Below are 57,671 nucleotides of genomic sequence, written 5' to 3'. Positions count from 1 at the left end.
TGCTACCAATAGAGGAGATGAATTTTTGTTAAATACCGCTTGTATGGGTTGGTAAAGGGTTGCGCATACAGCGAGCAAATGGATAAAAACATATTACATATCCACGCCCGCTGTATCGGCCTAGTTACTGGATTCCAATTTTGAGTCCAAGAGCATTGACCACCAGGCTCTGGAAGTGGTGTACCGGCGCTTCGGTCACTTGGACACGATCACCTCCAACGACGAAGCGTCCTTGATTGTATCCAATGGATTTCAGCCCTCTCTGCACGTTCTCACAAATAGGGATATCTTCCGCGTACTGCAGCGTATCGCGCTGGAATTTGATAGTGCCTTCCAACTCCTCGCTAACGGTTCCGTCCTTCGTGAACCAGTCGTGGCGCTCATAGGATGTCGTTGGAGTGAGCGGGTCGACACGCATAACCGAGAGTTGTTCTTCGCCCGGATAAACCCAGATCGTGAGATTGGGCCACAGGAACCACCCACCGTAACCGTCGATGTCGTTTCCGCTCACCTGATAGGCCGCGCTGTCACGAGTTGTCCGAGTGGAACAGTGACTGGTGAATATTCCATTGGAATAGGGGTTGTAGGCTTCATCGCCGAAATCGACCAGTACCGAAAAGTCTTTGTGCGCAACAGCGCAGTGGTAGCATTCTTGGAAATTCTCGACCAAAATCTTCCAGTTCGCCTGCGGCTGGAATTCTTGGCAGTCGGCATACACAAGGTCATCGGCATTCGGCACGTAGCTGCGAATTTCCTTTTCCAACTCTGGAGCCTGCTCACGCAGAGGCACTGCTTGGCCATCCAAGTTGACAAAGACCATGCCACAGAATTCTTCCAGCGCAACCTCTTTGAGCGAGAACTCGCTTTTGTCGAAGTCTTCGATGGATCCCGTTTCGCGTGCTGCGCGCAAAGTACCATCGAGATCATACGTCCAGGCGTGGTAGGGGCAGACAATCATTTGCGCCTTGCCACACCCTTTGAGCAGTTCATGTCCGCGGTGTTGACACACATTGTGAAATGCCCGAATTTTCTCATCTCTGCCCTTTACTATGATCACATTCTGATCATGAACTAACTCTGTGACATAGTCGCCCGGCTTAGCTACGCGGCTTTTGTGACAAACATAGACCCAGTTCTTATAGAAAATTGCTGCTTTTTCCTGTTCAAATATGTCTTGGTCGTAGAAGTAGCGTGCCGGCAGTGTGTGCGACTTGCTCGGATCTTCAATAAACGGTTTGTCTTGGTCTTTTTTATAGAACTTATTTGCAGACATGACCTGTCCTCTCAATTAGTTTAGGCTGTTACGGCTTCGATACGTCTTCGGTCGTTGATGCACAGGTGTAACGCTATAGACGTTGAGGAAAAAGCCTCTGAAGGCCTGTGGCACCGCACAAACCAATAGTGCCCATGCGCCGCGCCGCCGACAAACAATGTTATTCAGGGCAGATGGATAAGCGTTCGTTATGTCAAAGCATTAAGTTCTCGATTCTATGTACATAGACGCGCAATGTGCTACCGCGTGGGACTAAGTCCCGCTGGGCGCAGCACCACCTATCGAGATGAAAATTTGCGGAAATATTCATCAGTCAGATGAACTTGATCGCTGTTCCGGACACTGCAGAAGGCCGTTAAGGAAAGCGAGCGGGTTAGTACCGATCCAATAAGCTTCCCACGGATTGATCTCGAACATTGAGTTTGACTGTGATGACCTATTGCCGGAGCAGGCAGGGCTGGCCGCGGCGAAAATATATCCGGATTTGAAATTAGCCTGTCCGGTGTGTTCGCCGGGGTCAAGAACTCTTTCCCAGCTTTGTCCCTCAAATTGTCGTTAGCCAGGGATGTCCATCGACAGTTACCATTCAGGCCCGTTCTGCGGTTGCATCGTACAGCCGTAGCGTATGCTGATGGGTATCAAGGAAACTGCCGTGCGTTATGACCTGACCAGCCTGGATATTTTCATTACCGTCGCCGAGGAGAGGAACCTAACGCGCGTGGGCCGCATGAAGCACTTGGCTGTTTCCGCTATCAGCAAGCGGGTTTCGGAGCTCGAAAGTCAAGTCGGAGCGCCGCTGTTGGTGCGTAACGCTCGAGGGGTCGATCTCACCCCAGCGGGACAATCGTTGCTGTTCTATGCGCGGCAAGTGAGGCAGACGCTTGCGCAGCTTGATCAGGAGCTTGGCGACTATACAGCTGGCGTCAAAGGCCATCTGCGTATTCATGCAATAACCTCCGCCCTTTCCCAGTTTCTTCCTCAAGACATCGCCCACTTCGTTTCGCTTTATCCGCAAATCAAATTCGACATTGAGGAACGGGTCGGTTCTGCGGTCATTCGGGCGGTCGCGGACGGCCGAGCAGATCTTGGCATTATCGCCAGTCAGACCCATGCTCAAGGATTGGAAGCAATACCCTATCGCAACGATGAACTGACATTGGTTGTACCGGCTGAGCACGCGCTCTCAGGTCGCAAAAGTATCCGTTTCAAGGAAGTGCTGGAACATGAATTCGTCGGGCCTCATCTTGAAAGCTCTATGCACACGCTGCTGACCTCCGAAGCCGAGAAATTGGGGATGGCGCTTAAGCTCAGGATAAGAATCAGCAGCTTCGACTGCATGTGTCGAATGGTCTCTGCGGGATTGGGGCTGGCGGTTTTGCCGCGCAGTGTGATCAATCAATACCTACGCAGCCATAAGCTGAAGGCTGTGACCCTCGAAGAACTTTGGGCCCGAAGATCGTTGCAGTTGGTTGTCAAACGATACGACACCGCCTCACCCACGCTCAAAACCCTGATCGACAATTTAAGATTGCCAGAGCAGTGATCGAGCGTTCTCCTTTGGAGAACGCAGCTTTGGCGAATCATCAATTTTCAGCTATGTGTAGTAGTCCTAGTATCGGCTCATCAGCGGTATAGATCGGCTAGCCCCCGAATCCCGCGACCATTATAAAAAGCCTGAGCGATACGAGAATGACCGAGACTGCCTACGACCTCATCAATCATCTGGTGATCGACGAAGAGCGATTTGCCTACGTCGATCTGACCAAGATGCTTTCCTCAGTACAGCTATCGAAACTTCCCTACTCGATCCGAATCCTGCTGGAAAACGTGGCGCGTTGCTCTCCTGAGGCATTTCCGTCTGTTCTGGCTCGTGCCACTGGCCAAGGCCCTGACTGTGAAGTCCCGTTTCAGCCCAACCGTCTGATGTTCCATGACACGACCTGTCTGCCGGCGTTGGGTGACTTCGCAGGAATGCGCGACGTTGTGGCGGAGCTGGGCGGCGATCCCAAAACCATGAACCCGCTGATTCCAGCCGTGCTGACCATCGACCATTCCGTAATCGTGGAGCATTACGCCGAAGCAGATGCGGTCGAGCAGAATCTGGACATCGATTTTCGCCGCAACAGCGAGCGTTATCGCTTTATCAAGTGGGCGCAGAAGAGCCTGACCAATTTTGGTGTCATTCCTCCAGGTACAGGCATCATCCACCAGATGAACATGGAAGCGCTGGCGCAGGTGGTGTGGGAAAGCACCACTGACGACGGCCAACGCCTGCTGCACCCAGACGACATGGTGGCGACCGACAGCCACACCCCTATGATCAATGCAATTGGTGTCTTAGGTTGGGGCGTTGGCGGCCTGGAAGGTCAGGCAGCCATGCTTGGTGAACCGGTTCCGATTAGCTTTCCAAAGGTCGTGGGTATCCGCGTTACCAATGCGCTGCGTCCAGGTGTAACCGCTACCGACCTGTCGCTGCACGTGGCGGAAATTCTGCGCAAACGTTCGGTCGTCGGTAAATTCGTTGAGTTCACTGGCCCTGGTCTTTCGGGTTTGAGCTGGGCTGCACGAGGCACCGTTTCCAACATGGCCCCCGAATATGGCGCGACCGTGGTGTTCTTCCCGTTCGACAACGAAACGCTTTCTTACTTGGAGCTCAGTGGCCGTTCGCAAGAGCTGTGCCGCAAGGTCGTCAGCTACATGAGCGCGCAGCCTCTCTGGCGTCGTGATGAGCTCGATGAACCGCAATTTGATGAGTTGATCGATCTGGATCTGGCTGATATCGAGCCGAGTGTGGCAGGCCCACACCAGCCGCATCAACGTCAGAAATTATCGAACGCTGCCGCTTCATTCCACCAGGAAGTGATGGGTGAAGGGAAGTTGATCACAGCGTCTGCGCAACAGAGCTTTTTCGAACCATCGTTTGGCCAGCCGATCACCCATGGCGCCGTGGTGATGTCGGCGATCACCAGTTGCACGAACACCGCGAACCCCGCGCAGATGATCCAGGCTGGTTTGCTTGCCCGCAAGGCACGTGAGCTTGGCGTTCAGCGCAAGCCCTGGGTTAAAACTTCCTTGTCCCCAGGCTCTCGCGTTGTCGCGGACTACCTGAAAGAGGCAAACCTGCTCGAAGAATTTTCGGCGCTTGGATTCGATCTGGCAGGTTTCGGCTGCATGACCTGTATCGGTAACTCGGGTTCGCTCGAAGAGCATGTAGACAAGTTCGCAGATCAAGGTCTGAAGGGCGTGGTGGTGTTGTCGGGTAACCGCAATTTCGAAGGGCGAGTGAACCCGAAGATCCCAGCGGGCTACCTGGCTTCGCCGGCGCTGTGTGTGGCTTACGCCATTGCCGGCACCATCGACATCGATCTGCAGTCCGATCCGCTGGCCAGTGATCGTGATGGCAAGCCTGTGTACTTGCGCGATTTGATGCCTTCGGACGCTGAAATTGCCGTGCAAGCTGCCAAGGCCGTGAAGCCCGAATTCTTTCAGCAGCGCCTGGCTAAGGTTTGGGAAGGCACCCACCACTGGCAAGCTTTGACGGCGGAAGGAAGCGTGCAATTTCCTTGGAACCCTGATTCAACTTACCTGCGTCGTCCTCAATACCTAGCTGACATCGCTCGCGAACCTAAGACAAGTCTTGCGATCATCGGCGCTCGTACGCTGATGGTGCTCGGGGACAACGTTACCACCGACCATATTTCGCCTGCCTATTCAATTCCAGCAGATAGCTTGGCTGGACAGTGGTTGCTTGAACGCGGTGAAGCCCCGGCAGACTTGAACCAGTACTCCACCCGCCGCAGTAATCACGAAGTCATGCTGCGAGGTGCCTTCACCAACAAGTCGGTCAAGAACTTGCAGTTGGGTGATGACCAACCAGGGTTGGGAGTGTGGGCCTGGAACGCAGATCACAGCGCCTGTTTGCCGCTCTATGAAGCTGCCAAAAGCTATGCGGCGCTGCAGACGCCAATGGTTGTTTTTGCAGGGAACAACTATGGCGCAGGCTCAAGTCGTGACTGGGCGGCCAAAGCTCAGGCTTTACTCGGAGTCAAGGCGGTTGTGGCGCAGAGCGTAGAGCGCATCCACCGCAGCAACCTAATCGGCATGGGCGTCATTCCACTGCAACTCAAAAACGGGCAGTCGGCAAGCGACCTTGACCTCAAGGGTGATGAGCGCTTTGACTTCATTGGGTTGGATGACCTCGCTGTTGGTGACAACCTAGTGGATCTGGTTATCCATCGCGGTAACGGCGATCTGCAACAGGTCGAACTTGGAGTCCGTTTGGACTCGCTGCAAGAGATTCGTTACCTGATGCATGGCGGTGTTCTCCCGTTCGTCATTCGCAAAGTGGTGGCGCGAACGCAGCACTGATTCGACTCCGGCCTCGCGCAGAGGCCGGGCAAAATGCGATTAACAATAAAAAGGGCGCATCTATGCACGGCGATGATCAAGACGCAGGCTCCCGCTTGCCTGTGTCAAAAGGCGCAACCCGCCGCACTGTACTCAAACAAATGGGCGCTGTAGCCGGAATTTCGGTTCTTGGCGCTCTGTTGCCCGCTGGTCTCGCGCAGGCCGCGAGCCTACTGAATAACAATACTGAGTCTCGGAGAAATACCCCTATGTACGCCTATGTCGGGTCGCGCACTACACGGGAGCGTAATGCACGCGGTGAAGGGATCACGGTTTACAAGGTAGATCAGGAGGAGGGCACGCTGTCCCTCGTGCAGGTCGTAAAGGATCTGATCAACCCTTCATTCCTTGCTCTTAACAAGGCAGGCGATCGGTTGTACACGGTGCATGGAGATATGACCGAAGTCAGTGCTTTCAGCGTTGACGAGGCCACCGGAAAACTCGCATTTATCAACCGTCAGAGTTGTGAAGGGAAGAACCCGGTTCACTTGGCACTCGATCCGACGCAGCGGTTCCTTGTGGTTTCCAACCACATCGGTGGATCATTGGCGGTGATGAATATCGCTGAAGACGGATCGCTGGGTAGCGTCAACCAGTTGCTCAAACTGCAAGGGCCGCTGGGCCCACACCGCCTTGAGCAACCTTTCTCCAAGCCCCACTTCAATCCGTTCGATCCGTCCGGCCAGTTCGTGCTGGTGCCCGACAAAGGACTGGATCGAGTGTTCAGTTTCAAATTCGACAACGGCAAACTGTATCCGGCAGATCAACCGTTCGTTACTAGCCGGGAAGGCTCTGGGCCTCGCCACTTGGCATTTCATCCCAAAGCCTCATTCGCGTATGTGGTCAACGAGCTTGACTCAAGCGTGACCGCGTATCGGTTCAATGGCCAGAGCGGCGCGCTCTCACCCATTCAGATACTGCCGTCTTTACCTGCGACCTTCACCGGCAATAGCCGTGCATCTGAGATCGAGATCGATCGCAGCGGCCGCTTCCTCTATGCCTCGAACCGGGGCTACGACAGCGTGGCGGTGTTCGCCATCGATCAGGGCAGCGGAATGCTTAGCCCCATAGAGTTCATGCCCACTGACGGCAAGACGCCGCGCTTTTTCGCCCTTACACCCAATGAGCGTTTCCTGTTCGCGCTCAATGAAGACAGCGACACCATTATTTCAATGGCAACGGACGCCAAGACCGGTGCGTTGAGAAAGACGGGCTTTACAGTTTCAACCGGTAGCCCAGTCTGCATGATTTTCTCGGCCTGACCGGTCGAGCCTTACAATAATGAAGGGAGCAGGCCTGGGCCTGTTCCGAAGAGGTCGCCATGAATAATAACAAGCCTGAAGAAGCTGCCATCGTACGTAAGGTTACGCTGCGCATCATCCCGTTCGTTTTCCTGCTCTACATCGTGTCCTATCTAGACCGCGCCAATATCGGCTATGCGGCCTTGCAAATGAATAAAGAACTGGCGCTCTCTAGTGAGGCCTTCGGCTTTATTTCCGGTATTTTTTTTATTGGCTATTTCCTGTTCGAAGTTCCCAGCAATGTGATGCTAAACAAATTCGGCGCCCGGGTCTGGATTGCCCGAATTCTTGTCACTTGGGGGGCCATTGCTGCACTGACTGCCTTTGCACAAACCGCCAATCAGCTATACATCCTTCGCTTCTTTCTTGGCGTGGCTGAGGCAGGTTTCTTTCCAGGCATCATTGTCTATCTGACCTTTTGGTTCCGCTCCAAAGAGCTGGCTACCACGGTTGCGCTGTTCACTGCGGCTATCCCGGTGAGCTACATAATAGGCGCTCCGATGAGCACCTGGATCATGGACAACATCAGTTGGTTCAACTGGAGCGGCTGGCGCTGGATGCTGTTTCTCGAAGGTATTCCTGCCGTCTTCCTAGGTGTTGCCTGCTATTTTTTCCTCACGGACAAACCTGAACAGGCTAAATGGCTCAAACCTGAAGAGAAAACCTGGTTGCTCGAAGAACTTGAGCGTGATCGTCAAAGCCGCAGAAACGTCAAGCGTCTGAGTGTGTTGAAGACGATGACCCACCCCAAGGTGCTGTACCTGAGCTTCATATATTTCGTGTATCAATGCGGGAGCTTGGGCATTGGCTACTGGATGCCACAGATCATCAAGAGCTTCTCGGAGTCTTTGACCCACACGCAGATTGGGCTGATCGCTATGCTGCCTTACATTGTTGCGACGGTGGCAATGATCGTATGGTCGCGAAGCTCCGATAAGCGCAACGAACGTAAGCTGCACTCCGCCATCCCGTTGCTTATCGCGGCCATAGGCATGATCGGTGCTGGCGTGCTGCAAAATCCTTTCCTCGCGATAGCAATGATCTGCGTCGCGCTGTCTGGCCTTTACAGCTTCAAATCGCCGTTCTGGGCATTGCCGACACTTTTCCTCGACCGTACCACCGCCGCAGTTTCCATTGCGGTGATCAACTCCATTGGCAACCTGGGTGGTTTTGCCGGGCCTTCGTTGATCGGCATGGTAAAAGGAAATAGTCATAGTGCAGCCACCGGCCTGTTGTTCCTGAGCGGGCTACTGGTGGTCGGTTTTCTAATGACCATCCTGATGCGCGTTAATAATAAAGACGACACGCCAACCGGCAGTCCCGTGACCCGCGAGGCTCACTAAGTTACATATGTGCAGCAGCACCCTCAAAAGTGCTGCTTCGCGTCGCGTGTGAATGGCGTTACAGCCAATTTAAGAAATTTGCTCATCCTGTGAACTTATAAATTCTGAACTTCGGGCCCATCGCCCCTAGATGGGCTCTGCTGCGCTTTATTTGGAGCCAACATGAATAAAAATAAAAACGTAATTCGTACTCTGGTCACAGTTTCACCTTGGTTCGCAGTTGGCATGGTTAATGCTGAAGGCTTCCTTGATGATAGTAAGGCGTCGTTGCAAACTACGAACTACTACTTCAATCGTGATTTTCGAGACGGCGCAGGCCAGAACAAGCGCGAGGAATGGGCTCAAGGATTTCTCCTGGATTATCGGTCTGGCTACACTCATGGCAGGGTAGGGTTCGGGTTGGATGCGATGGGAATGCTCGGTCTTAAACTGGACTCAAGCCCTGATCGAACTGGTTCTGGTCTTCTCCCGACGCATGATGATGGCCATGCCGCGGACGAATTCAGCCGCCTCGGCATGACCGTCAAGGCCAAGATCTCCAAAACCGAGTTCAAGTACGGTACGTTCATCCCCAAGTTGGCGACTCTACAAGCCAACACTGGTCGGATTTTGCCTCAGACGTTTCAAGGGGGCATGGTTACGATGAAGGAGTTCGATGGGCTAACCCTGACCGGGGTTCGGTTCAACCGGGTGACCGACCGCGACTCGACCGATGCGCAAAACATCACGCTGAACAATCGCAATCGACGGTTCACCACTACGGCAGAAGGCGATGAATACTGGATCGGTGGTGCTGATTATCAGATCAATAAATCCCTCGCTGTCAGTTATCAGCACGCAGAACTTCAAGATGTCTACCGCCAGAGTTTTTTCGGGCTGGTGAACAACCTTGCAATTGGCCCCGGCAAATTGAAGAGCGACCTGCGCTACATGCTCAGTGATGACGCTGGTGCAGCTCGTGGTGGAAAGATTGATAGCGGTGCTCTAAACGGCATGTTCACTTACTCCCTTGGAGGGCACGCCCTGGGAATCGGCTTGCAGAAGATGAACGGCTCTACATCCATTCCGTACATCAACGGTACCGACGTGTACCTGACCAACTACATTCAGATTAATGACTTCGCTGAGCCAGGTGAGCGTTCCTGGCAACTGCGTTACGACTTCGACTTCGCGGCGATGGGGCTACCGGGTCTGACTTTTATGACGCGTTACGTCAGCGGCGACCATGCGGACGCCAAGACATCTGCCTCGGAAGGACGCGAATGGGAGCGCAATACCGACATTGGTTATGTGGTGCAGACCGGTGCTCTCAAGAACGTCGGCTTCAAATGGCGTAACGCCAGTTATCGCTCTAGCTTTGCTCGCGATATTGATGAAAATCGACTGATCGTTTCCTACACCTTGCCAATTTGGTGAGGTCTACTGAACTCAAATTAGGAGCAATAAATGACCTTTCTCGACCATGCTGTGCTTCAAGATCTGGCTCCGGAAGGTGTCCTGCGTGCCGCGATAAATTTCGGTAATCCTGTCTTAGCCCAACAAGGGACGGACGGCTCACCTCAAGGAGTATCGGTGGCCTTGGCTAAAGCACTAGCCAAGGAGTTGAACGTCAGGTTGGAAATGATCACTTTTGACGCCGCGGGCAAGGTGTTTGCGGCGCTTGAAGAGGGCGTATGGAATGTGGCGTTTCTGGCCATCGAGCCGGTGCGCGAAGAGCAGATCGCGTTCAGCGAACCTTACGTCATCATCGAAGGTACTTATTTGGTAGCCGCTGATTCGTCCTATCAGCATGTCCAAGATCTTGATCAGTCAGGACTGAAAATCGCGGTGGGCAAAGGTGCTGCTTATGACCTGTTTCTTTCCCGCACGCTGAAGCATGCGCAGCTTGAACGTGCGGCAACATCCGCCGGTGCCGTGGATCTGTACATCGAGCAGTCTCTGGATGCAGCAGCAGGCGTGAGACAGCCACTGGAAAAAGTCGCAGCCGATGACTCTTCTTATCGTGTCCTTGATGGCGCGTTTACATCAATTCGACAAGCAATGGCCGTTCCGCGAGCTCGTGAAGCGGGAGCGGCCTATGTCAGTGCTTTTGTCGAACGTAAGAAGGCCGAAGGTTTCGTGCGCGCTGTTTTAAACGATAACGGCCAAACCGATGTAACGGTCGCACCTTTGGCGTGAACAGCTTTATCTAGCCATTTTGAATTGTAAATGCGCATAGCGCTCAATCGTAACTGAGGTAGAAAAATGGCCAAGGCCGCAGATGTCGTCGTGCAATGTCTGGAAAACGAAGGCGTGAAATACGTATTCGGCATTCCCGGTGAGGAAAATCTCGATCTGCTCGAATCTCTGCGTAAGTCACAGATCAAGCTGGTGCTGACGCGCCACGAGCAGTCCGCTGGCTTCATGGCTGCGACCTATGGCCGCCTGACTGGCAAGACCGGCGTAAGTCTGTCCACCCTAGGGCCCGGCGCGACCAACTTGGTAACCGCCGGCGCATACGCCTATCTGGGCGGTATGCCGATGCTCATGATCACCGGCCAAAAACCGATAAAAAAGTCCAAGCAGGGACGGTTCCAGATCATTGATGTCTGCGACATGATGACCCCCATCACCAAGTACACTCATCAGTTCGCATCGGCGGACAACATCCCGGCGCGCATGCGTGAGGCCTTTCGTCTTGCAGAAGAAGAAAAGCCTGGTGCTGTTCATCTTGAGCTGCCGGAAGACATTGCCGCTGAGCAAACCGACAGCACGCCGATCCCGTCGAGCATGCACCGCCGTCCGCTTGCCGAGCACAAGTCAGTCGTGGCCGCCGTCGAGAAACTGCAGAAGGCCCGCAGGCCCATCTTGGTGATCGGTGCAGGAGCAAACCGCAAGATGACGGCCAAGGTTCTGCAGCAGCTAATCGATAAGACAGGCATTCCGTTCGTCACGACTCAGTTGGGCAAAGGTGTGGTCGACGAGCGCCATCCGCGGTTCCTGGGTAACGCCGCTCTGTCGTCCGGTGACTTCGTGCATCGCTCGATTGAATCTGCTGACTTGATCATCAACATTGGCCACGACGTGATCGAGAAGCCACCGTTCCTCATGGTGCGTGGCGGTACAGAGGTTGTTCATATCAACTTCCGTTCAGCGGAAGTTGATGCGGTGTACTTCCCCCAGATCGAAGTGATCGGTGACATTGCCAATGCTGTGTGGCAAATCGGCGAGGCGCTGAGCGACACCGCGCATTGGGATTTCAGCCGGCTGCTGGAAATCCGTGATGCTAACGAAGAACAGATCGCTGAGGGAGGCGATGACAACCGTTTTCCGATCTACCCGCAGCGCTTGGTGGCTGACGTTCGCCGTGTACTGCCGTCCGACGGCATCGTTGCGCTGGACAACGGAATTTACAAAATCTGGTTCGCCCGCAACTACAAGGCGCACAAGCCGAACACCGTGCTCCTGGACAACGCGCTAGCGACCATGGGGGCTGGTTTACCGTCGGGTATGGCAGCACACCTTGTTCACCCTGATCGCCCGGTAATCTCGGTGTGTGGTGATGGCGGCTTCATGATGAACAGCCAGGAACTGGAGACAGCAGTACGCCTGGGTATGCATATCACCGTAGTGATCCTGCGTGACGATGGCTACGGCATGATTCGTTGGAAGCAGGCGAATATGGGCTTCACCGATTTCGGCCTGGATTACGGCAATCCGGACTTCGTCAAATACGCCGAAGCTTACGGTGCCAATGGCCATCGCGTGGAAAGTGCCGAAGGCCTGCTCCCGCTGCTGGAGCACTGCATCAAGACGCCGGGCGTGCATGTGATTGATTGCCCGGTCGACTACTCCGAGAACGACCGCATCCTGAACATAGAACTGCGTGAGCGGAGCGCAGCCATTTGAATCATTGCGAGCAGGCGGCATTCCGCCTAGAGACATAGATGGCATGTAAGGTCATACCTCGCTTGGGTCGGCAGCATGGATCACTGCCGACTTATCGTCGACTTTTCAATACAACAGGGCCTTTGAGCCCTTTTGTACTCGAAGCAAATTCAATATTCGGTCAGTCAAGGCTCGTCGGTAGTGCTGTTCATCACATTGCTACTCAGAACCTCACGCGATATCGATCAATGACTTCCTCATCCAGCTCCACACCTAAACCAGGCTTATCCGGGACGCGAACATAACCATTTTGCAGAGGTATCAGATTCTTCACTAAGTCGCGGAATAGCGGGCTATCGCTCTGAGAATACTCAATAAGTTCACCTGCTTCGCTGGCCGCCATGAAATGCACCGTGGCAGCCAACAAAATGCCAGTGCTGAAGCCATGAGGCACCAATTGTGCGCCGTATTGGCGTGCGAGCTCGTCGATATGACGCATCTCGCTGATGCCACCGCAGCGTGTGATATCAGGCTGCACGATCGCCGGGCGCGTCTCGGCCAGAAATGCTTTGAACTCATGACGAGTCGCTAGCCCCTCACCGCCAGAGACACGTATACCGCATTGTTGAGAAAGACGCAGCAGACCTTCAGAGTCATCAGATGGCAGGGGCTCTTCGATCCAATTCAGATTAAAGTCACGTAAGGCGTCGCATTGCGTCAATGCGTTTGCATAATTTCTCCAGCGTCCAACTAGATCGATCTGCAGTTTGACATCCTCTCCAATCTCCTCCCGGATTACCTTGAGCAAGGCTTTGTCCGCGCTCAGATCTTCACCAAAACCTCCGCCTCCGAGCTTGATGCTTTTTAGCCCCTGAGCCATTAGCTCTCGCACTATGTGGCGATTGGCGATCTCATCTGGTTTGGGGATAAAGGTGCCGTAGGCAGCTATGCGGTCACGGTGCTTTCCACCTAGCAGAGTGTGCACCGGGACACCGTAATGCTGACCAGCGATATCCCATAACGCGATGTCCAAAGCACTGATCGCGTGAATCGCTGCACCGCGTCGCCCTACGTATTCAGAACCCCGCACCATCTTCTTCCAGAGCCTGTCAATCTCCAGCGGATTTTCGCCGATCAATAGTTGGCGCAACCCTTGACAGGTTTCGTGAGAAGCGGGCATTTCGATCAATGCTTTTACTACGGAAGGGGAGCTATCGGTCTCACCGACTCCCACCAATCCGGTGTCGGTATGAATGCGCACGATCAACGCATCCTCGCCCCATTCGCAAGGTTCATTTAGTGGCGGTACGCGCAGCCAAATCGTCTCTATCTCAATGATTTTCATGTTGGAACTTCCACTGTCTTGACCTTAGGGATTTCCGCAAATGCTGGCACCTCCGATCCGAGTGCCAAGCGCTGAGCCTGCTCCTCAATCTGGTACCCAGGCATCGCGCTGTAGTCCTCGCGCAACCACTTGAACAGTCCCCAAATCTTCACCATTAAGATGCCTACAAATGGGATGGCGCTTAGGATCACTGCCGTTTTGAGTGTGCTCAGCGATGCGTTGATGTAAAGCATCGCCATCGGCAACGCGGCCAGCAGAACGCACCAAAACATCCGCAGGTTTGGAGAGGGATCGTCACCTTCTCGCAGATTTCGGGTGCTGGTCGCGGCGACGGTGTAAGCCACAGCATCGAGGTGAGAGGCGAGGAAAATCAGCATCAGAAGGAAGTACAGGGCAGAAAGTATTTTGCCAAACGGCAAGCTCGCCAGCAGAAGAGAAACAGCGGCTTCTCCGCCCACGCCATCGAGCATGGCCGGAGCATCAACCAGACCAGATACAAATTGGTGAATCGCGAAACTCTGCAGGCTACCAAAAAACATCCAGCAGCCACCGCAGCCACCGAGGATCATCGCAGCGACGACTTCCTTGATCTTGCGTCCCTTGGACACTCGGGTTACGAAGATTGCAACTCCTGGGGTGTAGGTGATCCAGTAAAGCCAATAGAACACTGTCCACCCACGGGAAAATTCACCGGTGCCATTGGGTTCGGTATACAAGCTCATGCGCACGAAATCGTGGAGGACGAGACCGATCGCGTTGACGGCGTTGTTGAGAGTGTACGTTGTAGGGCCGAGTAGCAGGACTATCAGGCCGAAAAGGAGCGTCATACCGCAAGCCATCTTGGCCAAGCGCTGCATTCCTGAGCTGATGCCGATGTACGAGCTCATGGAGAAGACTACGGTCACCAACAAAACCAGGCTGGCCTTCAACGCAAACCCGTCGTTGATACCAACCAGTTCAGAAATTCCTTTCGAGACGGTAGAGGTGGTCAACGTAGTGGTCAGAATCAGCCCACCAAAAGTCGCGAACAGAAACAGTAGGTCAACCATCCGTCCCACTGGGCCTTGAGCCTTTAGTCCGGTTATGGCTTCAAGGATGCCGGCGAGGCTCAGTCCTTTGTTCTTGCGTACATGAAAATGATAAGCCATCGCTAGCGAAGCGATGCCATAGATCGACCAAGGTGTGACACCCCAATGGAAGAAAGAGTAAGCGATGCTTAGATCGAGCGCTTCTTTGCTCGCGGCAGCGACGCCTAAACCGGGAGTAAGGTAGTAGTAAGCCCACTCCATGAAAGCCCAGTACATGGTGGCAGAACCTAGTCCTGCACAGATGAACATGAAGACCCAACTGGTGGTGGTGTATTCCGGTTTGCCTTCTCCTAGCCGGATATTTCCGTACTTGCTCAATGCCAGTCCTAGGATCAGGACAACACATGCGAATCCTGTGAACTGTACAACTGCCCCAAAGGTTGACGTTGCGGAGGTGAAGAGCTGACTTGCCAGCGCTTGGGCTTCAGTCGGATACATCATCAAACCGGTTGCAATGGTGGCAATCACGACGATGCTGATCAGAATCAGTATGAAGTCCTGAGTAGGGGCCTCAGATCCTGAGTCCTGATGGACGCGACTTTTAACCTGCATGGCGACCTCCTGACAAAAAAAGGGTACTCGCGGGGTGCATGTTACAAACAGCGGGGGGTAGCGTGTGCATGATGTTTTGACTCTTGTAATTATGTTGTTAGCCGGCACTCAAACGAGGCATTAAGCCCGTCCTCAGCAAGGTAGTCGCAATGTACGTCTCAGCCCTTTAACCGGGACAACGAAATTTTGTGATGGCTTAATTACAGGTTGTAATCAATTAACTTCATCTCATAATCTTACCGCTCAAGGCCATCTCACTGAGATGGTGTTCACCCCCAAAAAAAACGCCCGCCAGAGCAGAACTCGTGAGCGACGGGCGAGGGGCAGTGGAGTTATTGTGGATGCTAACTGCCGTGCGGATGTCATCATTGGTGACGCAGGTGCGAATCCTTGAACAGCGTCGATGTGCACTGAAGCAGGAATAAAAATATGACTATGACTCGATTGCCCCACCTGAATTTGCTCCAAGCTTTTAAAACAGTTGCCGATCAAAGAAGCTTTAGTCGCGCAGCTGAAACACTCCACTTGACGCAATCTGCGGTGAGTCAGCAAGTTGTGAAACTGGAAGAGGTTGTTGGCGTTCCTCTTTTCGTTCGCTCAACTCGAAGTACCGAACTCACAGAAGATGGGGCTCAGTTACTGATTGAAATTTCTTCGCCTTTGACGAGCCTTATTCAGGCCTTCGAAAAATTCTCCAGGCCTAACAAGATTCCAGTGCTGCATTTCGAATGTGAACCTGTGTTGAGTTCTATCTGGATAACGCCCAGGCTTAAGTCTTTTACGGAATGTTTTGGAGCCATTTATTTTCAGCAAAGGCTGACAACACAGAATCTGGAATTTTCACCCGACACCCAGTTCGCTATCAAATGGGGAACAGGTAAGCGTCCGGGTTACGTCTCCGAATATCTGCTTGGGCTGAATTACATTCCCATGTGTTCACCTGCGTTGATTGAAGGGCGAGACAGACTCACCTCACCGAGCCAGTTGAACTCACTGCCGCTTCTCCATGATCGAGACAGAGGCGACTGGACAACCTGGCTCAAAGTTTTTGATATTGAGGACGTAAATCCGAACGAAGGGCATGTGGTCAACGATGCCAACGTGTTAATGCACATGGCGATCGAAGGGCATGGAGTGGCATTGTGCGCGATGGAGCTTTGTGAGAAGCCGTTGAAGGAGGGGGTTCTGGTGTTACCGTTTCCTGAGATGAGCATGCCTCACAACATGGCCTACTATATCCTCACTCGCGCGACACCTCCACCCAGCGCGAGGGCGATTCAGTTCATCGAATGGCTGAAGTCCGAGGTCAAAAAATACCGAGGTGGCACTGAAGATACGATCTGAGCGATTCATGCAGGGAAAGCTGGGAGAGAAAGCCCGCGATCCGTTCGTGCGGGCTTTACATACTGGCCGGAGTACTCAGCCTACGAACATGGCGTACGTAGTGGCACGGATTTCCTCCCAATCAATTTCGAGCCCGAGGCCGTATCCATCGGGAGCAGTGACTAATCCTGATGTATTGGCTCGGATTGGGTTATGCGTTGCAAACTCAAAGAGCTCGTACTCACATGCCTGCTCAAAAAAATTGCAGTTTGGCTGGCTGAGCATCAAGTGAAGGTTTGCCGCTTGCGCCAGTGAGTGGCCCCAGCTCTGAAGCTCTACCTGGACTCCACGCGCAGCGGCTTTGCGCATAATGGCTTGAGCGGGAGTAATGCCTCCGCAAGTCATGACATCAACCCTTACGCGCGACCAGCAATTTTCACGCATACCAAATTCAACTAGGAAGGGGTCAGTGATAGCATTGCCCGCAGGCAAAACAGGCACAGCCAAGTCTCTCGAAAGTGTCCTATAACCACTCAGGTCGTAATCATCCAATGGAGCCTCAAACCACTCATACTTTAGCTCGCTTAATACCTGACCTACATCCATGGCGCCAGCCAAGTCGTAGCGTTGCTCAACATCGAGCATCAAGGCCAAGCCTTTATCACCGTGAGCTCGGTGTACAAGATTGATCATTTTCAGGTCTTTCTCTGGCTGGCACCAACAATGGAATTTAAGCGCCTGGAAACCCTGTTCAACCCACTGGCTCACATAGTCGACATACGCCTCTGGCGATGCTAGAACAGGTGTACTGGCATAGGCTGGAATCGAAGTCCGTGACGCCCCCAATAGTTGATAGAGGGGCTTTTCCGCCGCTTTCGCTGCCAAGTCCCACAGAGCAACATCGATCAGCGCCAGGGCCTGAGCGGATCGAGCATAAGCTTTTGGCTTTAGGTGACTCCATAGGGCCACGCGATCCAGAGCTGATTTGCCAATCACTTCGGGAATCATGTCCTTGAGCGTTTCAAGCAAGACCGTATCAACGCAGTGCGTGGTGTAGGAATCGGTTGCAGCGAAGCCCACGAAGCCGTCAGTGGTGTGAACGCGCACGAAGGTGTGTGTCGTGAATGGATCAGGTTGTTCTGGTGTCCAGGTCGAACCAGGTTGGTTAGGACGACAAACATAAACTTCAATTTTTGAAACAGTGAGACGGTTCATGCCTTATACCTTACGCAACTTTGTTAAATGAAAATGAGCTTTCGGGGATTCATTTTGAAAAGCAGCCAAGTACAAGCGTGATAAAATCGTCATCCCTGCACATATCTGAACGTCTAGTCTTGCTCTTGATGTCAGTTTTTTAGTTGCTAAACTAAAATGCAAAGAAGTTATCCTTGCGATTGATTGCGAGCTTTTGTTCGAGCAAGCGTGTGTCGCTGGCAGCTTCAAAATGTTCAAGTTTAGTCCCCAGTTAGTATTAATTATGTGGGTGACGCTGGTTGCGGGTTGCTTTCAAGAATCTAATGATTTGAGCCAAGTTGTGGAATCAATATTTTGTGATCCGTTTATTAGTGTGGCTTATTAGTGGTCAAGTCGCTGCACCATTCGTAGCTTATCCGAGACTAAGCCGTGTCAGCCCGCACTGGCTGGCAGTGAGCGCTTAGTTTTGCTTTGGTGTATCTATAAGTAAAACGGTGCATGAGGCCATACTTTTATTGTAGGTGGGGCGTTTATTTCCAGTGATAGCATGTCGAACTATCACCTCAGGTCGCTGAAGCGCACGAATTAAAAATTATGACTGCAGGCCAAATGTGTATTTGGCGCGAATGCTTAATATTTAGTTATTAAATTGTTGCAGGCGGCGGGGTGTTGGTTTTTATAAAACTAAAGCTGGAGTGAGTGATGGTATTTAATTTCTCGCATTATAAGTGGTTGTTGATAGGTAGTGCGTTTATTCTCGCGTTGTCATTAGGGGTCAGGCACGGATTTGGATTATTCCTGGCCCCCATGTCCCTATCGTTTGGGTGGGGAAGGGAGATTTTTGCACTCGCGATTGCGTTTCAGAACCTAATTTGGGGTATCGCCCAGCCTTTCAGTGGGGCGTTGGCCGATCGATATGGAGCGGGCAAGGTAATCGCTGGTGGCGGGTTTCTGTACGCCTGTGGGCTAGTTCTTATGAGTACCGCGACCAGTTCATCTATGCTGCTGATGAGTGCTGGCGTTCTGGTGGGTATTGGCCTGTCAGGCACTACTTTCTCAGTAATTCTAGGGGTAATAGGAAGAGCATTGCCGATTCAGAGTCGCAGCATGGGAATGGGGTTAGCTAGTGCCGCTGGCTCACTTGGGCAATTTGTCATGCTTCCCGGCACTCTTGAGTTAATCCAGCAATTTGGGTGGCAGTCTGCATTAATCATCCTGGCAGGCTTGGTCGCTTTGATTCTGCCGCTGGTAGGAATGCTTAAAGACCGACCGCTTGTTAGGACGGCAGATACCCAAACTGCCGGCCAAGCGTTGCAAGAGTGCGTGGCCCATCGAGGGTTCATCCTGCTGTCAGCAGGCTTTTTCGTATGCGGGTTTCAGGTGGTTTTCATTGGAATACACTTGCCCTCCTATATCATTGATCAACACCTTGATGTCGGAACTGGCACGGCGGCCTTGGCCCTTATCGGCTTATTCAATATCTTCGGAACCTATACCGCAGGGATTTTCGGCGCTCGATATTCGAAGCCGAGGTTGCTAACGATGTTGTATGCATTAAGGGCAATCGTTATTGCCTGCTTTATTGCAGTGCCAGTGACTAAGCTTTCAGTTTATTGTTTCTCAATTGCTATAGGCTTTTTGTGGCTCTCTACCGTGCCTCTTACCAATGGAACCATCGCTTCAGTTTTTGGTGTGAGAAATCTGTCCATGCTCGGGGGCATCGTCTATTTCTTCCACCAGGTTGGCGCTTTCTTCGGTGGATGGCTCGGAGGGCTTGTATATGACCGCACCGGCAGCTACGACCTCGTCTGGTACATCTCGATCGTGTTGAGCGTTATAGCAACTGTATTACATTGGCCAATTACTGAGTCTCCGGTCGAACGAAGGCCTAGGGCGGGGGAGGTATGTTGAGGTGCGAATGGTTTGGCTAACGATCGTGTTGCTTGCGGTGATGCTTATCATCAGCTGGCAGGGATACCTGCATATGGGCTTGGCTGGATTACAGTTGGGGGCTGTTTGCTAGATAAAATTTACATGTGTCAGCAAGGTTGACGCGTTGGCTGCGCGGAGATCCAAGCAGCCAACTTTTCAAGTCTTGGAGATTCTAGACCAAAGTTTCCATTGCTGGAGCGTGTTGTGTCGAGCGAGGAAAAATTGGCGTTTGTGGGTGTGCTTTTGTCAGTGCACGCCCTTGTGCCACGATGGCCTCAGCAGACATATGTGAATAGTCTTCTTTCAACCATCTCATCAGCCCCCAAATTTTCACCGCCAGGACTGCGATAAATGGAATGGCAGTGAGAATGACCGCTGTTTTCAGGGTGCTCAGCGGAGCGTTGATATAGAGCATGGAAAGCGGCAGCGCAGCGAGTAATAAACACCAGAACAGGCGAAGGTTAGGTGTTGGATCATCGCCTTCTTTCAGGTTTTTGGTGCTAGTCGCAGCCACTGTATACGCCACTGCATCGAGGTGCGATGCAAGGAAAATAAGCATCAGAAGGAGGTACACGACAGATAGCACATTACCCATTGGCAAGGAGTGTAGGAGCATCGAAACCGCAGCTTCGCCGCCTGCACCACTGAGCATTGCGGGAGCGTCAACAACGCCAGTGATGAACTGGTGAATAGCGAAACTCTGCAGGCTACCGAAGAAGAACCAGCATCCACCGCAACCACCTAAGACCATTGCCATGATCACTTCCCGTATGGTTCTGCCACGTGAAATACGAGTGACAAAGATTGCCATCCCAGGCGTGTAGGTGATCCAGTAAAGCCAATAGAAGGCCGTCCAACTACGAGCAAAATCACTCCCGCCTACAGGGTCGGTATGCAAGCTCATTTGCACGAAATTCTGTAATGCAATGCCCGCCGCATTTGTGAAGTTGTTGATGATGAATTCGGTCGGGCCGAGAAACAGGACGATTAATCCAAACCCCAGCGTCATACCGCAAGCGACCTTCGCCAAATGCTGCATGCCAGAGGAGATGCCGATGTAGGAGCTCAGTGAAAAGACCATCGTGACCATGATGACAATCGAAGCTTTGAGCCCGAAACCATCAGTGATGCCGGTGAGGTCAGCGATCCCTTTCGCAACAGTAGATGTGGTAAGCGTAGTTGTCAGGACTAGCCCGCCAAACGTGGAGAACAAGAATATCAAATCAATTACACGACCCACCGGCCCGCGTGCCTTAAACCCCGTCATAGACTCAACAACGGCTGCCAAGCTCAAGCCTTTGTTGCGTCGTACGTGAAAGTGATAGGCCATGGCCAGCGAGGCGATTCCGTAGATCGACCATGGCGTAACGCCCCAGTGAAAAAAGGAATATGCGATGCTGTACTCTAGGGCTTGCTGAGTCGACCCGGTAATCCCAAGTCCCGGAGTTAGATAATAGTAAGACCATTCCATGAATGCCCAATACATGGTGGCTGAGCCTAGCCCGGCACAAATAAACATGAATATCCAGCTCACATTCTTGTACTCGGGAAGTCCATCGCCAAGCTTGATGCTTCCGTACTTGGTCATGGCCAGACCAATAATAAGAACGACGCAAACAAAGCCAACAATTTGGACGATGGATCCAAATGTCATTGTTGCCGCTGAAAACAGTTGATCTGCGGAGGCCTTGGCTTGATCTGGATAGGCTGTTAGAAAAATAACGGCTGTGGAGACAATGGCCAAACAGGTTAAGATGAGTGTCCAGTCGATAGAAGGGCGGGATGTTTCGATAATTTCAGGCTTCATGGCGACCTCCTGAAAGTGTGTGGCGGACACGAAGCGAGGGAGATAGAATTCTCATTTCTGAAGACCTGCTATTATGATTATTGGTAGACCTTAGCCATAGGGCTAAGCGCAATATAAACAGTTTAGTTGTCAACACTGAATCGCGTTTTGTTAATGAGATTATAAGAAATGCTTATCAATGGCCCAGTCTCACAGTCTGTTTCAACGCGACTCCCGCATTTCACTCTATTGTTGGCATTCAAAACGGTCGCAGAGCAAGGCAGCTTCACGCATGCCGCTAAAATTTTGCACCTCTCTCAGTCTGCGATCAGTCAAAAAATAGTAAAGCTGGAGGAGGCGTTGAATGCTCAATTACTAATTCGCACCACTCGTTCAGTGACGCTTACGGCTGCGGGTAAAGATCTGCTAAATGAGACAAGCGGCCCTTTTGAAGAGCTGGTGAAAGCATTTGATCGCTGCGCGCGAAAGCAAGGTCGGTTGGCCTTGCATATAGAAGCGGAACCTGTTTTAAGTGCATTCTGGCTGACGCCGAGATTGCGCAAATTCACAAATAACTACCCTGGCTTAGATATTCAGCAAACGCTGACATCGAAGCGCGTTGAATTTTCGGGAGACATCGATTTAGCAATAAAATGGGGCAAGGCTGACTGGTCGGGATTTCGTGCGGATTATCTGTTAGGTTTGAATTACGTTCCTGTTTGTTCACCTGCGTTGCTTGAATGTGAAAATCCTTTAATCGACCCGCTCAACTTGATCCACCATCCATTGCTTCATGATCGTAGCGTTGACGATTGGATTAATTGGGGGCGAACCTACCCAGGCGTCCCAATCAAAATTGAAGGGGGGCATCTAGTCAGTGACTCCAACGTGCTGACAGAGCTTGCGATTGAAGGTTTGGGCGTTGCTCTGTGTGGCTTGGAGCTTATCCAGAGACCTCTAAAGAATGGTGATTTAATCATTCCATTTCCTGAGATGAAGATGCGACACCCAATGGGTTACTACCTTTTGACGAGGAAATCCGATCGTTTGAGTGATGTGGCCCAGCAATTTGTCGCTTGGTTAAAGGAGGAGGCCCGCCTCACCGAAGGCGCAGAAGACCGGCTTGGGGAGGAATCCACTTAGCCATCTAATAACTGGGTGGATTCCTTTTTTGAAAGACCGGCTTCCTTAAGTAACCAGTCTATAAATGCTTGGGATTGAGGGCTGGCATATTGATGTTCTGGAAGGACAGCGTAGAACGCTTCGGAGGTGGGTACACGTTGAGTGAACGGAGCGACGAGTTTGCCTTCAGTCAGCAGCGTAGCTACAAGTGATGTTCGTCCTAATGCAAAACCGTGTCCGAGAACAGCCATTTCCAACGCTGTTATAAGCGTGTCAAATTGCATCCCTTTCGAAGGTGGAACGCAGGAAATTCCTGTTTGCTTTAGCCAATAACCCCATCCTTCTTCATATCCGATGACATGGAGTAGTCCATGTTCTGCTAGTATTTTCTCTATATTGAAGTCTAAGTTAGGATCAGTAATTATTAGCTTGGGGCTGCATACTGGAATAAGCTCATCCCACGTCAGTCTGTATGACTTATAGCCCGGCCAATTTCCTTTGCCGTATCGAATATCAATATCCACTTCTTTATCCTGCTCCTCCAGCCAGATGTTACTGCTGAAATGCAGGTTTACTGAAGGATAAACGCTGGTAAACCGTTCTAGTCTCGCAGCTAGCCAAGTCGTAAAGAAAACAAGGTTCACCCTGGTGGTAATGACCTTTGCACGTCCTTCGCCAAAAATTTCATCGGTGGCAGCAGCAAGACGTTCGATAGCTTCATGAACTGCAGGCATATAAGCGCGCCCCGCTTCGGTCAATTCTAGTCGGCGCGCTAGACGCTTGAAAAGCGTCATTCCAAGTTGTGACTCCAAACCTTTAATCTGTTGGCTGATAGCAGCCTGTGTCAAGTTTAGTTCTTCGGCAGCTAAGGTGAAATTTAAGTGGCGTGCAGAGGCCTCGAACGAGCGCAGCCAATTCAGCGGAGGAAGGCGTTTTTTATTCACTTATAGATCGCTCTTCATATAGCATTGTTGAGCGGGTGATGGTTATCGCCATCGCCCGCTCAATAATAGTATGTAGCGTCTATAGATGTAAATGATCATATGAGGCGATAGCGTGAACGCCTCGGGGCATGAAAACTTGAGGGTTTACATGCCCATTCGGGGCCGTTATTTCAATGTAGGCATTGAGAATGAGGCTCCTTCACGAACACCTGCCGATGGCCAGCGCTGGGTGATCATTTTGCGACGGGTATAAAACCGCACGCCATCCGGGCCATAAGCATGGAGGTCGCCGAACAGAGAGCGCTTCCAACCGCCGAAACTGTGATACGCAACTGGTACCGGCAATGGGACGTTTACGCCCACCATACCCACTTTGATGTTGTCGGTGAAGTAACGCGCTGCCTCGCCGTCGCGCGTGAAAATACACGTCCCATTGCCGTATTCATGGTTATCAATGAGATTCATCGCTTCCTGCATTGAGTCGACCTGAATCACCTGAAGCACCGGCCCGAAGATCTCCTCCTGGTAGCTCTGCATCGTCGGTTTTACGCCATCGATCAGGGTGCCACCCACAAAGAAGCCGCTCTCGTATCCCGCGACTTCAGCATTTCGACCATCTACGATGATCCGGGCACCGTCGGCCTCCGCACTGTCGATGTACCCGACAACCTTATCCTTGTGCTGACGGGTGATAACGGGGCCAAAGTCGTTGCTGGCATCTGAATAGGCGCCGACTTTAAGCGCAGCCATGGCGGTGCGCATCTTTTCAACAAGGGCTTGTGCGGTACCTGCTCCTACTGCAACGGCAACCGACAGTGCCATGCAGCGTTCGCCGGATGAGCCGAAAGCTGCCCCTAAGAGCTGGTTCACCGCGTTATCCATGTCCGCATCCGGCATTACGATTGCGTGGTTTTTCGCCCCGCCCAATGCTTGGCAACGTTTCCCATTCGCGGTAGCGAGCTTGTAGATGTATTCGGCAATTGGCGTTGAGCCTACGAAACTTACTGCCTCAATCCGCGAGTCGTTTAACAGAGTGTCAACAGCTTCTTTATCCCCGTTGACTACGTTCATGACACCGTTTGGAAGACCTGCTTCCTGCAGCATCTGAGCGATGAACAAGGTCGAGCTTGGATCGCGTTCGGATGGTTTGAGGATAAAGCAATTCCCGCAGACAATTGCCATCGGGAACATCCAGAGCGGCACCATCACTGGGAAGTTGAATGGGGTGATGCCAGCCACCACACCCAGCGGCTGGAACTCGCTCCAGCAATCGATGTCAGGGCCTACGTTTTTGCTGTGTTCTCCTTTCAAAAACTCAGGAGCACCGCAAGCGTACTCGACGTTTTCGATGCCGCGCTGCAATTCCCCCATGGCGTCGTGCGAAATCTTGCCGTGCTCTTCGCCAATGAGTTGGCAAATTTTCGCAGCATTCTGCTCCAGGAGTTCCTTGAAGCGGAACATGACGCGAGCCCGCTTGATAGGAGGGGTATTGCGCCAGGCAGGGAAGGCTGCCTGAGCTGCGGAGATGGCTTGTTCAACAGTCACCTTGGAGGCCAGCGCCACGCGCTTGGTAACTTGTCCAGTCGCAGGGTTGAATACATCCTGAAAACGCTGTCCAGCGTCCAGGCGCTCGCCACTAATGAGGTGTCCTACAGTTTCCATTTCATGTTTCCTGATTATTGTAATGTTGGATAACAGCGTTTAACGGTATGGCGTTCAACTACCAAAGCTTGCGATAGAGCTCAGCCATTTGGTCGGTGGTCGGGACGCGAGGGTTATTCCCCGGCGATCCAGAGGCCAAGGCCTGCTGTGCCATGGTTTCGATCTTGTCCATGAACTGCGCTTTATCAATTCCAAACTCTGCCGGGCTGGGGACGTTCAAATCCTCATTGATTGCTTTGAGCTCGCGCAGCAGCTTTTCGTTGGCCGTGGCATCGCTGTCCTGGAGGGTGGCCAAGCCCATTGCGCGAGCACATTCGGCATAGCGCTCAGGTGCTGCAGGGATCGAAAATTCGGTCACGGCCGGCAGCAGCATCGCGTTGGACAATCCGTGGGGAACATGGAAAAAAGCGCCAATAGGGCGGCTCATGCCATGCACTAAAGCTACTGATGCGTTGGAGAAGGCCATCCCCGCGAGCGTTGAGCCGAGCATCATCGCTTCACGTGCCTTCTTATCGGCTCCGGTGCGATAGACGGTTCGAAGATTGGGCCCGATTAATCGCATCGCAGCCAGAGCCTGAGTGTCGCTGTAAGCATTTGCCTTTTTACTGACGTATGCCTCCATGGCGTGGGTGAGGGCGTCAATGCCTGTGTCAGCCGTGATGCGTCCTGGGAGGCTCAGCGTCAGCGTATAATCGATCAGGGCGGCAACTGGCATAAAGGCCAATCCCACACAAAGCATTTTCTCGTCAGTCGACTCATCAGTGATGATTGTGAATCGGGTGACTTCGGAGCCAGTGCCCGCCGTGGTCGGGACGGCAATCAGCGGCAGTCCCGCTTCGTTTACGATTCGTGGGAACTTGTAATCACGCATTTGGCCGCCGTGCTTGGCAAGCACACCGATAGCCTTCGCACTGTCGATAGGGCTGCCGCCACCCAGCGCAATGATGCAGTCAAAGTCGCCTTCTCCGGCGTAGCGCACACCTGCACTGATCGATGCGACAGTGGGCTCGGGAACGGTGTCATCGAATACGTCAGCATGGATGCCGGTAGAGGAGAGCACTTCTACGATTCTGGCGGCATAGCCCAGCTTGACCATCATCTTGTCGGTCACTACGAGGGGCTTGCGAAGATTTAGGCTTGCTAGAACTGCCGTAATTTCTTCACAAGCATTTTCGCCGATGGACATCAGGCGAGGCAGAACTACTGGGGTAGCCATAAATGCTCCTGTTTTATTTATCTGGTGGAGTAAAAGACACCGTCTCTGCGCAATAGCCGCATAGATTATTTGGGCATGGCTGCCGGCATGAATTGTTTCGACCTCAGGTGGGTCGTGATTGATTCTCGGGTGTGAGAATAAGTTTGTGAAGCAATAAAATGTCAGCCTGACTCCCTGTTTTTTTTATGGGTCGAGGGCGGCTTGCGAGAGGTTTGCTGTTGTTTATTTCAAGAGATCGCCTGCAGTCATAATAAAAATTGACCCTCAGGGCTAATTTATATTGCTGGATTGGTTGTTGTGAGATTTCTAATATCGGTATTACACGGTGGGGAGATACCAAAAAAAGTTGTCGAGAGTTTTTGTCGTCAAATCAGGTGTCAGTAGTTACTGATATTGCTTTTCGTCCACTGCCATGACTCTACAACTAGGTCATTAGACCTAATCTAAAACTGCCTCTAAGAAGGATAAAACGAAATGAAGCAGACTAATCCATTGCCGCTTGCCGGCGTTCGCGTAGTCGATTTCGGTCAGCAGATCGCTGGCCCCGCCGTAGCAATGATCTTGGCGGATCTCGGCGCGACAGTGGTGCACATCGACCCTCCTGAGGGCCCTCAGTGGGAAAACCCGGCGAACGCTGTGCTTAATCGCAACAAAAGCTGTATCCGTCTTGACCTCAAGACCGCTGCCGGTCTGGCGCAGGCGAATGATCTGATTGCTCAAGCTGACATTGTCCTGGAAAGCTTCCGTCCGGACGTAATGAAAAATCTGGGCATCGACTTTAAAGAGCTGCGCGCCAGCCGCCCGGAGCTGATCACACTCTCAATCCCAGGCTTTGCCAGCAACGACACGCTGCGTCGGGAATGGAAAGCTACAGAGGCTGTTGTTGCCGCGACTGCGGGCGCATTCACTGACATGGGCTTCAACCGTGTTTTGCTGGGTCTTAACCCGAGCTTCTCACCACTGCCTCTGGGTTCTGCGTACGCTACCACTCTGGCTGCTAGCGCAGTCGCACTCGCTCTTCAAGCTCGTGAACGTACCGGCCATGGTGATGAGATCGAGGTGCCAGTGGTTGCCGCGTTGATGGAAGGACTGTCCTATAACTCCTACGTAATCGACGGTCTGCCTGAGCGCTATAAGACGATGCGAGAGCTTGAAATTGAGCATCGCAAGGCCAACAACATTCCAATGAATCTCAGCTACGAGGATTTGCAGGAGTATCTCGATCCTTTCTACCGCACCTATTTGTGTGCAGACGACCGGATGTTTTACTGCGTATGCCCGTCGCACCGTAACCATGCCAAGCGTGCGTTGAAAGTTCTCGGCATCTACGATGAACTCGTGGCGGATGGTCTACCCGAAGTATCCGATCTGCATTCACCCATCAGTGAGTGGGATGGCGAGACGTCGATTGGCGTATACCCTCTGCCAAAGAAGTGGGCAGACCATATCTCGGCGAAGATGAAGAAAGCGTTCCTCAGCAAAACTTCGGAAGAGTGGGGTCAGATTTTCGGTGAGAACAAGATTCCAGGGGCGCCGCACCGTACCACCCAAGAATGGGTCAATCATGAGCACACCAATACTGCTGGTCTGATCGTTGAGGTTGAAGATCCTGAATACGGCCTGATGAAACAGCCTGGGCCGATCGTGTGGCTTGAAGAGTTCGCAGGCGAAATGGTTAAGCCTCGTCCTCGCAAGAACGTATCTTTCGAACAGGCAGTGGTCGAGCTTAAAGAAGCTGCCGCTCAATATCCGGCTACCTACCCAATAGGTAGTGCAACCAAGTCCGAGGTTGGAAAGGGCTGGTTGGATGGGCTGCGGATCCTTGACCTGACCAACGTTATTGCTGGCCCGCACTCAACTGCGTTTCTCGCGCGCTTCGGTGCCGAAGTCATCAAGCTCGACCCGGTTAAGCCTCTTTATGATCCACTGATTGGCACTCTGTTTACCTTCCAGACAGGCATGGGCAAACAGAGCGCTCTGGTTGATATTCTCAGTCCAGAAGGCCGTGGCGCTTTCAACCGCCTGGTTTGCTCAGTGGATATAGTGGTCATCAATGCTCCAGAGCGTCAGTTGAAAGAGCTGGGACTGGATAAGGAGAGCCTGCGTATCGTCAACCCCAACGTCCTGTTCTGTCGCCTCGATTGTTTAGGTGGGCCGCTGCCAGGGCCGAAGTCCAACTTCATTGGTTATGACGATATCATTCAGGCCCACAGCGGCATTATGAGTCGCTTCGGTGGCCCACAAACGCCAGAAGAGCACGCTCACCTAGGCACCTTGGACGTCAACTGTGGTTTCGCTGCCGGCTTGGGTATGGCTGTGCAACTCTACCATCGGATCAAAACCGGTAATGTCACCCGTTCGCGCACCTCCCTCTCGGCTGTTACTAACCTCGCGCAAATCTCGTTTGCCTATGACTATGCGGGGCGGGGCGCCTTCAACGAGCCCTCGGGTCGCAATGTGCTGGGCTATAATGCTCTGTCGCATTTCTACCAGACGAGTGATGGTTGGCTGTATCTGGACAGCAAGCCAGCAGAAATCGAGATGCTGGAAAAAATCGAAGGGCTGGAAGGCATCGGTAAAGTCTCAGATGTCTCGGCCTTCTTGAAGGAGGCATTCCTGACTGCTCCAGCTGCATACTGGGCTGACCTCCTGCACGAGGCGGATATCGCTGCCGCAGTACCGAATTCAATCGAGCAGCTCCGTGAGCAATACACCCGAGAAGGGGACAACACCGTTGGTATCCACAACGGCAGCTTCGCATTCTCGATTCACCGTAACCACCCAAGCGGCCACTGCCTGACACAGATCGATCACTACGCAATACGCCCAGTGAATTCAAAAATCTCGGCGGTATCTCTCCCTGAGCGCTGGGGGCATTCAACCAAAGACGTGCTTGCCAGCATCGGGTACTCTCAGGCGGAAGTCGATGATTTCGTCCGTCGGGGTATTGCTAGCCTTGGATGGGCGGAGGAGTTTCTGCCAAGCTAATCAATCATCCACGCGCTCGTAATTGCATCAATTTATGGCCATGTGTCCACGCCCACATGGCCTTTTTTGCGTGAAGTAGTACGCGCTCAAGCTCGGCATCGGGGAACACGGGAAATGCTCTAATTGCAAAAATACAGGCGCTGAAAATTACCATAGAGCTTATCGAGTGTGCGCGTCCGGGCACCCCGCCTTGCGCAACTAAACCGGTCGCCACCTATGGGGCAGTAGCTCCGCAATCCCACTTATCCACTGCGTCGGTAGGCGCGTGAGGGCGTCCTTAAAATAAGCATATGGATCATGCCCGTTAAGTCGCTCCGACGGGATCAAACTGATGACCGCCGCTGCCCGTTTTCCGCTGCGCAGTGATCTTGCGAAGAGCCAGTTCTTGCGCGAGCCATGAATACCTGCTGAAGAGAGTGCGTGCCGGCGACAGGATTGGCACGCTTATATGGGGCGACGATTTCACAAGTGAACGCGAAGAGATCCTCAGCTTTCGGTAAGCGTCTGGCCAAGTCACCTTCAAAACTCCAGCATTAAGGGCGATGGTGTCCGCGTATTTTGATCTGACCCCGAAATGTTGGACACCATTTCTAACCTTTTAAGCGGATGCTCAGGCCACTGGAGCGCCGTTCCTATTTCCAGTCTTTCAAGCCCAGGTTATCGCCGGGTGCGCGCGGGCTGACGCCTCGATTGCCAATTTCGCTCTTGCCCACAACCTCAGTGCAAACCTTGTCCATAGATGGATTCGGGTGCATGCGCAGAAAAACCTGACACTGCACACGGCCTTTATTCCGGTCAAGGCATTCTCTTCGACAGCGGCCCCTCATATTCTTCCGGCCGCGAATCGATTCGAAGTGCCTCATTCAAGAGGCGTAGTCGTGGCGAGTTGGCCAGCAGAAAATTCAGCGGCATGCTCCGCTTTTCTGCTAGATCTGCTGCGATTATTCGCATCGACACCATCTGGCTCGCCATCGAACCCGTGGAGATACGCGCCGGCACTGAAGCCGCTCTTGCGCTAGTTGTTGCGGTGTTCAGTGCGGCGAAGCCGCACTGTGCTTATCTGTTCGCCAACCGCCGCGCCAATCGCATGAAAGTGTTGGTCTACGACGGCGTGGGGATTTGGGTTGCAGGCCGGCGCATGAATTTAAGGAAGCATCTTTTGGCCAAGGGCGCGGCACGGCTCTGGAGCCGAGTTCGATGCAGAACAACTTCAACGAAGTTCTGCACAGCTGCTTGCACCCGCTGGAAAGTATCGCCCCGGATTCTGTTTATTCAATGCTGCGATAGATCCGATCAAACAACACCGTCCCATTGATTTTCTAAACGTTTCATCTGTTGTCTGATGGCCGGTTGCGTGGTGCTGAGTGCCACCGCAGCGGAGGTAAAACTACTCTGCCTAGCTGCGGCCTCAAACGCCCTCGGTAATTCTGAAGATAAATTAGCAAGAGTGGCATACATAAGCACTGCTTATCCCAGTCATTGCTGTGTATGGGCTTTACCGCTAGCTTTATGGTCTTCATGCTCGATTGCAGCACTCTCGCATAAATATTCACTATGGAATGCCGCAATCACATGAAGCGCAAAAATATTCTTTTCATCATGGCCGATCAGATGGCCGCGCCAATGTTGCCGTTCTACGGTTCCTCGCCCATCAAACTGCCCAATCTGAGTCGCCTCGCCGCGGAAGGCGTGGTGTTCGATGCCGCGTACTGCAACAGCCCGCTGTGCGCCCCGTCGCGGTTTACCCTGGTCAGCGGTCAGTTGCCGAGCAAGATTGGTGGCTATGACAACGCGGCCGATTTCCCCGCCGATGTACCGACGTACGCCCACCACTTGCGTCGCCTCGGTTACCGCACGGCATTGTCCGGCAAGATGCACTTTTGCGGCCCAGACCAGTTGCACGGTTATGAGGAGCGCCTGACGAGCGATATCTACCCCGCCGACTATGGCTGGTCGGTGAACTGGGATGAACCGGACGTGCGTCCTACTTGGTTCCACAACATGTCGTCGGTGCTGCAAGCCGGGCCGTGTGTGCGTACCAATCAACTGGATTTTGATGAAGAGGTGGTGTTCAAGGCCCAGCAATATCTGTTCGACCACATCCGCGAAGACGGCGACCAGCCGTTCTGCCTCACGGTGTCGATGACACACCCCCACGATCCGTACACCATCCCCAAAGCGTTCTGGGATATGTACGACGATGCCGACATTCCATTGCCTGAAACCCCGGCGCAGTCCGAACTTGATCCGCATTCTCAAAGGTTACTGAAAGTGTATGACCTGTGGGACAAACCATTGCCAGTTGATAAGATCCGCGATGCGCGCCGGGCCTACTTCGGTGCATGCAGCTATATCGACAGTAACGTCGGCAAACTCCTGCAAACCCTCGAAGATACGGGGCTGATCGACGACACTATCATCGTGTTCTCTGGCGACCACGGTGACATGCTTGGTGAGCGTGGGCTCTGGTACAAAATGCATTGGTTCGAGATGGCTGCGCGAGTACCTCTGCTGATCAGTGCGCCCGGGCAATTCGGCGCCGGCCGGGTCAGCGCAGCAGTCTCCACCGCCGATCTGCTGCCGACCTTCGTCGAGTTGGCTGGCGGTTCGTTGGAACCAGGTTTGCCTCTGGACGGGCGCTCGCTGGTTTCGCACCTGCAAGGGCAGGGCGGCCACGACGAAGTATTTGGCGAATACATGGCTGAGGGCACTATTAGCCCGCTGATGATGATTCGCCGCGGCGCTTACAAATTTATCTACAGCGAAGACGACCCTTGCCTACTCTTTGATGTGCGCAACGATCCGCGGGAGCAGGAAGAACTCAGTCAGTCACCGCAACACCGGTCGCTGTTCGAGGAGTTTGTGGCCGAAGCGCGTGCCAAATGGAATATTCCGTTGATACACCAGCAGGTGCTCGCCAGCCAGCGTCGTCGGCGTTTCGTCGCCGAAGCGTTGACCATCGGCAAGTTGAAGAGCTGGGATCACCAGCCGCTGGTCGACGCCAGTCAACAGTACATGCGCAACCATATCGACCTGGATGATCTGGAGCGCAAAGCACGTTATCCACAGCCCTGCCAAAACCAATAATGTTAAGGGGAAGTCAATGCAAAAGTTTTCTAAAGTCCTGACAGTTGGGCTACTCGCGCTGGGCAGTGCCACGGCGTTCGCCGAGCAACGCTGCGACACCGTGAAGATGGCCGACCCTGGCTGGAGCGACATTGCCGCGACCAACGCCATTACCGGTTTTTTGCTGGACGGCATGGGATACGAGGCTAAGGTCAGCACCCTGGCGGTGCCGATCATCTATGGCGGGCTCAAGGATGGTCAGGTTGACGTTTTTCTGGGTAACTGGATGCCAGCGCAACAGGGCTTTTACGACAAGTTCGTGGCCACTGGCGATGTCACTCAATTGGTAAAAAACCTCGAAGGCACCGAGTTCACTCTTGCCGTCCCGGATTACGTCTGGGACGCCGGTGTGCGTGACTTTACCGACTTGAACAAGCATGCCGACGAGTTCCAGAAGAAGATTTATGGCATTGGCTCGGGCGCTCCGGCCAATATCTCCTTGCAGGAAATGATTAAGAAGAACGACTTTGATATGGGTCAATGGAAGCTCGTTGAGTCCAGTGAGCAGGCGATGCTGGCCGAAGTGTCCCGCGCGGTGAAAAAGAAGAAGTTCGTGACCTTCCTCGGCTGGACACCGCACCCGATGAACGTGCAGTTGAAAATGCATTATCTGAAGGGTGGCGAGAAATACTTCGGTGACACGGGCAGCGTCTACACCCTGACCCGCAACGGATATGCACAGGCCTGCCCGAACGTTGGCAAACTGCTGACCAACCTGAGCTTCACCCAGGACATGGAGAACAGCATCATGGCGGAGGTGGCGAACAAGAAGATCAGCAATGCCGTCGCGGCCATGGAATGGATCAAGGCCAATCCAGCGGTGCTGGATAAATGGCTGGATGGCGTGAAGACCGTGGATGGGAAGGACGCGTTGCCGGCCGTAAAAGCGAAGTTGTAAGGGTTGTATGTGGCGAGGGAGCAAGCTTCTCGCCACGATAATCGCGCCGTCCTGATACCCTTACGCAGACCCACCCGAGAGGATCCATGGCCTTCCCCAGCCTCCATTCACTTTTCCCGTTCCTGACCTGGCTGCCGCGGCAAACCCGCGCCAGCGTCTGCCGAGACCTGATCGTCGGCCTCAGCGGTGCAATTCTGGCCTTGCCGCAATCCGTTGCCTATGCCCTGATTGCCGGACTTCCACCAGAGTATGGCTTGTACGCCGCGATCGTCCCGGTGCTGATTGCCTGCCTGTGGGGATCGTCCTGGCATCTGATCTGCGGCCCTACGGCGGCCATCTCCATTGTCCTGTACGCCAGCGTCAGTCCCCTGGCCGTTCCCGCGTCAGAAGACTACGTCATGCTGATACTGTTGCTGACGCTGCTCGCCGGTATCTTCCAGTGGCTATTGGGGTTACTGCGTTTTGGTGCCTTGGTGAATTTCGTCTCACACTCGGTGGTGTTGGGTTTCACTCTTGGCGCGGCCGTGGTGATTGCCATCGGTCAACTGCCGAACCTGCTGGGACTCGACGTGACCAACGAGGCGACAGCGATGAGCAGCTTCCTGATGCTGTTCAAGCACCTGGGCGAAGTGGATAAACCCTCCCTCACGTTGGGGCTGGGGACGGTAGCGGTGGGCGTGATCCTGAAATTGTTGCTGCGCCGCTGGCCGACCCTGTTGATCACCCTGATCCTGAGCGAGCTGCTGGTCTGGCTCTGGCCAGCCATGTTCGGTCATGTGAAGCTTGTCAGCGCGTTCGTAGGACGCCTGCCTCCCTTCAGTCCATTGCCACTGGATACGGACTTGATCCTGCGCCTGCTGTCCAGCGCTGTAGCGGTCGGGATGCTCGGTCTGGTGACAAGCCTGTCGATTGCCCGTTCCTTGTCAGCCTGTTCACAGCAGCTGCTCGATGCCAATCAGGAAGTCCGCGCCCAGGGGTTATCGAACATGGTGGGGGCGTTCTTTTCCGGCTCTCTGTCAGCCGGTTCCTTTACCCGTTCGGGCCTGAGCTACGAGGCGGGCGCCTGCTCGCCGCTGGCCGGGGGTTTTTCGGCGTTGTGGGTGGCGCTGTTTGCCATTTTCGGCGCGAAGGTGATCGCGCATATCCCCATCCCGGCCATGGCCGGCAGCATTCTGTTGATCGCCTGGGGTCTGGTGGACACTCGCGGGATTGGGGCGCTGTGGCGGGTCAGCCGCGCGGAGTTTGGGGTGATGGCGCTGACCTGTGTCGCCACGCTGCTGCTGGAACTGCAGACGGCGATCTACGCCGGCGTTTTGGCTTCGCTGTTTTTTTACCTCAAGCGCACTTCCCAGCCGCGGGTGAAGCACTGGCGCGACGGGGATGAAGACATTCTGCAAGTCGGCGGATCGATCTTTTTCGGCGCCAGCCATTACCTGCAGTTGCGCCTGCAACGGATGCACGGCGTACGTTTAGTGATCGAGGCGCAGCAAATCAACTTCATCGACTATTCAGGTGTGGAGATGCTGCACCAGGAAGCGCGGCGACTGTTGCAGCAGGATCGCAGCCTTACCCTGCGCGGGGCGAGACCACCGGTGGTGGAGGAGTTGAGAAAACTGGAAGGGGCGGAGAAATGCCCAATCCGGTTTGAAGACTGATCACGAGGTCGGTGCCGTTTCCATCGCGGGCAAGAACCCAGTGTGGGAAATGCTTTGGCGATGGGAGGTATGTCGCCATCCTCGCGAGATACGCCGATGGGGGAAAAATCGTTATTTCAAATGCTTATCTATCTAAAGGGCCGAGCCACCTGTATCGGGTGTTTCTACAGCAAGGTGGCCGCTGCTGCGCATGCCTCACACCGGTCACCAAAGACACACCATGGCATTGACGACATGTTGTGAAGCTGAGTCTCGGAGCACGGATGCGGTCGCCAATCTCGAGACCAACTACCTGCGGTGCCCATGGGATGTGCGATTTGCCAACGTCGACGATGTAAAACCAAGTGCCCAAGTAGAGGCTTGAGCCGTGTGCTGGGAAACTCGCATGAACGGATCTTGGAGGGACGCGGGTAACCGCTTCTGACCGCCCGACAACTAAATCCGACAGTGGGCACTGGGACGCTCGAATTGTTTGTTTGCCGGATCGCTACGTTGCGGTAAACGTGCGGGGGCGATCATGAGTTTGATAAAGCCGACGCAGCTCAACGGGCATGATTCGTATGCTTACTTGAAGGATGTTCTTGCACGCCTGCCGACGCAGCGTGCTATGGAGATTACCGAACGGCTACCGCACATGTGAGCGCCCGTTTAATCATGCAATGTATGTTGCGTGGGCGCTTAAATTGAACTGTCTAGAGCGAAAGGATGTTGCTCGGTGGGGAGTCATGCGGGCTCTTCGCCAAGGTGGCAGGGGAGTCGTGCGGGATCCGGACATGAGCAAGACCACTGCCGCTGGAACCGGCCCTAAAATTGGCACCCGTCACGGTGGAATGGTTTTCTTGGTGGGCCAACCCGCCCTTTAAATGGGCGGGTTGGAGCTGGTAGGAATTTTTCGATAATGTGACGATCCATCGTTATTGCTACTCCCCGACATTGCCTACACGCGCCGTCGTAACCGAAGATCAATATTGCGGTGAACGAACCCATGGAGCGCCTTTACTCATCGTGTCGCTGGATGCTGACTGAATCCTTAAAGCAACTTGGCCTTCACCGCTTCTAAGCCAGACCCACCCTCCCTAGTTGTCACCCTCGATAGCCATGTATTCAGAATCTGAGGATTAGCTTTGAGCCAGGCCATTGCCGCTGCTTGAGGCGCCATTTTGTCTTCAAGAATTGAACCCATGATTCGGTTTTCCATATCTACATTGAAGCTCATGTTTTTGAGGAGTTGCCCCACGTTCTGACACTCATCCACGTAGCCCTTACGGGTAGTGGTATACACCGTAGCTTGACCGAAATTGGGCCCAAAGAAGTCATCCCCTCCAGTCAAGTATTTCAACTTGAAACGGTTATTCATTGGATGAGGTTCCCAGCCTAGGAACACAATCCCTGAATTTCGCCTCGCTGCCCGCTCGACTTGGGAAAGCATTCCTGCCTCACTGGAGGCTACTAGGGTGAACCCTGCATCTTTCAAGCCGAAGGCGTTTTCATCGATTGCTTTCAGAATCGCATTGTTTCCGCCATCACCGGCTTCTGGCCCGTAGATCTTCTGACCTAGCTCATCTTTAAATTTAGCGATATCCGAGAAGTCCTTCAGCCCCGAATTCCAGAGGTTTTCAGGCACTGCCAGCGTATACTTGGCGTTTTCCAGGTTTACTCGCACTGTATCGATGGTACCAGCGTCCCGATATGATTTCAGTTCAGACTCCATGGTCGGAATCCAGGTTCCTAAAAAAACATCCAGATTCTTACCTTCGGCCAAAGCCTTGTACGTAAGTGGAACCCCGAGCGAAGTCACTTTTGTTTGGTAGTCGAGTGCTTTCAGGATCGTCGTGGCGAGTGCGGTGGTACTTTGAATGTCAGTCCATCCCGGGTCTGCGAATTTAACCAGTCGGCATTGGTCTGGCTCCGCAGCTTGGCTGACGAAAGACGCTGAAAGAGCGATTAGAAATAACGTTGGAGATAATGCGTTCATGGTGCAAATTCCTCAAGATAATTTAAGAGAAAGGCGGCAGTTATTTATTTGTTTTTCTGATTTTTCTGTTGTGAATTGATTTTGTTATTTCGCAGTATTATCTTCCGGCCAGCATGGTTTAGTTATACTCTTTGCGTTTGCTGAAACGCCGATCTGCGCATTGCACGATAAGATGTGCAATTTTTTCTGACTCGCATGCTTGTTGCCAGCCTTGGTTAAGGGCTTCTCATTGGCGGTGTGCATCTGTCAAAGATTGATAGGTGCAAAAAAACAAAGTTAGGACGCTTAAGGCTCTTGGGTATAAATGGGCTATACATCTGTACCTCCCTAGCTGGTTCGTTTTCCATTTGATCCCAAAACGCTCAACAATATATCGATAGGCAGTTCACTGCGGAAACAGCGGCAACAACCGGCTTCGTTGCTGGCTTACTTTCCGTGGGGCCATCAGCCATCTATGTCGGCCCTTATCGCCGGCGTCGGGAGGCGAGCGGTGCGGCGTTGGCCTTATTTGCCGGCTGACCGTCAGCCCATCTGGCCGGATTCGACGGTACCGAATGAGTCCTGTCGGAGGCACTCACCGCGAGCAACGCAAATACAGACGGGCATCCATGAAAAATCGCAGCAACCATCGGCAGGCTAAAGCAGGAAATCACAAGAACGCTATGTCCCTCGGCCAGGCGACGCGAGCGAGCTAAACCGGATCGTTTCATATTCACAAGTCTAGGATCAGATTTTCGGACTTTGCACGCGAGCAACATAGGGCAATTAGCTGTCCAGAGTTTCGTTCCGTCTGCGTTAAAACACTGTCTCGGTGATCCGGCTTGCCGCTCAACACCGGGGTCAGGCAAGAACCGCAATACCCCTCTTCGCATAGTGTTCGTACCGTCACACCGTTATCGGCCAGTACCTGAAGTATTGATTGGCCAGGGGGCACGGCAAACGACTTTCCGCTGCTACCGATTGTTACCGTAAATTCTGAGTCGCTTTCGTGATATCGTACTGCACTTGGATCCGCCCCGAACAACTCGTAGTGCACCGTCTCCGGGGAGCAGCCTCGGGCCGCACTCTTGACGGCCTCCACAAGCCCTAGTGGGCCGCATACGTACACGTGGCAATCTTCCTCGCGATCTTTCACCAGACTGGACACATCTAAGCGCCTATCTTCTGTTGCTTTGTCATGAATAAACGTTACATTATCGCGCAGGGTTGAAGTTACTATTGAGTTATAATGCGCAGTTTCCTCGACTGAGCGCGCGCAATAATATAAATGATACCTGGATCCGATTTGTTGCAGGCGTCTCGCCATCGACAGGATAGGGGTAATACCGATGCCGCCGGCAATAAGAATAACTTTGCCAGCCGATTCGTGGAGTCTGAAATTGTTGGCAGGGCCTTCTGCTTCTATAGTATCTCCGATCTTCCAGTTATCATGTATCCATTGCGACCCACCTCGTCCTTCCTGCTCCCTAAGAACCGAGATCAAATAATGATCCGACGAGCCAGGGGTATTTGCTAACGAGTACTGTCTACTTATAGTATCGGTTACGCGCACGGTAATGTGAGATCCAGCCGAGAACTCCGGCAGCGACGTTTCTGCCGATGCGTTAACCAGGTAAAAGCTTCGAATAGACGCCGTTTCGTCAGATATTTTCGAGATTTTCAAATACATGACAAGAAGCTCCTTTACCGCTACGATGCAGTCTCGATTTTATGAATAAATCTTCATTCAACTCTGTCCGATCCAGCATTGCGCCCCATGTGGGGGGCGGAACCTAGATTGAGGGGTTCAGTGAGTTGAACAGATAGTTCGAATAACATAAGCTAATCTTTCTATGCTGACCAACAACCATTCCTTGGGCATTCGGATAAATAATTCTTATGAAAGCTATCGACGAAAGCTTCCTCCGCTGGATCCGTTGATCGCGTTCGAGGCATCGGCTGCCACCTGAGTTTCACGAAGTTTGGGCAGAGTTACGTCTCGCCCAAGCCGCGATAAGTCAGCAGTTTCAATCACTTGAAAGCTGTTTAGATGTAATGCTATTCATCAGAGCCAATCGTTCGGTTAGTCTTACCCCTAGGGCACAACTTTCAACACGTGGTCGCAACAGCGCTCGCGAACCTCGCCAGCGCAACGACCGACCTACAGACCAAGGGAGATGAGAGCACCTTTACGAAGGATGCGACCAAGCTATCGGCAATATGCTTATGATGCCGAGATACCCGATTTAACGGCCGCCTTGGCCGCGGCTAATGATTTCAGACGTCGAAAAGAATTGTCTTGCAACCGATGTAGACGCAGCAATCATCTTTGGTGACGGTGCGTAGCGCGGATTCCATGCGAGGAAACACTTTCATTAATGTATCTTTGTGGTCTCGAGCTTGAGGATGAGAGCTGGAACTGAAACCTGGCGGCAATGGCTTGACCGGAATAGCGTTAATACAATTATTGTTAACAAAGGGCTGACCGTTAACAGTTATCCACTGTTGATCGAAGCTGCGGTACAGGGGCATTGCGTTGGGTTGGGTTGGGTTGGGTTGGGATCAGCTCGGAGGTCGGCAGATAAACGTTTACGCAACACCTTCACAATCGGACATCGGGATCTTGCTCATAATCCGGCATCTGGAGTCCTGTGGATTTACGGTATTCGGGATCTTTTATATGCTCAGCTGGCCCGCTATGCGGAAAAAATAAAGCGTAGCGGGCCTGCCATTACATCATTGGGTATTCGTCTTTTAGTACAGTGGGGTCGAATGGTTTGCGGCTGAAAATCTTGTGCACCAATGGAGCGAAGTGTTCAATACCTGGCGTAGGGTAGTCTGGGTCGAATGAAGATTGATCCCAGCGTTCGCAAAAATTCACGCATGACTTATAGCAAGGGTGATCCTTGTATCTGTCACGCTCGTTCCGGTCTCCCCCAAAATAATGGGCGTAGTAGAAGTTCTGAAACAGTCCATGGTGATGTAGGATCCATGTTACTTCCCCTCTCACATAAGGCCTGATGATAGAGGCGGCATACTGTGAATGGTTGTAGGGAGCGAGGAAGTCTCCTAGGTCATGGATCAACGCACCAACGATCATTTCTTCATCTGCACCGTCTGCCTGAGCCCGTGCAGCAGCTTGCAGGGAGTGTTGCAGTCGATCGACCTTGTATCCGCTCAAGGTCGATGACAGCCCATTCAGCGCATCGAGTATTCGATCCGGCAAACCTTTGTTGAAGTCGCTTTCTAGTTTTTCCAGAAAGTGATATTCAGCGTGCGTGCCGTCTTTCATTCTGATGAATTCTACCTGCTCCATTACGCAGCCTCCTCAAGCATTTTGAGTCGCTTCACCACTTCACTGAAGCGTTCACGTGGGCCATCAAAGTCAATGTAGCAACCTTGCAGGTGCCGATGACCTTCGGATGGGTCGTAACTGGTTCGTCCGTGCAGAACCCGGCTGTTGTCGAACAGCATTAGCTCACCAGCATCGAGGCGGAACTTGAGTTCGTAATCCTCGTGATTGAACAACTCAGCCAAGCGCTTGCGTGCACGGTGGAATGCTTTGATCTTGGAGTCTTCCAGCAGAGGAAGACTGTCCAAGCGAGGACTGTAATGAACGCCCAAGGTGTTGCCGGCGTCATCGACGCTAATCATCGGGCGACGAGATGTCAGTTCTACGCCCTTGTCCACGAAGCGAAATCGAACTGCAGTGTCCTTGAGCAGCTTGTATCCCTCATAGTCCTCTCTCTTGAGCGCCTCTACGACAGAGACGCTGTCCACTAGGGTGGAAAGGCCACCAGAGGTCTCATTGACTAGGCAGTGAAGCAACTGGATGCCTGGTACTGGATCACGATATGGGTTATCGGTGTGAGGGCCCAGTCGCACACTACGATATGCGAGATCATTCGCGCTCGGCTTCGAGTAAACCTCGAAATATTTCCCGAAGTTCGTTTCCTTCACGTAACCGAATTTTGATCCAACAGCGAGCACCTGCTCTGTATTATTCGGCACATTTGTCAGAATGATGAACCCATACTTGAGGTAGGCAATCAGTGAAGCCTGAAACTTGGCGTCATCATTCAGCTCTGTCCAGTTATGTTTTACCAGTTTTACATTGATGTCGCTTTTCCAGCTTTCGGCGGATGAGGCTGAATCCAGATCCAGCGCATTATCCAGAATTTCAGAATCTGTATAAAGTGCTTGATGTCCATCGCTGAAGGTTAGCCAGGCGCTGCTAGAGTTGACCTTTTCCAGTTTGATTAGAGCGATCTCTGGATCAATGAGGTGAGAGTCAAATAACCGTTGCTGAGTTTGCGTGTCGGCTGAATCAGCATCAGGTGTTTTTTCTCTGAGCCAAAGCGCTGGAACCTCAAGTGTTATTTCGGCTTTACGAAAAATAACGGACGCGGGTGATTCTTTAAAAATAATATCAACGTTTTTCATGTGAAGATCCGAGAATTTCAGTGTTCTAGTATTGATCCTACTCGCGATTAGCTAGTTTCTGCTCGTCGAAGTATTTTTTGGCAGCTTCAAGTGCATCTTTTCCATCGAAAGTGGAAACTCCACTGAGCCAAGTTTCAAGCCAGACTGGATTATTATTAATCCATTCAGTTGCCAGTTTCAACGGATCCTTCTTGTCTAGGATGCCGACCATGATTTCACTTTCCATGTCCGTGTTGAATTTCATGTTTCCAATTAACTTTGCAGCGTTAGGGCAGCGTTTTGCATAATCTGGCGCTGTAACTGTATATACTGTTGCTGCTCCATAATCGGGGCCAAAAACGTCATCGCCACCTGACAGGTAAGTCATTTTGAAATCAATGTTCATAGGGTGTGGTGCCCATCCGAGGAACACGATCGGCTTCTTGCGAGCAATTGCACGGGAAACTTCCATGCGCATCGCACTTTCGCTGGACTCGACCACTTTAAAATCACCGAGACCATAGAGGTTTTGGCTGATCATTTTTTTCAAAGAGCTGTTGCCACCGCTTCCAGGCTCAATTCCGTAAATTTTTCCGCCGAGCTGATCTTTAAACTTGGCAAGGTCTTGAAAAGTTCGAAGGCCTTGCTCCGCAAGGTAGTCCGGAACTGCCAAGGTGTACTTAGCGCCAGTCAGGTTGGGTGGCATCAACTTGAGGAGTTTTCCTGCTTCCACAGCAGGCATTACGGTCGGATCCAAAGAAGGCGACCAGTAGTCAAGAAAAGCGTCAAGTTGCCCGTTCTGAATTGAACCCAAGGCAATAGGCACCGCAACCATTGTCTTCGTTGGCTTATAGCCGATGGCTTGGGCGACAGCCATTGTCAGACCGTTATTCGCGGCATTGTCAGCCCAGCCGAGATCGGCGAGCCTTATAGCTTGGCATTGCTGGGGATCTTGAGCTGCAGTAACGCTCAGAGAGGGAAGGGTAACAGCGGCAAATACGAGTGAAAGCAAGGGCTTACGCATAGATCATCTCCGCGAACCGTTTATTGTGAAATTGGTTTAGGCATGGCAGGATGCAAAAAGGGTGTGCAACGATTAGCTAGGCTTTTTTATTTATTCATTGGGCATGGGAGAGGCTAGCAATTTCAAAATTTTGAAGAAACAGCGGTTTATCTTATACGCTATATGCAAAAAACTTATGAGGAGGATAGATGTCGAAACGGTCAGTTCCAGCCATGAAGTCTTTAGTTGCTTTTGAGGCAACTGTTCGGTTGGGGTCAATGACCGCAGCAGCGAAGGAGCTTTGTATCACTCAACCCGCTGTTTCACAGCAAATTCGTAGCCTGGAAGATTTGGTAGGTGGTTTTTTGCTCGATAGGACTGGCGGGGTGCTTGTTCCAACAGGTGCTGGTCTGGCCTTGTACCGCGATATTGCTCCAAGTCTGTTAGACATAAAGTCAGCGATTGAAGATACTCAGGCGAGACTTTCAAACTATCGGCCAACACTGAATATTTCAGCAAACTTTGGGTTTGTGCATCTATGGTTGCTTCGTCGAATGCAGATGTTGGAGTGTGCATTTCCTAACTATAAATTTAACGTTAGCGCTACTGATGTTCAAGCAAGTCCTGAGGTTCAAGAGTCAGATATAGATATTGTATTTGGTCAAAGGAATTTCCAGCTTGATACTGAGCTGATGCTAAGTACCGAGACTGTTTTTCCTGTGTGCAGTCCGGATTTTGCAAAAAAAAATGGAATATCATCTGAACTGACCAAAGATCAAGTGACAAATCTGACGTTGCTACATATGGACTCAAGCAACCCCAGGTGGCTGGACTGGAATCGATGGTCGGTTCTTGCTGGGCTAGGATGCGTGAACGTTGATAGCGGTTTCAAGTTCAATAATTATCCATTACTTCTCAATGCTGCCATGGCAGGGAAAGGACTAACACTGGGCTGGGAAATTCTGGTCGAGGAGTTTGTTGCTAAGGGTCAGCTGATTCGCTTAGGCCCGGCAGTTTCAAGAGAAGATTTCGGGTATCTGCTCAGAAGTCGTCATAAACATAACACCGTGGTTGAACCTGTGGTTAATTGGTTCATCGCCAATACAAAACGTTAATAGGCTCTGACTTCTTGGCTTCACACCCGGTGCAGTACCAATAGAAAAAGTGGCTTTCAAATATTGCGACTGATGCTCAGGAAGCGATGTGCTCGGCGGTGGTCTGGTTGAACGCGTCTGCCGCGATCATAGCTTCCGCAAGCCGTTCCCGCCTGCAGATCTCAGCAGCACGTTTTACAGGCCCGGGTAATCATCAAGTCTGAGGCTAGGAGCCTCCCCGTCCACTGGCTCGCGATTAGGCGTATGCATTACTCCGGCTTCAGCATCGGCTCGCATCTGATAAAGCTCTTTGTCAAAAGCATTATCCTGGACTGTACGCTTGCTGATGTAGGGCTTCCGCTCAGGTTCTCGCAGCGCTGCATAAGTCGTTACCGCGTCTGGGTCGTGCTGCAGCTTTTCTTCAACTTGAGATTCCAGCATTGCAAGGAGCGCGTCTTTGTCGGGACGGTTCAGCAATTTTTTACTCCTATTAGAAAGCTAGGCATTGGCTGTTCGATTGGTACATTGAGCAGTGGGTTAGGGCAGGGCCGCTTATATTTGTGGTTGCATCGCAGATTGGCATTTACCCGGATTGCAGGTTGAGAATCCTAGTAAGCTTACCAAGCCTTAGCGCCAACCGCCTGTGACGAAAATGATGTCATAGCTAGAGTCTTGGATGCAGCTTCGAGATGACTGAAGTGGCCAAACATTCGCATACCGTTTTGGATGCATGCTCAGAGCCCAGCGAACAGCCGCTCAAGCTATTCTCGCTCCCCGATGCTCAATAGCTCGACAGGATCAGCTCCGTAGCGCTGCCAAAATTCAAGTGTCCCGACTCTACCATCAGGCGACCTGCAGTACTCGCAGTAGTCCAGGGTGTCACAGTCATTGAAGAGTGTGAGTAGCCATCCATCAATCTCCACGGGTATGAGGCCGTGGTAGATCTTGCTCGAGCTTCGCATCATGATGCGTTTGCCTAGCGCGACGTCCGTCAGCATCTGGTAGACCTCGCGGGCCGGTAGGAGAGGGGTCGTGTTCAAAGTATTCTGCGCTCGCGTCTTCGCTTGCCCATAGCCAGGCTGCGGTATGAAGTGGCGTCAACGGGGGGGGCGATCCTTCGGGCCAATGGGCCCGGCTCAATAATTAGCCAGATATTTCTCGCTAGATGTAAGCCACCTGCCAAGCCTCGCCAGGTGAAGGTCTACAAAAAACCGGACACCGGTGGAGTCGTCGAAACCAAAGGCGGCAATCATAAGACTCTGAAGGAATGGATAGCTGAGCACCGCTCCGCAACGGTCGAGTCTTGGCTGACCAAGTGAGTTCGGTTTGAGTACAAAAGGGCCTGAGAGGGCCCTTTTTTGTGGGTGTCCAAACTTCACACCCTGCATCCGCATCCCAAGACCGAAAAAACTGTACGACCTGTCTCCCGAGCGTCGGTCTCTAAAATTCTGGCTAACGCTCCCATTGGCCATTGATCAATATCTTGAATTTCGCCCTCCCGCATTGGCTTCCGCGCGTTTGCATCCCCTAACGACACCTAGCGCGATTCAGCGCCAGGCGTCCGACCGTCAATCACTCCATAGCAAAAATTTCAAAAGCGCTGTTGACACATCAATTCGTTCAAAACTACTCTGCATACAGCGCTGCATACATGAAGGCACGCTCAGCTTTAACGCTTGTACCTTTCTGCCCAAGAAAAATTAAATATCGGTGAGGTCAACATGACACGGCTCCTTTCTTCCCCCCTCCGCAAACTGCTCGTAGGTGTTTCTTTTCTTGGCGCGTTGTTAGCCCAGGCGCCTGCGAACGCAGCTGATTCAACGCTTTGGCAAGGCATTCAGAAAGCAGGTGTGCTGCGTTGCGGGGCAGCAGTGGCTGCACCGTACGTCATGCGCGATGCACGCTCCGGGCAATACAGTGGGTACTTTGTGGATCTGTGCCGGGACTTCGGTGAGAGGGTGCTCAAGGTCAAGGTCGAGTTCGTGGATACGAACTGGGACAACCTGGTGGCGGGGCTTCAAGGCGGTAAATGGGATCTGGCGATGGCGCTGAATCAGACTCCTGAACGCGCGATGGCGGTGACCTTCTCGGTACCCGCAACCGACTATCAGATATCGCTTCTTACCAACAAAGATAATCCCAAGTTTGCGAGCGCGGGGAACGCCGTTGCGGACTACGACAAGCCGGGAGTATCGATTGCTGTAATGTCTGGCACTGCGGCAGACAAAGCCATTTCCGCGGTTGTGAAGAACGCCACAATCATGCGGTTACCAGGCATGGATGAAACACGCATGGCGGTAATGTCCAAGCGCGCTGACATACTGGTCGATGCCAGCGATACGAATCACCTCTTCGCCATCGCCAACCCGGACTGGACGAAGGAAGTAATGCCGGTTCCCGCTCTGGCGAAGCAAGGGGTTGCGTTTGGCCTGTCACGCAACGCCACGCCATCAGACCTGCAAGTGTTGAACATCTATCTCACGCAACGCCGAGAAACCGGGGAGATATCCGCCCTGGTTGATAAGGCTTCTGCGCTCGCCAACGCTGGCGATAAAACCCCTCAGTAATTTTTTCGACGATCCCGAGAACGGCTTTGATTTAGCGTTCTCCTGGAGACAGTTCTATGACCGCTCCTTATCTGGTGGCTGATCAGCCACAGAATTCGCTCACCCTAAATTCGGCTAAGGGCGACTTTATCCAGTTGCGAGATGTGTACAAATCGTATGGCGAAGGCCTAGTGGTGATGGATCACCTGGATCTCGATATGCGTTCCGATGATCGGCTGGTCATCATTGGCCCGAGCGGTAGCGGTAAGAGTTCCTTGCTGCGAGTCATGATGGGTCTTGAAAGCATTCAAGGGGGCGAGATCTCCTTCCAGGGCAAGCCTTACATTGATGGTTCAACGCGTGGAGCCGGCAAGCCTTTAGATGCAAAGTTGCAGGCTCAGGTAGGGATGGTCTTTCAGCACTACACCTTATTCCCGCACCTTTCTGTATTGGGCAATCTGATTCTCGCGCCCATGAAGGTACAAGGCCTTTCTAAAGCTCAAGCGACTGAAAAAGCGCGCGTGTTCCTCGCTCGACTTGGTCTCGAAAGCAAACTGAATGTTTATCCGAGTCAGCTTTCAGGCGGGCAAAAGCAGCGAGTGGCAATCGCCCGCGCCTTGATGCTGGAGCCCAAGCTGATGCTTTTCGATGAGGTGACCTCGGCGCTCGATCCGGAAATGGTCACCGAAGTGCAGAGCGTGATGATGCAATTGGCTGAAGAAAAAATGGCCATGATCATCGTTACTCACGACATGCACTTTGCCCGCAGTATCGCTTCTCGTGTGGTGTTCTGCGCCAACGGGAAAGTCGTCGAGCAAGGGCCCCCAGAGCAGATTTTTACCAAACCCAAGGAGCCGCGTACTCGCGAATTCCTGGAAAAAGTCTTGCACCTGGATTGAGGCTAGCGTCCATGAATTATGAATTCGATTTTCATTTTCTGACCGGTAATTACGGCGTGCTCTGGGATGGCCTGAAGGTCACTTTACAGCTTGCTTTGATATCGAACGTTGTGGGCCTGGTACTGGGGTTTGGTCTTTGTCTGCTGACGCTGAGCAAATGGTTCTTCATCCGTTGGCCGGCGCAACTGTTCATTGAGTTCTTTCGTTGCACTCCGGCACTGCTGCAGATCGTGTGGTTCTTCTACTGTTTGCCGATGCTGTTCAACGTGTTCATCGACCCTATCACCATGGGCGTGCTTGCCCTGGGCCTGAATCTCACCGCGTTCAATGCTGAGGCGTATCGGGCAGGGGTACAGGCTGTTCCAAGGGAGCACGAAGATGCCTGTGTAGCGTTAGGCCTGCGTCCGTGGCAGCGAACGATCTATGTGATTTTGCCGCAGGCGTTTCGAACCGCGTTGCCGGTGTTGATGACCAATGGCATCTCCATTCTTCAGCAGAGTGCGCTGGTCGCCATCGTCGCCGTTGCCGACCTGATGTACGTGGGCAAGAGCATTGCCACAGAAGCCTATCGACCGCTTGAAACCTATTCACTGATTGCCTTGATCTACTTCGCTCTGTCACTGCCCATCGCGCAATTGGTGCAGTGGATCGAACGTCGTCAGGACACTGCGCTCGCGCGCTGAGGAGATCTTCATGCAGCTTGATTTTACGGTGGTCTTTTCATACTGGCAGGTCTTAGCAAAAGGGCTCGCTTTGACGCTGGCCTTCACGGTCAGTTGCGCGGTGCTGGGTAGTGTTTTCGGCTTTCTCTTGAGTCTTCTGCGGCTCTCAAAAAACCGCTTTATCAGCATTCCCACTGGGCTTTACGTCGAGCTCTTTCGCGGTACGCCATTGTTGATCCAATTGTTCTGGATCTTCTTCTGCCTGCCTGTGGTGTTCGGCATTTCTGTACCGCCATACGTCTCGGTGATGTTGGCATTGAGCCTGTACATGACGGCCATTACCAGCGAGACATTTCGTGGCGCGCTGAAATCCATTCCCAGTGAGCAACACGATGCCTGCACAGCCTTGGGAGTCGCCAAGTGGAACAAGGTGCTCTACGTCATCTTCCCGCAAGCGCTTCTGCGAGCAGTACCTCCGCTGCTTTCCAACGTGGTGAGCCTCTTCAAGGAGAGCGCACTGATTTCATCTGTCGGCATCGCTGACCTGATGTTCGTAGGGCAAAACATTTCGAACAGTACCGCACGCCCGGTGGAGTTTTTAACGGCGGTGGCGGTGATCTATTTCCTTGTGGCGTTCCCCCTGACCCGACTGGTTGGGGTGGTCGAAACCCGGATGCTCAAACGCTACGCATACTGACAATCACACTGGAGATTCTCCCATGCAACAACTTAACGGCATCATGCCAGCCCTGGTGACCCCATTCGACAAAACCGGCGCAGTCGATTACGACGTGTTGGCCTCCCTGGTGGAATATCAAATCAAGCAGGGTGTAGGCGGCCTGGTACCCTTGGGTTCAACCGGTGAATACTACGCTTTAACCAATGCAGAGCGGCGCCAAGTCATGGCCACCGTTCGAGAGGTCGCCAATGATCGCGTCATGCTGATTGCCGGTGCGAATGGCTCATGCACTCGCGAGGTCATTGAGCAGGTCAAGCAGGCGCGGGATACCGGATACAGCAATTTGCTGATTGCTCCGCCGTACTACGCGATTCCGACTCAGGATGAACTCATTGGTCACTACAACGCCATCCTTGATGCGGTACCTGACGTGAACATCGTTTTGTACAACTACCCGATACGCACTAACGTCGAGGTGGGTTACAGCGTTATGGAAGCGCTCAAGGATCATGACCGTGTCATTGCCATTAAAGAGAGCGCAGGAAACTTGCTGCGCGCCATCGAAATCGATGAGCGCTATAAGGGGAAAATCCAGCTTTCGTGTGGTTCTGACGATCAGGCTTTGGACTTCTTCCTATGGGGGGCCACCAGCTGGATCTGCGCGCCTGCGAATTTCCTGGCGCCGCAAATCGTGGCGTTCTATGAAAACTACGTCAGCGGGCAACTCGCGGGTGCCCAGCAAATCGTGCGCTCGCTATTTCCGCTGATGAACAACCTCGAAAGCGGCAAATTCATTCAAAAGGTCAAGTATGGTTGTGAGCTCGCTGGCTTCAATGTGGGCGTAGCGCGCATGCCGTTGCAGCCACTGACCACTGAAGAAAAATCCGAATTCCGCAGGGAGTTCGAAAAGCTTCAGGGCTGATATTGATCCCGCATCGGCGATAAGCGCCGATGCGGATTTTTCGGTCGCTGATCAATGTCCATTGATGGACTCATGCCTGCAGGTTCTGCGCTAATCGAGAGTCTTTATGATCACTATGCAACCGCCCACCCATCAGACCATCAATGGCGAAGCAGCCGTCGTTATTGGCGGTGGCATTGTCGGGGTGTGCTGCTCTTTGTATCTGCAACGCGAAGGCTATCAAGTCACGTTGGTCGACCCTCAGGCGCCGGGTGACAGCACTGCCAAGTGGAGTTGCGGCCAGATGGCGGTGAGTGAGGTTATTCCTCTGTCCAAACCGGGGATTCTTAAAAAAATACCGGCCTGGTTGCTTGATCAAAAGGGCCCGCTGGCGCTTCGACCAAGCGCTCTGCCCGGGATCCTGCCTTGGTTTCTGCGCTTTGTTTCTTGCGCTCGTCATTCGCGTATCGTCGAAATCGCCAATGAGATGGCGACATTGACTCACCATGTCTACGAAGACTACGCACCATTACTGGAGCGATGCGCTGACAAAACGTTAATGGGCGAACGTCCAATCATTGAGGTATTTGATACCCCTGAGGGATTGGCCCAAGAGGGGCCCCATATGGATCTGCGCCGATCCTTGGGCTTCAAATCCGAAGTGCTGGATCGTGCGGCGATATCGGATCTGGAACCTGCATTGGCTGGAAAATTCAGTCACGGGTTGTTGTTTCCTGATTGGCGAGCGGTCAGTGATACCAAGGGATTCATCGCCGCCCTTACAGAAAGTTTCATCGAGCAGGGCGGTGTCCGTGTACGTGGCCAAGTCGAAAAAATAGACGAAGTCTCTGACCGTGCCAGCGGTATTACTTTGGTCAATGGAGAGCGTTACAAAGCTGACCACGTCGTCATCTCGGCGGGCACTGGTTCAAGTCAGTTTTTCTCGCAGATTGGCGGATCAGTGCCACTTGCTGGCATCGCTGGGTACCAAGTGTTGTTACCCCACTCGGGCGTAGAAGTACGCCACTCGGTTATCTATGCCGACGGCGGATTCTGTATTGCGCCGATGACTCGTGGTTTACAAATTGGCGGCACCATCGAGTTCTCAGGCCCGAACTCCGAGCCGAATTTCAAGCGTGCCGAAATCATTCTGGAAAAGGCACGCAAAATTCTTCCGCAGCTAAAACTCGACGAAATCGAATACGGCATTGGTTATCGGCCTTTTCTACCGGACACAAAGCCTGTGATTGATCGAAGCTCGCGCCTGAAGAATGTCTTCCTCGCGTTCGGCCATGGCCAGCTAGGACTGACACTCGGGGCAACGACTGGACGCCTCATCACCGACATGGTCACCGGGCGCCAACCCGCACAAGACTTGACTCCTTTCAGCGCCAAACGCTTTGCGTTCAACTGAGGTTCCTTATGAAATCCTACGATCATCTTTACATCGACGGGCAATGGGTGAAACCTGCCCTGGGCGGGACTTTCGCAACCATCGATCCCAGTAATGAATCGGTCATTACGCACGTTGCTGCAGCCACCGCACCAGATATAGACCTGGCAGTAAAAGCGGCACGAAGAGCCTTCGAGGAGGGGCCTTGGCCGCAGATGGCCGGTGCCGAAAGGGCAGTTGTTTTACGCCGCATCGCAGCGGGTATTCGGGAGCGCTTGGAAGTTCTTGCAGAGCTCGAGGTACGTGACAACGGCAAACCCTTTCCCGAAGCACAGTGGGATATTGGTGATACGGCTGGGTGCTTCGATTTCTATGCCGACCTCGCGGAGGAACTTGATGTTCAGCGAGAGATGCGCATCAACCTCACGGATGAGCGATTCAGCTGCATAGCTCGCAAGGAGCCGATGGGTGTGGCGGGGGCGATCATTCCCTGGAACTTCCCGATGCTGATGGCCGCCTGGAAGGTGGCACCTGCTTTGGCCGCTGGTTGCTGCATGGTGCTCAAACCATCGGAGCTCACACCTTTGACTGCACTGGAATTGGCTGACATTGCACATGGGGCTGGGCTGCCGGCAGGTGTATTGAACGTGGTAACTGGCTTAGGGCCTGATGCAGGCGCTCCCCTGAGTGAGCATCCAGGCATCGATAAATTAGCGTTCACAGGCAGTGTTCCAACCGGCTCAAAAATCATGCAAGCCGCTGCGCGTGACATCAAGAATATCAGTCTCGAACTGGGGGGTAAGTCGCCTTTCATCATTTTTGATGACAGCGACATTGAGGCAGCTGTCGAGTGGATCATGTTCGGCATTTTCTGGAACCAGGGACAGGTGTGCTCGGCGACTTCTCGCGTCCTGGTACAACGGAGCCTATATGAGCCTTTGCTGAAGCGCTTAGTCGAGGAGACGAAAAAGCTCAGCATTGGCGGTGGATTGAAGGATGGGGTTCTGCTCGGGCCCTTAGTCAGCAGCGGTCAGTACGACAAGATTTTGCAAGCCATTGCGCGTGGCCAAGAAGAGGGCGCTGCTCTGCTTTACGGTGGCACCAGACCTTCGCATTGCGAGTCCGGGTATTTCGTGAATCCCGCCATCTTTGCCGATGTGCCAGTCGATAGCTGGATCTGGAATGAAGAGATCTTTGGCCCGGTGGTTTGCGTACGTCCCTTCGACGATGAAGAGGAAGCGCTGAAAAGTGCCAACGATTCACGCTTCGGACTAGCAGCGGCGGTCATGTCGAAAGACCTGACTCGCGCTGAGCGGGTCGCGCGCCACCTTCGAGCCGGTATTGTCTGGGTTAATTGCTCCCAACCGACGTTCACCGAAGCACCCTGGGGTGGCTACAAGCAAAGCGGTATCGGCAGGGAGTTAGGGGAGTGGGGGTTGAATAACTACCTCGAAACCAAACAGATCACCCGGTACGACAGTGAACAACCGTGGGGCTGGTACATCAAGTAAGGGGAGGGCGCCATGCGCTGGAAGAAAACGCTTCAATTGGTCGACGTGCATTGCGAAGGCGAGATCGGCAAAGTCATCACGGGCGGTGTCCTCGACATCCCCGGCAAGAGCATGCTCGACAAGATGAATTACATTAACGAGGTCGACGACAGCCTTCGTCGCTTGGTGGTGCTGGAGCCGCGCGGATGCCTGCAGATGTCGGTCAATCTGTTGTTGCCGCCGACGCGACCTGAAGCCCATGCAGGCTTCATAGTCTTGCAGGCTGACAAGGCTCACCCGATGTCAGGCAGTAACTGTATCTGCGTTGTCACGGCATTGCTTGAGCTTGGCATCCTACCGATGGAAGAGCCATACACGACCGTTGTACTGGATACTCCCGCTGGACTGGTCACCGCGCGTGCGCAATGTGCAGAGGGTCGCTGTATCAGTGTCTCACTGGATATGGTGCCGTCGTTTGTGGAGCATCTAGATGCTGTTATACAGACTGACGAATTTGGCCCCATCAAAGCGGATATTGCCTTTGGCGGTGTGTATTACGCCCTGATTGATGTTGATCAGGTCGGGCTGAGTATCGAGCCCGGTAAGGCTCGAGAACTTGCGGATGCGGGTGTGCGCTTGAGAGGCATCGTCAACGAGCAGGTATCCGTGAAGCATCCGCTGATCGATAGTCTGAATGAGGTTGCGTATGTGATGTTCCGCAACCGTATCGATCAACTTACTTGGCAAACCTGTACGACATTGCCCCCTGGTCGCGTAGATCGCTCTCCATGCGGTACTGGCAGCTCAGCGAACCTGGCGACCCTGAGCGCCCGTGGGCAAGTGACACCAGGCGATAAACTGATCTCTCGCTCAACTATTGGAGGCGAGTTCAAGGTCGAGCTGCTTGGTTTCACGGAAGTTGGAGATCGGGCGGCAGTGCTGCCTCGAATAACCGGGCGAGCCTGGGTGTATGGCATGCATCAAATCGGCGTCGACCCTGATGACCCTCTGGCCGAAGGGTTTATGTTGAGTGACACTTGGGGCGAGGGTTTCTAACCAGGCTATGGCTGGTGTTAGTCTTACACTCGGTCAAACGACCAGCCAGTACGCTGAGAGCAACTCAATGAGCAACGATACCGCTGAGACGAACGGAAGCATCAAACGCCATGGTGGGCGTTATATCTACGAAGAGCTTCGTAAACAAATTCTAACGCTCAAGCTGAAGCCCGGATCCCCGCTGGATGAGGTGTCGTTGGCCGCACAGTTCGGGCTTTCTCGTTCTCCGGTAAGGGATGCGCTAGCGCGCCTCATCAGCGAGGGACTGGTAACTATCCTGCCCAACAGGACAACGCTGGTAACGCCGTTTGAAATTGAAGATTTTCCAAACTATATTTCGGCGCTTGATCTCATTCAGAGAGCCGTCACGCGGCTGGCGGCGACTCAGCACAACGCTGAGGATCTAGAGCGGATACGCGCGGCTGATGCTGTCTATCTCGATGCAGTGACTTCTGGTGATTTCCAGGCGATGTCGGAGACGAACAAAGCCTTCCACATCGTAATTGCCGAGGCCGGTAAGAATCCCTACTTCATCAGCTACTACGAGAAGCTGTTAGGGGAAGGGCAAAGACTCGCACATTTGCACTTTGACTTCATTGTCAGCGCCGCTAGCACTACCAAGCGTTTGGGACGTGACCATGACGAAATCATCGAAGCTATCGCTGCTCGCAATCCTGACGCAGCTGAACAAGCCGCGCATGAGCATACGATGCTTTTTCAGAGCCGTTTCCTCGCTTATATGCAGCAGAACCTGACCCAAGCTGTTTCGGTGAGATAGAAAACTTTGTGTATTTGCTCCGAACGACGGCTATGAGCTGGTTACCTTCGAGCATTGGCTGACCTAGTGATTCTGGTTTGATTACAAGAGAAGGCCCGCCAAGGCCTTTTTTTATGGATTTTTATTGAGTTTGCGCGCAACTCTGGAACTTTATTCAGCATGTCGGGGCGGCGTCTTCTACCCGCCACTTTGGCAAGATATGAACTTTATTCATATGCGAATTTCCATTTGGCCGCCACCTCAAGCCGGGAAGTTGGATGTGAAGACATTGACCCAGACCTCCTTGCGCCGCACCAAAGGTGTCCCACGAGATTGGTTTTGAAGGTCGTACATCCACCACTAGGCAGTGCTAGCGGCTACTCGATGACTCAGTGGCTTTTGTCTAGCAGGGTCTCCAAGCCACACCATCAAGAATGTCCCAACCAAAAGAATTGCGGCCACTGCGAAGAAGGGCATTGAATAGCTATGGGTTGCATCTTTTATTAAGCCAATCACGAAAGGGCCAGTGAAACCGCCGAGGTTGCCAATTGAGACGATCACTGCAAGACCACCAGCAGCAGCGCGACCAGTGAGGATCGTTGAGGGAATGGCCCAGAACGTCGCTTGGAACGAAAGGATGCTCGCGACTGTTAAGCAAAGGCAGGCAATCTTCAGTACTGGATGTTCGATTAAACAACTTATTCATGGTTCTCCCGATGCACGTTTCAGTCCCAAATCTTATAGTCCGAGTTATCTGGCATGAGAGTCTTCCTTGAAAATGATGCACAGAGCCTAGTACATCCCAGCGTCGCCTCAAACGGAATAGGGCAGGGTAGGTTCGATAGAGACCAATCATGTCACCTGACGAGTGAGTACAATGGAGCTACCAATCAATTCATCGGCGGTAGTTCCGGAGTTATGATCCCAAATGAAGCAGGCGGTTTTGCATCTTCCCAAAAACGATCTAGGTCGTGATTTTGTAGTCGGCGATATCCACTTCAAAACCATCGAGCTCCACAAGGGGCTTCGTGCGCTCGGCTTTGACAGTGCGATTGATCGGGTCATCGCTGTAGGCGATCTGATTGACCGTGGGCCTGGGATGCTGGATGGCCTAAAACTGCTCGGCGAACCTTGGTTCTACAGTGTCCAAGGCAATCACGAGCAGATGCTGATAAACGCTTACCGTGAGAACCCACAAGCACGCTACAGCTCCCACGGCGCGGGATGGTGGTCTACTATCGCCGATGAGTCGAAAGGAATGGTGATCGAAAGGCTGGAACGTCTCCCGACCGCCATAGAAATTCAGTCCGCACGTGGCCTGGTGGGTGTAGTTCACGCCGATGTGCCGGCAGGAATCTCTTGGCAAGAGTTCGTTGGGAGCCTGGACAATGCTCAGATTGAAGAGATCGCTCTGTGGGGCAGGGAACGGATCATCAAGCATTATCGTGACGGCATTCCAGGCATCTGGAGAGTTTGCTCGGGACATACTTGGATTCCGAAACCGCTGAGACTGGGGAATTTTCTCGCGCTTGACTGCACTGGAGGAGGCGACGGCCCTTTGGCAATCTACTGTGTCCAAGAAGACATTATCTATGTTGATGGGCGTCCTGTGTCGCTTGATAGCGCGGAGCGCATTTCAGAGCAGCTGCAGGAGCTCGAGAATGTCATCAGTCAGCTTAAGACAGAAGTGAATGGCAACAGATTGATTGAGTCACAGAGCCTTAGCCAAAAGGCTGAAGCGTTGGCCAAGCAGGCAAACTCATCGTGGATCACCATGAGAGATGAGGACGCCGAATCTGAGAAGCTCATTAACGCGTTGCACGGGCTTAGCTTACTTACTGGCGAGCGCAGAGGCGCCAAGCTTGATGAGCTGAAGGCAAGGTACAGTGGAACGCAGACGGAGCAGCTGCTTCAGCGGCTTTTCGGCGCCTGATTTACTGCTCTAGACTTCACAAAACGGTTCTTCAAGACGCTTTCGCCACACAAACCGAAAATATATTTTCCCCGCCCCCTTGAAAGTAAAATTTCAAACCGGAGACCTTATATTTGAAAACAAACAAAAAGCGACGTTCTCCAAAATTCCCCCTTTTTTTGGCCTGCCTTGAGCTGTGGGGCAATCGACCCGATTGCCTTGATGTTGCTCTATGGGTTTGCGCTCCTTGTGCTTTTCATCTTTTGGCTTCTGATTTCCGGTTTCTCTGCGTTGGAATGCTTGATGGAGGGCGGCGAAGCCAGTGTTGTGTATGCTGATCGCACCTTTGCGACGTCAGTCGCGGCTACTTTTTGATTCCAAAAGACATCAATTTTTGTCGAAAAAAACCGCCCATGTGCCATTGATGTTACTAGCAGTCATACGTCACAGGAATGCGCTTGGAGCTGCAAAGTTGGATCGATGGCTACTGTGAATCCTGAGCGTTCCGGCCATCGTTCCAGAAAGTAACGCGCCCTGTATGCGAATGCTGAGGCAGTTGAGTTGGCGCATTCGATATCAGGACATTGAGTGCCAAATTCAGGTGCGAGCTCCAGGAATCGCTTCACCAACTCGCCACCACGATCAAGGAAAAAAGGAGGAGAGCACAGATGGGGATTTTCGACTGGTTGTTCAAGAAAAAGAAAGTAATCCCACCGAAGGGAAAGGCGATTCAATCCAGCACTCAGACTGTAGAGGTATCCAAGCCTTTTTTGAGTGTCAGCTCGAGCGGTTACGCTGGGCTCTACAGTCTTTCCAAATCCAGGAAGTGGGCGATTTCTTGGAGAGACTCGGATCCTGCTAGTGGCCGCGGGGGACATCGAGAGGGTGGTTATGGGGACTATATTCTAGCTGATCTGGTCGGCGATGTTGTGTCGGCGCAAGGGCAGATGCAACGACCAAATAATGGCTCAGTTGCCGACAACGGATCGTTCTGTCTCGAAGACTGGCATTTGGGGAGCTCTTTGTCGGGTACGTTCAACGTGTTCGATTACTCTGGCAATTCCATCGTTAGCAAAGAGCTGACGGCTAACATCTTCGGGAGTGGCATCTCAAAAAATGGAAAGCTCGCTTATTGCGCCACCGCCAATAGCAAGAGTGAACACGGCTATAAAGTCATACTGTTTGACCTGGAAACGGGTAAAGAACTGTTCTGTGTGACGCCCCGCACACAAGGCCTCGAAACCTATATTTTCGACGAGGAGAAGAAACTCCTGATCGCGGACGTAAAGGGCGTGGGCAAATTTAGGTATGACAGCACCGGCGATTTCGTCGATGGCAATAATCTAGGTAAGGCCAATCTTGAGTCCTCCGACTACAGCCGTATCATCCGCGCAGCTGAAAAGATCTTGGGGGAACAAGACATATCAAATAAGCGCGCCTCCGAGGCTCTTGAAGCTGTGATGCGAGCTAGGTCACTCGGTGCTGATTCCAATCCTGCATGGAAACCCAATGCATTGAAGGTGCAGGGCTTTGCGCATGAGATACTCGGGCAAGCTCATCAGGCGATCGAGGTTTATGAGGAAGCGATCAATCTGAACCCCAAAATAGGTGTGAAGCGCCGCCTGGATGCTCTGAAGAAAAGAGTGGGCTAGGCTGTCACGATCACCTCCATCATCGAGCAATGAGGTTCACGCATGGAATGCTTCCGAATTGACGAGAGTGGTTATACGGGCTTTGACCTTCTGAACCACGATCAACCGTTCCAAGGGGCAACGGCGATAGCCATCGATGACAATGAAGCTGCTCGCCTGATTCGCGAGCACTTCCCAAAGCTCCAGGCGCCCGAATTGAAATATCGCGCGCTATCCCGTCGCCCGGGTA

At 52.7% G+C, this 57,671-nt stretch carries 43 protein-coding genes and 6 pseudogenes; 31 read left to right on the top strand and 18 right to left on the bottom strand.

Annotation, left to right across the window (positions count from 1 at the left end; genetic code table 11):
• Positions 1–124: 124 nt before the first annotated feature.
• Positions 125–1,273, bottom strand: a complete 1,149-nt coding sequence (locus AACY36_RS26110) for an aromatic ring-hydroxylating oxygenase subunit alpha (protein ID WP_339420466.1) — start codon at positions 1,271–1,273, stop codon at positions 125–127.
• Between the two features lie 631 nt (positions 1,274–1,904).
• Between AACY36_RS26110 and AACY36_RS26105 the strand changes: the two genes are divergently transcribed.
• The 7 genes from AACY36_RS26105 to AACY36_RS26075 all read left to right on the top strand — a co-directional run bounded on the left by AACY36_RS26105 (position 1,905) and on the right by AACY36_RS26075 (position 12,212).
• Positions 1,905–2,816 carry a LysR family transcriptional regulator gene (locus AACY36_RS26105; protein WP_339428419.1) on the top strand — a complete coding sequence of 304 codons (912 nt, stop codon included), beginning with the start codon at positions 1,905–1,907 and terminating at the stop codon, positions 2,814–2,816.
• A 146-nt stretch (positions 2,817–2,962) separates the two neighbouring features.
• Positions 2,963–5,641, top strand: coding sequence for an aconitate hydratase AcnA (gene acnA, locus AACY36_RS26100; RefSeq protein WP_339497720.1), 2,679 nt, complete (start codon positions 2,963–2,965; stop codon positions 5,639–5,641).
• 248 nt (positions 5,642–5,889) lie between these two features.
• On the top strand, positions 5,890–6,942 hold the full coding sequence (locus AACY36_RS26095; RefSeq protein ID WP_339420468.1) for a lactonase family protein: 1,053 nt from the start codon (positions 5,890–5,892) through the stop codon (positions 6,940–6,942).
• A 59-nt stretch (positions 6,943–7,001) separates the two neighbouring features.
• The gene (locus AACY36_RS26090; RefSeq protein WP_339420469.1) at positions 7,002–8,324 is read left to right on the top strand and encodes an MFS transporter; all 1,323 of its coding nucleotides are present in this window, start codon (positions 7,002–7,004) and stop codon (positions 8,322–8,324) included.
• Between the two features lie 162 nt (positions 8,325–8,486).
• A complete protein-coding gene (locus AACY36_RS26085) occupies positions 8,487–9,740 on the top strand; it encodes an OprD family porin (RefSeq protein WP_339420470.1) in 1,254 nt (417 codons plus the stop codon).
• A 30-nt stretch (positions 9,741–9,770) separates the two neighbouring features.
• Positions 9,771–10,502 (top strand): transporter substrate-binding domain-containing protein, encoded by a 732-nt coding sequence (locus AACY36_RS26080; RefSeq protein WP_339420471.1) that lies wholly within the window; start codon positions 9,771–9,773, stop codon positions 10,500–10,502.
• 66 nt (positions 10,503–10,568) lie between these two features.
• Positions 10,569–12,212, top strand: coding sequence for an acetolactate synthase large subunit (locus tag AACY36_RS26075; RefSeq protein ID WP_339420472.1), 1,644 nt, complete (start codon positions 10,569–10,571; stop codon positions 12,210–12,212).
• A 202-nt stretch (positions 12,213–12,414) separates the two neighbouring features.
• On the opposite strand, the gene AACY36_RS26070 is transcribed toward AACY36_RS26075, so the two are convergent.
• Entirely contained in the window at positions 12,415–13,536 is a 1,122-nt protein-coding gene (locus tag AACY36_RS26070) for a mandelate racemase/muconate lactonizing enzyme family protein (protein ID WP_339420473.1), read from the bottom strand.
• On the bottom strand, positions 13,533–15,176 hold the full coding sequence (locus AACY36_RS26065) for a BCCT family transporter (protein ID WP_339428417.1): 1,644 nt from the start codon (positions 15,174–15,176) through the stop codon (positions 13,533–13,535). The genes AACY36_RS26070 and AACY36_RS26065 overlap by 4 nt, the downstream gene beginning before the upstream one ends.
• Before the next feature lie 429 nt (positions 15,177–15,605).
• On the opposite strand from AACY36_RS26065, the gene AACY36_RS26060 reads away from it, so the two are divergent.
• The gene (locus AACY36_RS26060) at positions 15,606–16,520 is read left to right on the top strand and encodes a LysR family transcriptional regulator (protein ID WP_339420475.1); all 915 of its coding nucleotides are present in this window, start codon (positions 15,606–15,608) and stop codon (positions 16,518–16,520) included.
• A gap of 75 nt (positions 16,521–16,595) precedes the next feature.
• Here the strand turns inward: AACY36_RS26060 and AACY36_RS26055 are convergent, their stop codons facing one another.
• On the bottom strand, positions 16,596–17,714 hold the full coding sequence (locus tag AACY36_RS26055; RefSeq protein ID WP_339420476.1) for a mandelate racemase/muconate lactonizing enzyme family protein: 1,119 nt from the start codon (positions 17,712–17,714) through the stop codon (positions 16,596–16,598).
• 681 nt (positions 17,715–18,395) lie between these two features.
• Between AACY36_RS26055 and AACY36_RS26050 the strand changes: the two genes are divergently transcribed.
• Complete coding sequence (locus AACY36_RS26050) at positions 18,396–19,604, top strand: MFS transporter (RefSeq protein ID WP_339420477.1); 1,209 nt, start codon at positions 18,396–18,398, stop codon at positions 19,602–19,604.
• A 193-nt stretch (positions 19,605–19,797) separates the two neighbouring features.
• Here AACY36_RS26050 and AACY36_RS26045 read toward each other — a convergent pair whose 3' ends face one another.
• A complete protein-coding gene (locus tag AACY36_RS26045) occupies positions 19,798–21,432 on the bottom strand; it encodes a BCCT family transporter (RefSeq protein ID WP_339420478.1) in 1,635 nt (544 codons plus the stop codon).
• A 168-nt stretch (positions 21,433–21,600) separates the two neighbouring features.
• On the opposite strand from AACY36_RS26045, the gene AACY36_RS26040 reads away from it, so the two are divergent.
• Entirely contained in the window at positions 21,601–22,554 is a 954-nt protein-coding gene (locus AACY36_RS26040) for a LysR substrate-binding domain-containing protein (protein ID WP_339420479.1), read from the top strand.
• Here the strand turns inward: AACY36_RS26040 and AACY36_RS26035 are convergent.
• From AACY36_RS26035 to AACY36_RS26025, 3 genes are all read right to left on the bottom strand, one after another.
• The gene (locus tag AACY36_RS26035; protein ID WP_339420480.1) at positions 22,551–23,477 is read right to left on the bottom strand and encodes a LysR substrate-binding domain-containing protein; all 927 of its coding nucleotides are present in this window, start codon (positions 23,475–23,477) and stop codon (positions 22,551–22,553) included. The genes AACY36_RS26040 and AACY36_RS26035 overlap by 4 nt on opposite strands.
• A gap of 165 nt (positions 23,478–23,642) precedes the next feature.
• Positions 23,643–25,139: a CoA-acylating methylmalonate-semialdehyde dehydrogenase gene (locus AACY36_RS26030; protein WP_339420481.1), complete on the bottom strand. Its 1,497-nt coding sequence runs from the start codon at positions 25,137–25,139 to the stop codon at positions 23,643–23,645.
• A gap of 58 nt (positions 25,140–25,197) precedes the next feature.
• Positions 25,198–26,355, bottom strand: a complete 1,158-nt coding sequence (locus AACY36_RS26025; RefSeq protein ID WP_339420482.1) for an iron-containing alcohol dehydrogenase — start codon at positions 26,353–26,355, stop codon at positions 25,198–25,200.
• A gap of 474 nt (positions 26,356–26,829) precedes the next feature.
• Between AACY36_RS26025 and AACY36_RS26020 the strand changes: the two genes are divergently transcribed.
• Complete coding sequence (locus tag AACY36_RS26020) at positions 26,830–29,343, top strand: CoA transferase (RefSeq protein WP_339420483.1); 2,514 nt, start codon at positions 26,830–26,832, stop codon at positions 29,341–29,343.
• Between the two features lie 198 nt (positions 29,344–29,541).
• Here AACY36_RS26020 and AACY36_RS26015 read toward each other — a convergent pair.
• Positions 29,542–29,733 (bottom strand): annotated as a pseudogene (locus AACY36_RS26015) (transposase domain-containing protein); the annotation flags it as partial.
• Between the two features lie 349 nt (positions 29,734–30,082).
• On the opposite strand from AACY36_RS26015, the pseudogene tnpB reads away from it, so the two are divergent.
• Positions 30,083–30,484: pseudogene (gene tnpB, locus AACY36_RS26010) on the top strand (IS66 family insertion sequence element accessory protein TnpB); the annotation flags it as partial.
• A 130-nt stretch (positions 30,485–30,614) separates the two neighbouring features.
• Here the strand turns inward: tnpB and AACY36_RS26005 are convergent.
• Positions 30,615–30,801 (bottom strand): annotated as a pseudogene (locus tag AACY36_RS26005) (helix-turn-helix domain-containing protein); the annotation flags it as partial.
• A gap of 114 nt (positions 30,802–30,915) precedes the next feature.
• On the opposite strand from AACY36_RS26005, the gene betC reads away from it, so the two are divergent.
• The 4 genes and pseudogenes from betC to AACY36_RS25985 form a co-directional block, all read left to right on the top strand.
• Entirely contained in the window at positions 30,916–32,430 is a 1,515-nt protein-coding gene (gene betC, locus AACY36_RS26000; protein ID WP_339420484.1) for a choline-sulfatase, read from the top strand.
• Positions 32,431–32,446: 16 nt separating this feature from the next.
• The gene (gene choX, locus AACY36_RS25995) at positions 32,447–33,367 is read left to right on the top strand and encodes a choline ABC transporter substrate-binding protein (RefSeq protein WP_339420485.1); all 921 of its coding nucleotides are present in this window, start codon (positions 32,447–32,449) and stop codon (positions 33,365–33,367) included.
• A gap of 86 nt (positions 33,368–33,453) precedes the next feature.
• Positions 33,454–35,022: a SulP family inorganic anion transporter gene (locus tag AACY36_RS25990; protein ID WP_339420486.1), complete on the top strand. Its 1,569-nt coding sequence runs from the start codon at positions 33,454–33,456 to the stop codon at positions 35,020–35,022.
• A gap of 439 nt (positions 35,023–35,461) precedes the next feature.
• Positions 35,462–35,662: pseudogene (locus AACY36_RS25985) on the top strand (transposase domain-containing protein); the annotation flags it as partial.
• A 390-nt stretch (positions 35,663–36,052) separates the two neighbouring features.
• Here AACY36_RS25985 and choX (AACY36_RS25980) read toward each other — a convergent pair.
• On the bottom strand, positions 36,053–36,997 hold the full coding sequence (gene choX, locus AACY36_RS25980; RefSeq protein WP_339420487.1) for a choline ABC transporter substrate-binding protein: 945 nt from the start codon (positions 36,995–36,997) through the stop codon (positions 36,053–36,055).
• Positions 36,998–37,709: 712 nt separating this feature from the next.
• Positions 37,710–38,666, bottom strand: a complete 957-nt coding sequence (locus tag AACY36_RS25975) for a PDR/VanB family oxidoreductase (protein WP_339420488.1) — start codon at positions 38,664–38,666, stop codon at positions 37,710–37,712.
• 269 nt (positions 38,667–38,935) lie between these two features.
• Here AACY36_RS25975 and AACY36_RS28485 point away from each other — a divergent pair, with 269 nt between their 5' ends.
• Positions 38,936–39,157: a helix-turn-helix domain-containing protein gene (locus tag AACY36_RS28485; protein WP_445261507.1), complete on the top strand. Its 222-nt coding sequence runs from the start codon at positions 38,936–38,938 to the stop codon at positions 39,155–39,157.
• Between the two features lie 550 nt (positions 39,158–39,707).
• On the opposite strand, the gene AACY36_RS25970 is transcribed toward AACY36_RS28485, so the two are convergent.
• The 3 genes from AACY36_RS25970 to choX (AACY36_RS25960) are packed head-to-tail and all read right to left on the bottom strand — an operon-like array spanning position 39,708 to position 42,422.
• Positions 39,708–40,292: an HD domain-containing protein gene (locus tag AACY36_RS25970; protein ID WP_339420489.1), complete on the bottom strand. Its 585-nt coding sequence runs from the start codon at positions 40,290–40,292 to the stop codon at positions 39,708–39,710.
• Complete coding sequence (locus AACY36_RS25965) at positions 40,292–41,419, bottom strand: TauD/TfdA family dioxygenase (protein WP_339428414.1); 1,128 nt, start codon at positions 41,417–41,419, stop codon at positions 40,292–40,294. The genes AACY36_RS25970 and AACY36_RS25965 overlap by 1 nt, the downstream gene beginning before the upstream one ends.
• A gap of 37 nt (positions 41,420–41,456) precedes the next feature.
• Positions 41,457–42,422, bottom strand: coding sequence for a choline ABC transporter substrate-binding protein (gene choX, locus AACY36_RS25960; protein ID WP_339420491.1), 966 nt, complete (start codon positions 42,420–42,422; stop codon positions 41,457–41,459).
• Between the two features lie 212 nt (positions 42,423–42,634).
• Between choX (AACY36_RS25960) and AACY36_RS25955 the strand changes: the two genes are divergently transcribed.
• Positions 42,635–43,516, top strand: coding sequence for a LysR family transcriptional regulator (locus tag AACY36_RS25955; RefSeq protein WP_339420492.1), 882 nt, complete (start codon positions 42,635–42,637; stop codon positions 43,514–43,516).
• A 174-nt stretch (positions 43,517–43,690) separates the two neighbouring features.
• On the opposite strand, the gene AACY36_RS25950 is transcribed toward AACY36_RS25955, so the two are convergent.
• Both AACY36_RS25950 and AACY36_RS25945 read right to left on the bottom strand, forming a co-directional pair.
• Complete coding sequence (locus tag AACY36_RS25950; protein ID WP_339420493.1) at positions 43,691–43,972, bottom strand: hypothetical protein; 282 nt, start codon at positions 43,970–43,972, stop codon at positions 43,691–43,693.
• Between the two features lie 284 nt (positions 43,973–44,256).
• Positions 44,257–44,535, bottom strand: coding sequence for a DUF7693 family protein (locus AACY36_RS25945; protein WP_339420494.1), 279 nt, complete (start codon positions 44,533–44,535; stop codon positions 44,257–44,259).
• A 141-nt stretch (positions 44,536–44,676) separates the two neighbouring features.
• Between AACY36_RS25945 and AACY36_RS25940 the strand changes: the two are divergent.
• From AACY36_RS25940 to AACY36_RS25895, 10 genes and pseudogenes are all read left to right on the top strand, one after another.
• Positions 44,677–44,814: pseudogene (locus tag AACY36_RS25940) on the top strand (transcriptional regulator); the annotation flags it as partial.
• A gap of 357 nt (positions 44,815–45,171) precedes the next feature.
• Positions 45,172–46,062: a substrate-binding periplasmic protein gene (locus AACY36_RS25935; protein ID WP_339420495.1), complete on the top strand. Its 891-nt coding sequence runs from the start codon at positions 45,172–45,174 to the stop codon at positions 46,060–46,062.
• A 56-nt stretch (positions 46,063–46,118) separates the two neighbouring features.
• Positions 46,119–46,940, top strand: a complete 822-nt coding sequence (locus tag AACY36_RS25930; protein WP_339420496.1) for an amino acid ABC transporter ATP-binding protein — start codon at positions 46,119–46,121, stop codon at positions 46,938–46,940.
• Between the two features lie 11 nt (positions 46,941–46,951).
• Positions 46,952–47,623: an amino acid ABC transporter permease gene (locus tag AACY36_RS25925; RefSeq protein ID WP_339420497.1), complete on the top strand. Its 672-nt coding sequence runs from the start codon at positions 46,952–46,954 to the stop codon at positions 47,621–47,623.
• Positions 47,624–47,633: 10 nt separating this feature from the next.
• The gene (locus tag AACY36_RS25920) at positions 47,634–48,299 is read left to right on the top strand and encodes an amino acid ABC transporter permease (protein WP_339420498.1); all 666 of its coding nucleotides are present in this window, start codon (positions 47,634–47,636) and stop codon (positions 48,297–48,299) included.
• 22 nt (positions 48,300–48,321) lie between these two features.
• Positions 48,322–49,203 carry a 4-hydroxy-tetrahydrodipicolinate synthase gene (dapA, locus tag AACY36_RS25915; RefSeq protein WP_339420499.1) on the top strand — a complete coding sequence of 294 codons (882 nt, stop codon included), beginning with the start codon at positions 48,322–48,324 and terminating at the stop codon, positions 49,201–49,203.
• 106 nt (positions 49,204–49,309) lie between these two features.
• On the top strand, positions 49,310–50,596 hold the full coding sequence (locus AACY36_RS25910) for an NAD(P)/FAD-dependent oxidoreductase (RefSeq protein ID WP_339420500.1): 1,287 nt from the start codon (positions 49,310–49,312) through the stop codon (positions 50,594–50,596).
• Between the two features lie 8 nt (positions 50,597–50,604).
• A complete protein-coding gene (locus tag AACY36_RS25905) occupies positions 50,605–52,086 on the top strand; it encodes an aldehyde dehydrogenase family protein (RefSeq protein WP_339420501.1) in 1,482 nt (493 codons plus the stop codon).
• A 12-nt stretch (positions 52,087–52,098) separates the two neighbouring features.
• A complete protein-coding gene (locus tag AACY36_RS25900) occupies positions 52,099–53,121 on the top strand; it encodes a proline racemase family protein (RefSeq protein WP_339420502.1) in 1,023 nt (340 codons plus the stop codon).
• Positions 53,122–53,188: 67 nt separating this feature from the next.
• On the top strand, positions 53,189–53,899 hold the full coding sequence (locus AACY36_RS25895) for a GntR family transcriptional regulator (RefSeq protein WP_339420503.1): 711 nt from the start codon (positions 53,189–53,191) through the stop codon (positions 53,897–53,899).
• 339 nt (positions 53,900–54,238) lie between these two features.
• Here the strand turns inward: AACY36_RS25895 and AACY36_RS25890 are convergent, their stop codons facing one another.
• Positions 54,239–54,439, bottom strand: a complete 201-nt coding sequence (locus tag AACY36_RS25890; protein WP_339420504.1) for an MFS transporter — start codon at positions 54,437–54,439, stop codon at positions 54,239–54,241.
• A 367-nt stretch (positions 54,440–54,806) separates the two neighbouring features.
• Between AACY36_RS25890 and AACY36_RS25885 the strand changes: the two genes are divergently transcribed.
• The 3 genes and pseudogenes from AACY36_RS25885 to AACY36_RS25875 all read left to right on the top strand — a co-directional run.
• On the top strand, positions 54,807–55,811 hold the full coding sequence (locus AACY36_RS25885) for a metallophosphoesterase (RefSeq protein ID WP_339420505.1): 1,005 nt from the start codon (positions 54,807–54,809) through the stop codon (positions 55,809–55,811).
• A 647-nt stretch (positions 55,812–56,458) separates the two neighbouring features.
• A complete protein-coding gene (locus AACY36_RS25880; RefSeq protein WP_339420506.1) occupies positions 56,459–57,442 on the top strand; it encodes a tetratricopeptide repeat protein in 984 nt (327 codons plus the stop codon).
• 42 nt (positions 57,443–57,484) lie between these two features.
• Positions 57,485–57,671: pseudogene (locus tag AACY36_RS25875) on the top strand (hypothetical protein); the annotation flags it as partial.

Source organism: Pseudomonas sp. EA_15y_Pfl1_P101, assembly GCF_963970835.1.
Classification (GTDB): Bacteria; Pseudomonadota; Gammaproteobacteria; order Pseudomonadales; family Pseudomonadaceae; genus Aquipseudomonas; species Aquipseudomonas tritici.
The sequence above is the reverse complement of the archived record's forward strand: the minus strand, read 5'-3'. Positions and strand labels throughout refer to the sequence as shown.

Excerpts from the sequence above, each read along its gene's own strand:
- choX (WP_339420485.1), top strand. The coding sequence starts at position 32,447 with ATGCAAAAGTTTTCTAAAGTCCTGACAGTTGGGCTACTCGCGCTGGGC.
- AACY36_RS25970 (WP_339420489.1), bottom strand. The coding sequence starts at position 40,292 with ATGGAGCAGGTAGAATTCATCAGAATGAAAGACGGCACGCACGCTGAA.
- AACY36_RS26055 (WP_339420476.1), bottom strand. The coding sequence starts at position 17,714 with ATGAACCGTCTCACTGTTTCAAAAATTGAAGTTTATGTTTGTCGTCCT.
- AACY36_RS26020 (WP_339420483.1), top strand. The coding sequence starts at position 26,830 with ATGAAGCAGACTAATCCATTGCCGCTTGCCGGCGTTCGCGTAGTCGAT.
- AACY36_RS25990 (WP_339420486.1), top strand. The coding sequence starts at position 33,454 with ATGGCCTTCCCCAGCCTCCATTCACTTTTCCCGTTCCTGACCTGGCTG.
- dapA (WP_339420499.1), top strand. The coding sequence starts at position 48,322 with ATGCAACAACTTAACGGCATCATGCCAGCCCTGGTGACCCCATTCGAC.
- AACY36_RS26110 (WP_339420466.1), bottom strand. The coding sequence starts at position 1,273 with ATGTCTGCAAATAAGTTCTATAAAAAAGACCAAGACAAACCGTTTATT.
- AACY36_RS25880 (WP_339420506.1), top strand. The coding sequence starts at position 56,459 with ATGGGGATTTTCGACTGGTTGTTCAAGAAAAAGAAAGTAATCCCACCG.
- AACY36_RS26105 (WP_339428419.1), top strand. The coding sequence starts at position 1,905 with ATGGGTATCAAGGAAACTGCCGTGCGTTATGACCTGACCAGCCTGGAT.
- AACY36_RS26080 (WP_339420471.1), top strand. The coding sequence starts at position 9,771 with ATGACCTTTCTCGACCATGCTGTGCTTCAAGATCTGGCTCCGGAAGGT.
- AACY36_RS25955 (WP_339420492.1), top strand. The coding sequence starts at position 42,635 with ATGAAGTCTTTAGTTGCTTTTGAGGCAACTGTTCGGTTGGGGTCAATG.
- AACY36_RS26090 (WP_339420469.1), top strand. The coding sequence starts at position 7,002 with ATGAATAATAACAAGCCTGAAGAAGCTGCCATCGTACGTAAGGTTACG.
- AACY36_RS25900 (WP_339420502.1), top strand. The coding sequence starts at position 52,099 with ATGCGCTGGAAGAAAACGCTTCAATTGGTCGACGTGCATTGCGAAGGC.
- AACY36_RS26025 (WP_339420482.1), bottom strand. The coding sequence starts at position 26,355 with ATGGCTACCCCAGTAGTTCTGCCTCGCCTGATGTCCATCGGCGAAAAT.
- AACY36_RS26060 (WP_339420475.1), top strand. The coding sequence starts at position 15,606 with ATGACTATGACTCGATTGCCCCACCTGAATTTGCTCCAAGCTTTTAAA.
- AACY36_RS25885 (WP_339420505.1), top strand. The coding sequence starts at position 54,807 with ATGAAGCAGGCGGTTTTGCATCTTCCCAAAAACGATCTAGGTCGTGAT.
- choX (WP_339420491.1), bottom strand. The coding sequence starts at position 42,422 with ATGCGTAAGCCCTTGCTTTCACTCGTATTTGCCGCTGTTACCCTTCCC.
- AACY36_RS25965 (WP_339428414.1), bottom strand. The coding sequence starts at position 41,419 with ATGAAAAACGTTGATATTATTTTTAAAGAATCACCCGCGTCCGTTATT.
- AACY36_RS25910 (WP_339420500.1), top strand. The coding sequence starts at position 49,310 with ATGATCACTATGCAACCGCCCACCCATCAGACCATCAATGGCGAAGCA.
- AACY36_RS26030 (WP_339420481.1), bottom strand. The coding sequence starts at position 25,139 with ATGGAAACTGTAGGACACCTCATTAGTGGCGAGCGCCTGGACGCTGGA.
- AACY36_RS25905 (WP_339420501.1), top strand. The coding sequence starts at position 50,605 with ATGAAATCCTACGATCATCTTTACATCGACGGGCAATGGGTGAAACCT.
- AACY36_RS25925 (WP_339420497.1), top strand. The coding sequence starts at position 46,952 with ATGAATTATGAATTCGATTTTCATTTTCTGACCGGTAATTACGGCGTG.
- AACY36_RS26075 (WP_339420472.1), top strand. The coding sequence starts at position 10,569 with ATGGCCAAGGCCGCAGATGTCGTCGTGCAATGTCTGGAAAACGAAGGC.
- AACY36_RS26040 (WP_339420479.1), top strand. The coding sequence starts at position 21,601 with ATGCTTATCAATGGCCCAGTCTCACAGTCTGTTTCAACGCGACTCCCG.
- AACY36_RS25975 (WP_339420488.1), bottom strand. The coding sequence starts at position 38,666 with ATGTATTTGAAAATCTCGAAAATATCTGACGAAACGGCGTCTATTCGA.
- AACY36_RS25930 (WP_339420496.1), top strand. The coding sequence starts at position 46,119 with ATGACCGCTCCTTATCTGGTGGCTGATCAGCCACAGAATTCGCTCACC.
- AACY36_RS26045 (WP_339420478.1), bottom strand. The coding sequence starts at position 21,432 with ATGAAGCCTGAAATTATCGAAACATCCCGCCCTTCTATCGACTGGACA.
- AACY36_RS25895 (WP_339420503.1), top strand. The coding sequence starts at position 53,189 with ATGAGCAACGATACCGCTGAGACGAACGGAAGCATCAAACGCCATGGT.
- betC (WP_339420484.1), top strand. The coding sequence starts at position 30,916 with ATGAAGCGCAAAAATATTCTTTTCATCATGGCCGATCAGATGGCCGCG.
- AACY36_RS26070 (WP_339420473.1), bottom strand. The coding sequence starts at position 13,536 with ATGAAAATCATTGAGATAGAGACGATTTGGCTGCGCGTACCGCCACTA.
- AACY36_RS25920 (WP_339420498.1), top strand. The coding sequence starts at position 47,634 with ATGCAGCTTGATTTTACGGTGGTCTTTTCATACTGGCAGGTCTTAGCA.
- AACY36_RS26095 (WP_339420468.1), top strand. The coding sequence starts at position 5,890 with ATGTACGCCTATGTCGGGTCGCGCACTACACGGGAGCGTAATGCACGC.
- AACY36_RS26050 (WP_339420477.1), top strand. The coding sequence starts at position 18,396 with ATGGTATTTAATTTCTCGCATTATAAGTGGTTGTTGATAGGTAGTGCG.
- AACY36_RS26085 (WP_339420470.1), top strand. The coding sequence starts at position 8,487 with ATGAATAAAAATAAAAACGTAATTCGTACTCTGGTCACAGTTTCACCT.
- AACY36_RS26065 (WP_339428417.1), bottom strand. The coding sequence starts at position 15,176 with ATGCAGGTTAAAAGTCGCGTCCATCAGGACTCAGGATCTGAGGCCCCT.
- acnA (WP_339497720.1), top strand. The coding sequence starts at position 2,963 with ATGACCGAGACTGCCTACGACCTCATCAATCATCTGGTGATCGACGAA.
- choX (WP_339420487.1), bottom strand. The coding sequence starts at position 36,997 with ATGAACGCATTATCTCCAACGTTATTTCTAATCGCTCTTTCAGCGTCT.